Raw genomic sequence first — 57,671 nt, forward strand, 5'->3', positions numbered from 1 at the left:
AAATTTATTAAAGTTTGTGTTGCATATAACTATATGGGACAAGAAGTCACTCACCTACCATATGATTTAAATCAATCATTACTAAACCCTGTATATGTTACACTAGAAGGTTGGGAAGAAGACATTTCAAATATTACTTCAAAAGATGAAATACCATCTCAATTTAATAAGTTTATTTCATTTCTAGAAAATGAGCTCAAAGTTCCAGTTTCTATTATTTCGATAGGTCCTGACAGATCTCAAACAATATTTAGATGAAAAAATGGACTTCTCCTAGTATATTATTCTATATTGTTTTTTTCTTAATTAATTCAAACTCTCTCTTTTGCCAGAGTAAAATTCATGTTATAGAGTCAAATAAGTTAGAGCAGATAAAGATTAATGATACTATTTTTCAAAAATTTTGCGGTGATGTTATGATAGAATACTCTGACTTAAAAATTCAATGTGACACAATAACAATTAATAAACATAATGATGATGTTAGAGCTTGGGGCAATGTTTCATTTTTTAATGACACTCTTAAATGTTTAAGTGATTCAATTAAAATAAATGAAAGATTAAATACAATAATTTTCTACAAGAACAGTCAATTAAGTACTAATAATATTTCAATTTTTGGAGATTTCATTCAATATGATTTTAAACAAAAAATTATCAAATACTGGAAGAAAGGAATAGTTGAAAATATGTATTATAATATTTCTAGTGAAGAATTTATTTATCATTTAAAAAAGGAAGAATCAATATTCTCTCAAAATATTAAACTAATTAGTGATAGTCTAACCATGTATACAGAAAATATGATAAATAAAGACAGTTTAGTTGTTTTTTTTGGTCCAACTTCTATTAACTATGAAAATATATTAATTGAATGTCAAAAGGGAAATTTAAGAAACTCAAATGATTTTGAAATACTCGAGGGTCTAACAATTATATCAGACAGTACAACTATTAAAGCTAATTATTTAAAAAAAGATAAAAATATAAGTTATTTTAAAGATGAAATATCAATTAAATCTGACAATAATATATCTATTTTTGGCGACCGATTAGTTCAAGAAAATGAGATTTCTACTGTAACTCAAAATTCATATGTAGAATTATTAAACAATAATGACTCGACTAATATAAGAGGAGACACTATAATTATAGATGATAATAAAAAATATGCAGAAATTAATAATAATGTAAAAATATTAGGGAATGAACTATATGGGAAGTGTAAAAAATTGACCTTCGATTCTAATTATACTAAAATGAAAATGATAAATGAACCTGCACTTTGGTTTAAAGATATTCAACTTACGGGTGATGAAATTGAAATATATTTTTTAAATAATAACATTGATAGTATGTTTATTGCTGAAAACCCATTTATTATAGCCCCTGAGGACACAACAAGTTTATACCATCAAATAAAAGGNAAAATTTTAGAAGGGAGTTTTATACAAAATCAAATAAANTTCTTCGAATTAAAAGGTAATGGTATGATGAAATATTTTGAAAACAATAATGAGTCAATAGGTGTTAATAATGTTAATGCGGGAAAAATTAAATTATTATTTAATGAGAATTTACTAGAAAACATCTTATGCAATCAAGAAATTGAGTCAAATTATTATGAAATTGAAAAAGATGAATCAAATAGCTATAACAGTAATCAAATGTATTTAAACGGATTTAAATTACGGAATAAATAAACTGTAAATTGTACACTTCCAATCTGTAAAACATATTGAAAGTTGTTAAAAAGCGTATTTTTTTAATAAAAAAAGTAGAATAAAACATAAAAAAGTTCTTGTTGTAGATTTTTTAATATATATTTGTCCCTGTTAACTAAGAAAATTATATAATTATTATTACTATGAAAAAGTTTATTTTAATGTTTGCTACTCTATGTTTAATAACATTTTCAGCAAACTCACAAACAAAAAAAGGAACTGTTCTATTAGGTGCAGGAAGTCAATTTTCTGAAACTGAATGGACAGATTGGAGTATAACTCCAAGAGTTGGATATTTTATCCAAGATGGTTTAGCAATTGGTGCTGAAATTCATTTCGACACTGATGATGAGTACTTTCCAGCTTTTGCAGGATACTTAACTCCATCTGCTACTTCTCCAAGTGGTTTCGTTGTTACTGGCGAGCACAGTGACTACACACTTACAAACAATACAAGAATGTTTGGTGTATTTGCAAGATATTATGCAGCTAGAAATCTATTTATGGAAGTTAGCTTAAATAGTGGAACTACTCAAACTGAANCTTGGGCAGAAGACGTTCCAGTATTCGATATTAATGGTNANGTATCTGAGGAGGATATGGTTCTTCAAACAAGAACTCAGTCATCTCACGTGAGATTTGGTATGGGTTACACNTTAGTATGGAGAGAGCACTTTGCAGTAGANCCATTTGTNCATTTAGACTTAATTGTTGATGGTGAAAGAACTTCTCCAGCAACAGATGGTGCTAATGGATCTCTTGTAGGTATGATGGGTGCAGAAACTACTGATCTTTCAGGCTCAGAGTTTGTTGCAGGTATCAACTTTAGCTTATTCTTTTAATAAGTAACAAGTAACTAGAAATAAAAAAGGCTCCATATGGAGCCTTTTTTTATNCTTAATTTTCACAAGTATCTACTCAACCAAGTCTCTTGAACCGGGGACTTCCAAGAAGACTCAAATTCTGATTTAGTTTTGACTAAATTGTTATATACAATAATATCAGGTTGTATCAAATCTTTAAAGTCATTAATAGATAGTAATTTAATTTGCATATTATCAATAAACGCAATGTTATTACGATTAAAAAAATCAATATTAAATTTAATACCAATAGACTTGATTAAGCCAACCATTGAGTCAAGAGAACAACCACTTGTGGTATATGACGACTCATCAACAAAAAAACATATAAAATGATTAAATAGCTTAAATGTATTATATACTGGCTTGCCATGTGTTTGCCAATTATTAGAAAAATCTATTAATAAATTTTTAATTTGAGATAATTCTTTNTTATTAAGTTCTTTATNAGATTGATAAATAAATNCTTTNGAGTGACTAGGAAGTTCNGAGTATAAAGTGAGCATCTTATAAATTCTCCGATTTAACAATCAACTCAGTAACATCTAAAACATCAACAGATCCCTCAGCTAAAAATTTAACACCGTCAGTAATCATTGTATTGCAAAAAGCACATGCAGTTGCAATGACATCAACATTAGTATCAAGAGCCTCTTTAGTTCTATTAATATTAATGTCTTGTTTCCCTTTTTCTGGCTCTTTAAACATTTGAGCGCCACCAGCCCCACAACAAAAAGAAGTGCGCTTAGAACGCTTCATTTCAATTAATTGAACACCTAAGCTTTTTAATAATTTTCTAGGGGTTTCAAAAATACTATTCCCTCTGCCTAAATAACAAGGGTCGTGATATGTAAGCCTCATNTCTTTCAAGTTTTCAGAAAGTGTAAGTCGGTTTTCCTTAATTAATTCAAAAATAAATTCAGTATGATGGAGAACTTCATAAATACCACCTAAATCTTTGTATTCATTTTTAAGTGTATTNTAATCATGAGGNCAAGTTGTTACAATACGTTGTANATTGTAAGAATTTAAAATCTCAATATTCATTAATGCTTGCATCTGAAAAAGAAATTCATTGCCAGCACGTTTAGCTACATCACCGCTTGCAGACTCTTCAGTTCCTAAAACACCAAAATTTACTTTTGCGTGATTCATTATTTTAACAAAAGAACGTGTTATTTTTTTTGCTCTATCATCAAAACTACCCGCAGATCCAACCCAATATAAAATTTCAGGCTTTTCACCTTTTGCAAACATATCAGACATTGTTTTAACAGTTATTCCCATATTATTTAAAAACCTGAATTTTTACATTTTTTTCTACTAAATCGGTAAATTTCCCATCATACCTTGTCGCTCTAACCATGTGATTATCTATCCAATGATAATTTCCTCCGCGTGGTTTGTCCATTAATAATCCATGATACTTAAAGCCATGTTCTTTTAACCATTTTTCAGTTATACTTCTATGAGACTCTAATCTTGAAGTAAAAAAAGTAATAATATGACCTTGATCATACCACTTATTTAAAGTTTCTAAAGCCTCAGGGTAAATATTAGCTGTAGACATTCTTTCAGCTTGTTCATTAGGAATATCATCACAAATAGTACCATCAATATCTATAAGATAGTTTTTAACTTCTAGAGGTAAAACTGGACTAATATCTTTTCCTTCGATAGTCTTATTTATTAATTTTATATTATTCANCATTTTTCCAATTTAATCTATCAGTAGCAGCAAACTGCCATGGAGCACCATTATTTTCAATATTTGAGAAAACTGTATTTAGTTCGCTTGGTGCTTGTGATTGCTCCATCACTAAGTATCTTCTCATGTCAATAATAATTGACAAAGGGTCTATATTTAAAGGACACGCTTCAACACATGCATTGCAGGATGTACAAGCCCACAACTCTTCAGGCTTAATATAATCATGTAAAAGAGACTTATCATTAAAAGATTTATTTTGATCTAAATTGCGACCAACTTCNTCAATTCTATCACGCACATCCATCATAATTTTTCTTGGAGAAAGTTTTTTTCCNGTAACATTAGCAGGACACTCAGCAGTACAACGACCACATTCGGTGCATGAATATGCATTCAAAATTTGCACTCTGTTTAAATCTGTCACATCTTTTGCTCCAAATCTTTCTACACTAGTCTGTGTTGAAGATGTTTCAGCAAATGGATCAATATTAGGATCTAACATACTTTTAACCTCCTTAGTTACTGATTGCATATTCGTAAACTGGCCCTTAGGTTTTAAATTAGCATAATATGTATTTGGAAAAGCAAAAAGAATATGAAGATGTTTAGAAATTACGAGATAATTTAAAAAACCAAAAATACCAATTATATGAAACCACCAACAAAACCTTTCTAAAATAAAAAGCGATTTTACAGATAGTTGTTCGGCTAAGAAAGAGGAAAACAATCCACTTATAAGAAAATCACCAGTATTGGGATATTTATGTGANAAAGATGTTTGTTGCAAAGCCAAATCAGCTGAATTCATAGTTAAAAAGGCAGACATTAAAAATATTTCAAAAATTAAAATTAAATTCCCATCTAGAGTCGGCCAACCTTTCATTTCTTCATTGAAGAATCGTTTTATTTTTATAACATTTCTTCTCAATAAGAATATAATAACAGATACTAAAACTAATACTGCACAAACTTCAAAAAAATTAATAAAAAATCGATATACATTTGCCCATTTAGGAGCAAATAAAATACGATGTGTGTTAAAAATACCATCAAGAATAATTTCAATAATTTCCAAATTTATTATAACAAAACCGACATAAACAAATAGGTGCAAAATTGCAACCAAAGGTTTTTTAAACATTTTTTTTTGACCAAAAGCTATAAAGAAAACTTGCTTCCATCTTTCCTTAGAGTCTTCAAAAGCACCTGGATTTTTACCAAGATAAATATTGCGAATAATGATTTTTATATTCCTGTAAAAAAGAAAACAGGAGCTTAAAAAAATAATAATAAATAAAAAACTAGCTATTGAAAACATACGTAATTAAAGATACAACTAGTTATAAAAATATATCTACTATTTACTATTTTTTTTATCATTGCCCCATATAGACAGATTAATATATTTTTTAGGATTATTTTGTATATCAACTAACAAATTATCCATACTATTAATAACTGTATTTAGATTATTATAAATAGAATCCTGATGTAACACTTTTCCGAAAGTACCCTCAGCATTATTTACATTTTCAAGTATTGATTCTAACTGTTTTGAGATTTTTAACATATTATTAGAAATAGACACATATTCAATTTGTGAAAGACTATCTGTAATTTGAGAAAAGTTAAGTATTATTTTATCAATGGATTTAGTGTGTGATTCAATCACACTGGATACTGACTCAATATTATTAACACTTGCTAAAAGCTGATTTTCATTATTAGTTAATAATCTGTTAGCAGTGGAAGATAAAATTTCAATTTCTTTTAAAACATTATCAAATGAAATTATCAATTGATCTAAACCTATTTTAACAGACCCAAATTGCTCAGTCACTTCACTTGTCAAACCAGATGCGATGGAACCTACTAAAGTATCACCACTTTTTGCCATTTGATTTCCAGATTTAAATTTTAATTCTAAAGATTTGGAACCCATAATATCAGAATCATAAATTTCTAAAATTGAATTAGTTGAAAATGGAATATCTTCTTCGATGGCAACTTCAACAATTAAATCTGCATTATTGGAGTTAAAATCGATATTAGCGACTTGACCTACTTTAAAACCATTAATTGTAACAGGCCTAGATATAGTTAATCCATCAACATTTTCATAAACAGCATAGAAAAATTTTTTATTGGAAAATAAATTCTCGCCCTTTAAAAAATTGACTCCCCAATATAAAACAACTAACAAGACACAAGTAAATATCCCTATTAATAATTCATTAGATTTTTTCACAATTCGACTTTTATTTTAGAATATACAAATTTACTTTAAAATTAATAATGCATCTGCTAATGATATTTTATCTCCATTTAAAATTGCTATAGTAAAAAAATCATTGTAGCCATATGAAAGCAATTGTTCTTTTAAAGAATTTATTTCTTTTAGTGTCTCTACTTTTCCATAACTATATTTGTAAAAATCACCATCATGAAAACTATTTATTAACTCATGATTTTGAATTGATAGACCCTTGAAATCTACTGGTGTGACTGAAGTAAGAAATTGCACACTGAAATATAATTCATGAGTTTCCTTTTTAGATGTGTAATTTTCTAAAATCAATGCCTCTAGTTCTAATTTATATTCTTTGATTGCTCTAAAGATTGCAGATGCCATATAAATTTTTCCATTTTTAGAGTTTAAAAAGTCTTCTTCGACCTTATTGGTTAAAAATCCCAATTCTATTAAAACACTAGGCATCGTAGCTCTACTAATAACCATAAAACCAGCTTGTTTTACTCCCCTATCCTTTCTATTTACGCGTGTTTTAAATTGATTTTGAATTTTACTAGCAATTAATAAACTGTTATACAAATGATTAGATTGGTACATTGAAAGAGCAATATAAGATTCAGGTTCTGACGGATTAAAACCCTCATAGTTAGCTTCATAATTATTTTCCATTAAAATTGATGAATTTTCCCTTATAGCAACATTTAAATTACTTTCTGTTTTATGCAAACCCATCACATAAGTAGTTGAACCATACACTTTTTGATCGTGAAAAGCGTCACAATGAATTGAGAGAAATAAATCGGCTTGTGCCTCATTAGCAATCCTTGTTCTTTCTGATAACTTAACAAAAGTATCAGAATCTCTTGTATAAATAATAGAAATTTCTGGAAACGCATCTTTTAAATATTTTCCTAATAATAATGAAATATCTAAAACTACATCCTTTTCGGTATTATGATAACGTCCTGTTCCACCGTTACCAGGATCTTTTCCTCCATGACCTGGATCAATAACTATTTTATTAATTCCTAATTCATTATTTTGTGCAAACACAAAGGAATGAACAATTAAAAGTGTAAGAAATAGTAGAATAAAGCGTTTCACTTATTAAAATAATCACGTAATTAGGTTAATATAAATAAAGTTTTGAAAATTCGATTAAAATATTTTAAATTATTAATGATGGTAGTACTATGTATTCCATCTATATTATTTTGTCAAAAAAATCCACCTTCAGATTTAACATATTTTGCACAAGATTCAATTATATATGATCTAAAAAATAGTAAAGTTTTCCTTTATAAGGATGCAAAAGTAAATTACAATAAGACTCAATTAAATTCAAGTTTCATATCTATTGATTTCAATAAGAACATATTGTATGCAATTGGCACATATGATACATTAGGAAACTACATTAATACACCTATACTAAAAGATGACAATAAAATCTATAGGGCTGATACTATTATCTATAATTATAAGACTAAAAAAGCAAAAATAACTACACTTTTGACAGAGGAAGAAGGAGGTTTTTTACATGGAGATAAAATAAAAAAAGAAGATGAAAAAACATATTATTTAAAGCATGGTAAATATACAACATGTGATTTAGATGAACCTCATTTTTTTATTAATGCGAAAAAATTAAAATTAATTGCAGGTGAAAAAATTATTACAGGACCAGCAAATTTAATATTAGGCGATTTACCAACTCCCCTAGTTATTCCTTTTGGTATTTTTCCAATTACAAATGAAAGATCCTCTGGAATTATTATGCCAACATATGGTGAATCTACAACTTTGGGTTATCATCTAAGAGATTTAGGTTATCACTTTAGTATTAATGAATATCTAAATTTATCACTAACTGGAGATATATATACTAAAGGTAGTTGGAGAATAAGTAAAACATCTCAATATAAAAAGAGATACAAGTATAATGGTAGTATTAGAATTAATTATGCTAAAACAAAAATTAGTGAGCCTAATATGCCAAACTATAGTTTGGCAAAAGATTTTAAAATAACCTGGCAACATAAACAAGACCCTAAGTCACACCCCAACAATCAATTCTCTGCATTGGTTAATTTGGCAAGTAGTACATATAATCGTAACAATGCATATAATGCAGACTATCTTCAAAATACATTAAGTTCAAACATATCTTTTCAAAGAAGTTGGGACAATAAACCTTATAACCTTTCGGTCAATATGCGACACAATCAAAATACGATAAATAAACAAGTAGACTTAACCATGCCGGAATTATTATTTTCTATTAATAGACTGTTCCCTTTTAAAAATTCTATCAAAAAAACATGGTACAAAAACTTAGGTATTAGCTATAGTTTAAATGCTAAAAACACATTATCAGCCCCTGATAGTCTAATTTTTAAAAATACAAATCAAAATCTGAAAAATGGGGTAAAACATAGTATTCCTATATCTACATCATTTAATTTGTTTAAATACATTAATGTAAATCCTTCTATTCAATATAGTGAGAGATGGTACTTTACAAAAAAAGAAAAAAGTTGGGATTCTCAAAATCAATTAATCAATACAGATACAACAGGGGGTTTCTGGGCATTAAGAGAATTTAGATTTTCCACTCAAATTAATACAAAAATTTATGGTTTTTATTCAACTAAAAAGAAAAAATTTAGACATGTTTTAACACCTTCACTAACATATACTTATAAACCTGACTTCTCGGATGAAAAATTTGGAATATATAGTGAGCTAGAAACTGATAATCAAACTGAAACATATTCTTATTTTCAAGGGGGTATTTACGGTATTCCAAGTTCAATAAAACAAAATCTACTTAGTGTTAATTTTAATAATAATCTTGAGTTAAAAATTAATAAAAACGGAGAAGAAAAAAAAATAAAAATTATTGAAAATCTAAGTATAAATAACAGCTATAATCATGCAGCTGACAGTCTACGTTTAAGTAATATTAATATGAATTTTAGAACAAAATTATTTAATAAATTAATTTTAAAATTAAACAGTTCATTAGATCCTTATAAATTAAACGAAAATGGTATAAAAGTTGACGAACTTTTATTAAAAAATGGACAAATTGGAAGATTAACTAATGTAAATTTTGACATCAGTTTTGATTTAAATAATTCAAAAATCAAAAAACAATCAGAACTGCTGACCAATGATGAAATAAACTATATAAATGAAAATATCGATTATTTTGTAGATTTTTCAGTCCCCTGGTCGCTAAAATTATACTATAATTTCTCATATAACAAGCCCGGAATTGAGAAAAATATAATTCAGTCAATTAATTTTAACGGTGATATTAATATCACTGAAAAGTGGAAAGTTGGATTTCGTTCTGGATATGATTTAAAAAATCGAGACTTTACTTATACATCAATAGATATTTACCGTGATTTACATTGTTGGGAAATGACCTTTAACTGGATTCCTTTAGGATTTCACCAAAGTTATAATTTTGCAATCAGAGTCAAATCATCAATACTTCAAGATTTGAAATTAACAAAGAAGAAAAGTTTTTATGATTATTAGTCTGTAAGCCAGTTTTTTAAAATATGCTCGCCAAAATTTGTTAAAATCGACTCTGGATGATATTGTACGCCACATAAAGAATAATTTTCATGTCTAAATGACATCACAATATTAAATTCATCAAAAGCGGTTGGTATAAGACATTTATTATTTGATAAATCAATAGCCCAAGAATGATATCTACCAACTGTAATATTCTTTTCTAAAGATCTATATATTTTATGACTTTCGTCTACAATAGAAATAACAGACTTTTTACCATGCATAACTTGTTTCATATTATATAACCTACAACCTAGTGCCTCAGCAATTGCTTGAGCACCTAAACAAACCCCAAGAATTGTTTTATGTTGATAAAATTTATTAATAATTTCTATAAGTTTAACCGAGGGTAAACCAGGACCGGGAGATAAGATAATTTTGTCATATTGTTCAACCTGACTTACATCAATACAATCAACTCTGATAACATCAACATGATTAATAAATTGCTGACAAATGTGACTTAAATTAAATGTAAATGAATCGTAATTATCAATTATTAGTAGTTTCATATATTTTGTAAATTTCGAAAAATATTTTAATTATGAAACAGAAAATCTACTCAAACAATGCACCAACTCCAATTGGTCCTTACAGTCAAGCTATTATAGCAAACAATATGATATATTTATCTGGACAAATTGCAATTAATCCAAAAACAAATTTAATAATTACAGACTCAATAGAGTCAGAAACAAATATGGTTTTAAAAAATATCCAAAACATTTTAAAAGAAAAAGAATGTTCAATGGATGAAATTGTTAAATGCACCATCTTCTTAAAAGATATGAGCAAATTCGACAAAGTTAATAAGGTTTACGAAAAACACTTTCAACCTCCATATCCAGCTAGAGAAACAGTTCAGGTTAGCTGTTTACCAAAAAATGTAAATATTGAAATATCTGTAATTGCAATGACTAAATAATTATATTTGAGAATTAAAAAGAAAAAACATGGATTTTGATATTATAGTTTTAGGAAGCGGTCCTGGAGGTTATGTTGCTGCAATCAGAGCATCACAATTAGGATTAAAAACCGCAATTATTGAAAAAGAAAACCTTGGTGGAATTTGTTTAAATTGGGGGTGTATCCCGACCAAGGCGCTCCTAAAAAGTGCTCAAGTATATGACTACATTAAAAATGCAAATGACTTTGGAATAAATATTGAAAAAGCAAATCCTGATTTTCCAAACATTATACAAAGAAGTAGAAATGTTGCAGATAACATGAGTAAAGGAATCAATTTTCTAATGAAAAAAAATAAAATATCTGTTATTTATGGTCATGGAACTTTAATAGATAAAAACAAAATAGAGGTTATTGGTCAAAATAATTCATCTGAAACATACACAGGCAAAAACATAATTATTGCAACAGGAGCTAGATCTAGACAACTTCCAAATATAAAACAAGACGGCAAACATATTATTGGTTACCGTGAAGCAATGAACTTAAAAGAAAAACCAGAATCAATTATAATTGTTGGTTCAGGCGCAATTGGAGTTGAGTTTGCATATTTTTATAATGCAATTGGCACTAAGGTAACAATTGTAGAATATCAATCTTCAATTGTTCCTAATGAAGATAGAGATATCTCTAAAGAACTTGAGAAAATTTTCAAAAAAAATGGCATTGAAATTCTTACAGAGACTTCAGTTGATAAAGTACTCATAGAACAACAATCTGTTCATGTTGAAATAAATAGAAAAAATAAAAAAGAGAACATAAGGGCAACTAAATTGCTATCTGCTGTAGGAATTGTCTCCAATATTGAAAACATAGGCTTAGAATCGTTAAATATAGCTACAAGTGAAGGAAAAATTACTGTAAATGAATACTACGAAACTAATCTGCCTAATCATTTTGCGATTGGTGATGTTGTTTCTGGTCCTTCTTTGGCCCATGTTGCTTCTGCAGAAGCTATTATTTGTGTTGAGAAAATTGCCGGACATAATCCTGAACCGCTAAATTATAATAATATCCCAGGTTGCACATATTGTTCACCTGAAATTGCCTCTGTAGGAATGACAGAAAAAGAAGCCGTAAATAACGGCTTTGACATTAAAGTAGGTAAATTTCCCTTTTCTGCATCAGGAAAAGCTAGTGCTTCTGGGAAAAAAGAAGGTTTTGTAAAAATGATTTATGATGCAAAATATGGGGAACTATTAGGCGCTCATATGATTGGTTTCAATGTAACTGAAATGATTGCAGAAATTGTAGCAGCAAGGAAACTTGAAACAACAGGTCATGAAATTTTAAAAACTGTACACCCTCACCCAACAATGAGCGAAGCAGTTATGGAAGCAACAGCTGTTGCATTTGATGAAGTAATTCATCTTTAATTAATTAAAAAGAAAAATCTAAAACTGCATTGTATCTATATTGTTTGTGACTTTTAATAGAGACTCCTAAATATCTTTGTCTTTTATCGAGAATAATCTTCCTATGACCTAAGTCAACAATATTGTGATCAATTAATAATTGTATTACTATATCTACAGCAAATTCAAGACCATAACTACAGCATTCTGATTGACGATAGACTAATTCTTTACATCCAGTTCTTTTATGACCTAACAAACCTTTTTTACCAGACTTAATCGCATGACATTTAGCTAGCAGCCATAACTCTTTGCTTGGATAAATAGGCTCCAATGCCTCGATTTCAAGTAAATTTTTAGAAAGAGAACGCACATATTTACGATTTTGAATAAAATCATTTGAATAATTTGGAATTCCTTTATAATTAATTAATACTTCGTTAAAGATTTGGGGATTCATTCTTGCTAAGTTAATAATAAGAAATACTTTTTTTTCTTCGATTGACAAATATGAAACTGCTTTTGCTGTATTTGCAGCTTTAATTTGAGTGCTTGTAAATAAATTTAAAAAATTAATATTTTGAGCAAATAATTGACAATTAATAAAACAAAATGAACACACTAAAAAAACATATCTTAACATTACATTTAGATGTTAAAAATTTAAAATTATTCAAAATTAATAGATTTTTAGTAAAAATAAAAACTCAAAAAAAACACTTTATTATTTATTTAACCCAAATACACTAACTTACTGATTATTATTCCTTTACACAAACAAGCTGACATTGTGTCAATAGTAAAAATTAACAAAAAAAACACTTTATTTATAATTTAGTGTTAAATTTAAACACTTATGAGAATAGATATTATTTCTGCACTTCCCGAGGTGTTAAAAGCACCATTTCAAACATCAATTATAGCAAGAGCTGTAAGCAACAAAACTGTTCAAATACATGTTCATGATTTGCGCAAATACGCTAATAACAAAAAGAAACAAATTGATGACTACTCTTACGGTGGAGGCGGTGGAATGGTTCTGATGATTGAACCCATAGCTAATTGTATTGAACAATTAAAAAATGAAAGAGAATATCAAGCAGTAGTGTTTATGTCTCCCGATGGAGAAAAACTAAATCAAAAAATATCCAATCAAATGTCTCAGCTTAAAAACATAATAATACTTTGTGGAAGATATGAAGGCATAGACCAAAGAGTAAGAGATCTGTTTATAGATAAAGAGATTTCTATTGGAGATTATGTGCTAACAGGGGGTGAATTGCCTGCAATGGTTTTATGTGACTCGATAATAAGACTAATTCCTGGTGTTATGAATAATTCATCATGTGCACTATCTGATTCGTTTCAAGACAAACTTCTATCCCCACCAATTTACACGAGACCCGCTTGTTATAATAATCATAATGTTCCAAAAGTATTACTTTCTGGTGATGATAAAAAAATTGCAGAATGGAGAGAAAAAAAATCAATTCAACGCACACTTGAAAGAAGACCAGACCTACTAAATGATTAATAAATTATTTTTTTTCTTGAAAATCATAAAAAGATAATTATTTTTGCAAACTCTAAAGACAACTTGACTATGGACTCATTAATCTCAGATATTGAAAAAAATTTAATTTCTAGTAAGCAAAATCCTGAATTTAAAGCAGGAGATACAATAACTGTTTTCTACACAATTAAAGAAGGTGAAAAAGAAAGAACACAATTCTTTAAAGGAGATGTGATTCAACGGAAAGGCTCTGGTTTAACAGAAACTTTTACAATTCGTAAAATATCAAATGGAGTCGGTGTTGAAAGAATTTTTCCAGTTAATTCACCATTTATCGAAAAAATAGAAGTAAATAAATTGGGAAAAGTAAGAAGAGCACGAATTTTCTACATGAGACAAAGAACAGGGAAAAGTGCTAGAATTAAGCAAAAAAGATAATTTACTAATCCTCTAAAGTTGATACAACTGAAGCAACAGTTGCATCTCCAGTCACATTTACAACTGTTCTACACATATCCAGTAATCTATCTACAGGAAAAATAATACTGATCCAAGCTGGATTTAAGCCAACCGCATCTAAAACAATAATTAACATAATTAATCCTGCACTTGGTACTGCAGCAGACCCAATAGATGCCATAGTTGCTGTAAAAACAATTATAAGTTGTTGTGAAATACTTAAATCTACCATATGCATTTGGGCTAAAAAAACTACTGCAACAGCCTGATAAAGACTAGTTCCATCCATATTCACAGTGGCACCTATTGGCAAAACAAAATTAGAAACCCGATTTGGAACATTTAAATTTTTATTCACACAATCCATCGTAACTGGTAAAGTAGCAGCACTTGAGGATGTAGAAAAAGCTAACATTTGAGCAGGAGCAATTGATGAGAAAAAATCAAAATAGTTAAGTTTTTTAAAATTGTAAATAATCAATGGATAAATAACAAAAACCATTAAACATAATCCTAAAAAAACAACAATAGAATAAACCCCTAGACCTTTAAAAACCTCAATAACACCTTTTGGATTATCACCTGCAATTTTAGCCATTACTCCTGCTAATAATGCAAAAACAAAAAATGGCGCTGCCATCATCACCACTTCAACCATTTTAAGAAAGATAGTATTAAATGCATCATTTAAGTGAGTAATTGGTGCGGCATGATTCTTTGGAATCATAACTAAAATCACACCGAAGAAAACTGCAAAAAATATAATCTGAAGCATTAATTTATTATTAGTTAATGACATAAATATATTAGATGGAACCATGTCAATGACAAATTGCAGTGGACTATTGTTTTTTTGATTTTCTGCAAGCTCTAATTTTTCAGACATAAAACCATCTACAACTGTACCATTTTTTTTGAATTCAACATAAGAAGCATTATTAGCTACACGTTGATCTAAAGCAATGAATTCACCCGGCTTAATAGTATTTACTAGCAATAAACCTATGGAAATTGACATAACAGTTGTAAATAGATAACAAGCTAGAGTTTTAAACCCCATTCTACCTAACAAGGAAATATTTGAAATACTTGACACACCTTTTATCACAGAAAATAAAACAAGTGGTACTGCAATTAATTTTAAAAGATTAATAAATATATCGCCGAATGGACTAATCCACTTAATTGTAAAATCAGACCAGCCAAACATACTGCCCAAAAGAGACCAAAAAACTCCAAGAAGCATTCCAATGATAATTTTCCAATGTAAACTTAATTTTTTCATAAATCAGATAATTTTGATGTTTTACTTAATAAATAATAATCTAGGACAACCATTGCAGTTAATGCAGATACAATAGGAACAGCTCTAGGGACCACACATGGGTCATGACGACCAGATGGTAAAAAATCTACTTCTTTTAACTCACTATTTAACGTTGACTGTGACTTCATAATAGTAGAAACCGGTTTGAAAGCACAATTAAAAAACACATCTTGGCCATTAGAAATGCCTCCTTGAATACCCCCCGAGTTATTTGTTTTAACTTTCACAGAGTCTGAGTCTACAAAAAATTGATCATTTTCTTCAGAACCTTTCCTTGAGGCACCTAAAAAACCCGACCCAAACTCAATGCCTTTACATGCATTAATACCAATTATGACTCTTGCTAAACTTGAATTTAATTTATGAAAAACAGGCTCCCCTAGCCCAACAGGCAATCCTTTTATAACAGTAGAAATTTTTCCACCAATCGTATCCCCATTGCATTGACAATCTCTAATAAGATTTTCCATTTTAGTAGCAATATTTTTAGATGGACAACGCACATTATTATCGTAAATATTTTTTAAACTCAAAGTATTATAATGCTGATTAAGTAACAACTCACCAATTGCAGAAACATATGAATAAATATATATATTTTTAGAATTTAAAATCTGATTAGCAATAGCACCTGCAACCACCCAGTTAACAGTTTCTCTGGCAGAAGACCTTCCACCTCCTCTATAATCTCTAATACCATATTTTTTTTCGTAAGTATAATCTGCGTGTGAGGGTCTATATACATTTTTAAACTCAGAATAATCCTTACTTATATGATTTTGGTTCTTAATCAAAAAGGCTATGGGAGAACCTAAAGTTTTACCATTTATAATACCAGACACAAAATCAACCTCATCATACTCATTTCGTTGACTATATATTTGTGCACTTCCTGGACGTCTTTTATTTAAATAATCTTGAACTTTATTAATGTTGATCATCAAACCAGATGGACAGCCATCAATCACTCCACCCATATATTTACCGTGAGATTCTCCAAACGTAGTTAATCTATATAATTTTCCAATTGTTGATGACATAATAACAAATATATCAATTTCATCACTCTTTAATTTAGTTTGCTTATCTTTTCAACTAATTATGAAAAAAATAATAAAAAATATAAAACAGATTGTTGGAACCTCTTTTGAAAAGGAAAACCAAATCAAAAAAGGAAAAAAATTAAATGAAATTTCAATTATTAATAATGGCTGGCTAGTAATTGAAAACGACAAAATAATAGATTTTGGAGAAATGAATAATTGGCAAGGCATAGAAGATTGGAATAATACTGAAATTATAGACGCCAACAATGGGATAATAATGCCAACATGGTGTGATAGTCACACCCACATTGTATATTCTGGAGACAGAGTAAGTGAGTTTATAGACAGAATTAATGGACTTTCATATGAGGAAATCGCAAAAAATGGAGGTGGAATTCTAAATTCAGCTAAACTTTTATCCGAAACCGATGAAAACAGCTTATTCAAGCAAAGTGCAAAAAGGTTAGAAAAATTAATGCAATTAGGTACTGGTGCGATAGAAATAAAAAGTGGATATGGCTTAAATACAAAAGATGAAATTAAAATGCTTCGTGTTATTAAAATGCTCAAAGAAAAATATCCTATTGAGATTAAAGCTACTTTTTTAGGTGCACATGCAACTCCTAATAATATTTCTCAAGAGAAATATACTCAACTAATTATTAATGAAATGATACCAGAAATATCAAAACAGAATTTAGCTGACTATATTGATGTGTTCTGTGATAAAGGTTTTTTTACAAAAGATGAGACTGAAAGAATTTTACATGCAGGTATAAAGCATGGCTTAAAACCTAAGATTCATGCAAATGAATTAGCTTTTTCAGGCGGAATACAAGTAGGAGTTAAACATAATGCAATTTCGGTAGACCATTTGCAATTTACATCTGAAAAAGAAATTGAATTATTAAAAAACTCAAATACTATTCCAACACTACTTCCTGGTACGGCATATTTCCTGGGATTGAAATATCCACCAGCACGTATGATGATTGAATCTGGACTACCTGTAGCTCTTGCATCAGACTGTAATCCGGGATCATGTCCATCAGGTAATATGTCATTCATTATGTCATTAGCATGTACTCAAATGAAAATGAATCCTAATGAAGCATTTAATGCAGCAACTATTAATGGTGCCTATGCGATGGAAGTAAATGAGTCATTAGGAAGTATCCAAAAACATAAAAAAGCTAATCTAATAATCACAAATGACATACCTTCTTTAGGCTACATTCCCTACTCAATAGGGGAAAATTTTATTAATAAGGTTATAATTAATGGTAAAATTTATTATGATTCTGAAACAAATTATTAAGTTTGTATAATCAGCTAAAAAAAAAAATATGATATTAAATAATTGGAAATTCATTTTAGTGTCTTTTGGTTTATTTTTTTTAAACACCAATAATATAATCGGACAATGTGAATGGATTGAAACATTTGCTGAATCTAATGACCCTATAATAGAATATGACGATGTGAATAATGTTCTTTTCTTTTGTGATGACACTGTAAGCACAATTATAGTACCTAATTCTATTCAAGGACAACCACTTGTTGATGCTATATGGTCATACACAACCGATCAAGGTCAAGAATGTCAAGACTGGACTGGAGCAGAGGATGGCAACTATTACTTTTCAGTTGACTTCAACGACCCTTGTATGCAAAATGCTGAATCTATTATAATTAATTTTAATGGAGTCCTAGAAGATCAATCAAATGTCAGCTGTTCTTTTAACATTGAGTTTCAAAGTCCAGGTGAACCTGTAATTTCTTTAGATAATTATAATACAGAGGAACAAATTATTATATGCGAAGAGAATACTGACGTTACGCTATTTGCGGATGCTATTGGAACTAGTCCTAATAGTAACTATGTTTCATACCAATGGTATATAAATGGTGAACCTATAACTGATTCAGACACACCAGAAATATCAATTAGCAATACAAATTACGACCTTAACTCTAGTAATACATTTTATTTTACTATTGAAAATTATTGCTCTCAAGGTATTATTGAATCTGACTGGATTACGATTAGTATTTATGAGGGATATGATGATTGTGAACCCTGTAGCTGGGAATTCCCAAAGGAAAAAAACAATGAGTTTTATGGATTTTCTCCAAACGGAGATGAGAAAAATGACCACTTTCCAGAAATCCCCAACAATCAAGAAAACAGAACAATTGAATCACCTATTACCTGCGAAGCTACAACATATCGAGTAACAATTTATAATAGAATAGGCAGAACAATCTTTGAATCCTCATATGATAATCATCCATGGGATGGAAAGACTGAAAACGGAAAAGATTGTAAAGAAGGCACCTACTTTTATAAGTTAGAATATATTTTAAACCCAACTCTTGAAAACGATGACCAAAGCGACAAGAAGTTTTCATTTGGATCTGTACAATTAGCTAATTAACAATTACAATTCATGAGTAACAAGTTGATGGAATGTGTCCCCAATATTTCTGAAGGAAGGGATAAAGAAATAATAAAACAAGTTGTTAATGAGGTTAAAAACACTAACGGAGTTAGCCTTTTGGATGTTGACCCCGGGCGTGCCACTAATAGAACTGTTATTACATTTGTTGGGCACCCTGATAATGTGATTGAGGCTGCATTCAAATTAATTAAAAAAGCAAGTGAGCTCATTAATATGGAAGAGCATAGCGGTGAACATCCAAGAATGGGTGCAACCGATGTATGCCCACTAGTTCCAGTGTCAGGCATGTCCATGAATGAGGTTATTGAATATTCTGAAAAATTAGGCTCACGTGTTGGAAAAGAACTAAAAATTCCAGTCTATCTATATGAACATTCTGCTAAGAAAAAATTTAGAAAGAATTTAGCTGATATAAGGCAAGGAGAATACGAAAATATTATAAAAAAAGTGCAACAATCAAAATGGGAACCAGATTTTGGTTCTATCAATTCAGAAATAATTAAAAAAAGTGGTGCTACTGCAATTGGTGCAAGAGACTTTCTTATTGCATACAATATCAATCTAAATACAACATCTACACGACGTGCTAATGCAATTGCTTTCGATATAAGAGAAAAAGGTAGAATAGCTAGAAACAATGGAAGTTTAACAGGGGAAATACTAAAAGATAAAAATGGAAATACAATCTGGAAACCTGGCAGCTTAAAACATGTGAAAGCAATTGGTTGGTTTATAGAAGAATACGGAATCAGTCAAATATCTATGAACTTAACAAATATCAGTGAAACACCTATTCATATTGTATTTGATGAAGTATGTAAAAAAGCAAATAACAGAGGCATTAGAGTAACCGGTTCAGAATTAGTTGGATTAATTCCCTTAAATTCGATATTAGAAGCAGGGAAATATTTTTTAAAAAAACAACAAAGATCTATAGGAGTTTCGGATAAAGAAATTATTAAAATTGCTCAAAAAACAATGGGATTAGATGAAATTGCGCCATTTAATCCTTATGAAAAAATCATTGAATACAAAATTCAAGAAAAGGTTAAAAAACTATGTCAACTCTCCTTAACTAAATTTTTACAAGAAACTGCGTCTGAAAGTCCTGCGCCTGGAGGAGGTTCAATTTCTGCATATATTGGCGGATTAGGTGCTGCATTAGCTACGATGGTAGCAAATCTATCAAGTCATAAAAGAGGTTGGGATGATAAATGGGAAAAATTTTCAACTTTAGCAGATACTGGACAAAAATTTATTAAAAAACTAGAAGATTTAGTTGATAAAGATACTGAGGCATTTAATGCAATTCTTGATGCATTTAGAATTAAAACAAGTAATAATCAAGAGGAAAAACTAAAAGAAAACGAAATTCAAAAAGCAACACTAAACGCCATTAACATACCTCTAGCAATTATGGAAACTTCTTTTCAATCTATGGATATTATTGAAAATTTAGTAAATATTGGTAACCCCAATTCAGTTAGTGATGTAGGTGTTGCAGTTTTATGTGCAAGGTCAGCAGTAATTGGAGGATATTTAAATGTTATGATAAATATCAAAGATTATAACAATGAAAAAGAAAAAAAGGCCATTATAAGAAAAGCAAATAAATTAAAAAACAAAGCGATTGAAAAAGAAGCAAAAATCCTAAAAAATGTAGTACAGATAATTACCAAATAACTACATCTAGAATGAGTAGAATCACAATTAGAAAAATAAGAAAAGTTTATCTCTCATTCTCTATAATAATGGGTTTCGTCTCTCCCTTAATATGCTTATATCTCTTTCCAGAATTTGACCCTAGAAAACATCCAGTCTCATACTTTGGAATTCTACAAAACACAAGTTTGATTTTCACATGTTCTCTTGTAATCTTTTCAATAGCCATTTTTTGGAATGGAACTACTGTAATTAAAAAAGTTATCAAAACACCAAAGTATTCAATTTGGTTGCGTTGGATTTTAACATTTTCTAGCATATGCTTATTTTTCACAGGTGTTATTAATATGAATTTTGGGCCATTTCACCACATACCTGCATTATTCTTTTTTTTAAGCTATAACTTTTTTGTATTCTTGTTTGGAATTTTTAGATCTATTTCTTACGTAAGAAAGGGGTTATTTTCTGTACTTACTGGATCCCTTATGCTATTATCTTCATTATTATTAATTCCTTTTCCAAGCTATGGTGTAGCAGAGTTAGTATATATATTTTTTATACTACTTTGGAATATAATTATGTGGCTACAAAAAAAATCAGTACTTATACAGTTTGACAATCGAATCAGCTAATCTACTATTAGCCAAATATGTTTTTTCTAAATCAGGAGCAAATGGCACAGGAGTATCTAAACTAGAGACTCTAAAAACAGGAGCATCTAAATACTCAAATAAATATTCGGAAATAAAAGAAGCAATATCAGCACCAAATCCTCCAATATGTGAATCTTCATGTAAGATTAAAACCTTACCAGTTTTTTTAACTGTATGCTCGATAGATTTTTTATCCAAAGGAATCAAAGTTCGTAAATCAAGTAATTCAATTGAAATATCACTATTTTTACTGATGTAATCTAAAACCCAATGAACGCCCATCCCATAAGTAATAATACTCAAATCCATTCCATTATTAATAAAGTTTGCCTCTCCAAAAGGAATATTATAATAACCATCTGGCACAAAATCAGAAATACTTCTATAGAGTGCCTTATGCTCAAAAAACATAACCGGATTACAATCATCTATAGCTGTTAAAAGCAAACCCTTTGCATCGTAAGGTGAAGATGGATAAACAACTTTTAAACCTGGAGTGTGGGTAAACCAAGCTTCATTTGTTTGAGAGTGAAAAGGGCCAGCCCCCACTCCACCTCCACAAGGCATTCGCACAACTACATCTGAATTTTGCCCCCATCGATAATATGACTTAGCTAAATTATTTACAACTGCATTAAAACCGCTACTTACAAAATCTGCAAATTGCATTTCAATTATACTCTTGTAACCAGCAATAGATAATCCTAAACCCATACTAAGAATTACAGATTCACATATTGGTGTATTTCGTATTCTTTCACTTCCAAAAGTATCTATAAAACCTTCGGATATTTTAAAAACGCCACCATATTCTGCGACATCTTGACCCATTAAAATAGATTTTTCATGTTTTTTCATTGCTTCTTTTAGTCCAGAGGAAATTGCATCAATAAAACGCATTTTACTTTCTGACTGAGTAGGTTTTACAATTGCACTATGATGCTGTTTAAAAATACTTTCTATTTCTAATTTTTTATCAGCAATAATATCATCTTCAGAAAATGCAAATTTTATACCCTCGTCAATCTCAAACTGAATATCTTTTTTTATGGAAACAATTTGCTCATTATCAATAATTTTATTTTTTAGTAGATATTTTTCAAAATTACTTATAGGATCCTTCAAAGCCCATTCTTGTAATAATTTCTCAGGGACATATTTAACACCTGAAGCTTCTTCATGACCACGCATTCTAAATGTTTCACACTCTATTAAAACAGGATGAGGGGTCTTTCTAATTGCATTTGACACATCTCTAATCTTAGTAAAAACCTCAATAATATTATTACCGTCTACAGTATGAGCATCAATACCATAGCCTATGCCTCTTTCGGACAAATGATCGCAATTATATTGCTCAACAGTCGGAGTTGACAATCCATAGCCATTATTTTCAATTAAAAAAATAACTGGCAATGACCAAACAGATGCTACATTTAATGCTTCATGGAAATCTCCTTCACTAGTACCGCCTTCGCCGGTAAAAACTAAAGTTACTTGATTATTTCTTTCCATTAAATTTCCTAATGCAATCCCATTTGCCACACACATTTGAGGACCAAGATGAGAAATCATACCAACTATATGATGAGTAATAGAACCAAAATGAAATGATCTATCTCTACCATTAGTAAAACCACTTTTTTTACCTTGAAATTGAGCAAAAAGTTTATTCAACATAATATTTCTACCAGTAAAAACACCTAGATTTCTATGCATTGGTAAAATATATTCTTCTTCATTAAGAGCATTAATGACAGCAGCTGAAATAGCTTCTTGACCAATCCCTGAAAACCACTTAGATATTTTACCTTGTCTTAATAATAAAAGCATCTTTTCTTCAATCACTCTAGGTTTGATCATAGAAAGGTAAAGATGAATAAGAGTTTGATTATTTAATCCTGACTTTTTATAATTAATTTTCATTTGAATCAAAATTATATAATAAATAATTAATTTTGCTCTAAATATAAATTATATTAATTATTTCATATATGTCAATAAAAAATAATATCCCATCTCTTGATTTAAACGATTTTAACAGTAAAGACCCGAATAAAAAAAATGATTTTGTAAAAAATCTTGGAAAAGCTTACGAAAAAATAGGTTTTGTTGCGATTGAAAATCATGGTTTAAGTGATGAATTAACAAAAAACCTATATAAAGAAGTATATAATTTTTTTAACTTACCTCTTGAGGATAAATTAAAGTACGAAAAAGCAGAATTAAACGGACAAAGAGGCTACATCTCTTTTGGAAGAGAAACAGCTCAAGGTTCTACAAAATCTGATTTAAAAGAATTTTGGCACTTTGGTCAAGAGTTGTCAAATTCTGACCCTCTAATTAATGAATATAAACCTAATATTTTATGTGAAGAATTACCTGACTTTAATAAAATAGGTCGGGAAACATTTGAAATTTTAGAAAAAACAGGCTTAAGTATTTTAAGAGCACTTGCGATCCACCTAAAACTTCCTGAAACATATTTTGATCAAAAAGTAAAAGGCGGCAATAGTATTTTAAGAGCAATTCATTATCCACCAATTAAAACAGCTCCTAAGGGAGCAGTAAGAGCAGCTGCACATGGAGATATTAACCTAATAACAATATTAATGGGTGCTAGTGCCAAGGGACTTGAAATACAAACCAGAAATGGTGATTGGATAGCTGTTACTGCGCTACCCAAACAAGTTATTGTTAATATAGGAGATATGATGTCAAGATTAACAAATAACAAATTACATTCCTCAATACATCAAGTCACAAATCCTCCAAAAAAAGAATGGGGAACATCACGTTTTTCAATTCCTTTTTTTATGCATCCTAGATCAGAAATGTCATTAAATTGCTTAGAATCATGTATTACCGAATTAAACCCCAAACAATATAATGATATTAGTGCTGGTCAATTTTTAAATGAAAGAATTAAAGAATTAGGACTAAAAAAATGAAAGAAGGAGGCATTGTTTATTCTACAAATAAAGATTTTGTAAACCAATCTGAAGAAATTACTAATAACTCAAATAAAGATTTTATTCTATCTATTTGCTTTGAGAAGAAAGGACGAGGCGGTAAAGGGGTAACAATCATAAAAGGGTTTGAAGGAAATCCAATAGAACTAGTTTCTTTGGCCAAAGAAATAAAAACAAAACTTGGAATTGGAGGTAGCAATAAAAATGGGGAGGTGATTTTACAGGGAAGGATTCAAGAAAAAATAATTGATTTTTTAAAAAAAAAAGGATACAAAACTAAAAGAGTAGGTGGATAAATATTATTTAATTAAATCTAAATAACACGACTCATATAAAGTAATAATAGTTTTAGTATCATACTGCTTTGCGGTATTAAATGCAGCAATACTAAAATTATCATATAACTGATTATTTAATAGCAAATTATTTGCCCTCAAAGTCATATTTTCAATATCACCAACATGACAAGTAAAGCCATTATGATTATCTAAAACAAGCTCTACTATGCCACCTGAGTTAGTTGTTATTACTGGGACACCAAAAGACATAGCTTCAAGAGCCACCAAGCCAAAACTCTCTGATTCTGATGGCAATAAAAATAAATCTGTTTTCTTTAAGAAACTCTGAATATTATTACTTTTACCAACAAAATGTACAGAACTATCTAGACCATATGCATTTACTAAATCCTTAGTTTTCTCTAAATCGGGACCATCACCAATCATTATTAATTCTGATTTAATATTTTTTTGAATATTATTAAAAACTTTAACAACATCTAATGTTCTTTTAACAGGTCTGAAATTAGAAATATGAGTAAGAATCTTTGTACTATTAGTTTTTTTATTAACATTTAAATTCGAAGGATCAATATTGATGAAATTAGGTATTACTTTAATATCATGTTGAATATTAAAATACTGTAAAGTTTTTTCTTTTAAATCTTTTGAAACACATGTGACTAAAGTAGATTTATTAATTGCATAATTAACCGAAGAAAGTACATAAGGACTTTTACCTACTAATGTGATATCTGTACCATGTAATGTCGTAACAATAGGAATTGTATTATTATTAATAGATAAAATTTGTTGAGCATTTACAGCAGCATAAGCATGTGGAATTGCATAATGAACATGTAACAAATCTAAACTAAAATCCTTAACAACTTCAACTATTCTAGCAGTTAAGGCCAATTCATAAGGGGGATATTCAAAGAGAGGGTAAATTGGCACAGTAACCTTGTGAAAAAATATGTTTGGCTCATTTAAATTAATCCTGACAGGTTTTTCATAAGATATAAAATGAACTTCATATTTAGATGCAAGACCCATTCCTAATTCTGATGCAACAATACCGCTTCCACCAAATGTAGGATAACAAATAATACCAATTTTAATCATTTCTTAAACCANGTTTATATCTTACACACTCTATTCTAACTCCTAAAGAATCATAAACACACCAATCGCCATTTTTCTTGCCATTCATAAATGAACCATTCTCCCGAACTCCTCCATTAGGAAAATAAATAATTTTATCTCCATTAAGCTCATTATCCTTATAAAAGGATTGGGATTTTAAATTACCATTTTTATAATAAGCAAATACAGTATCCATAATAACACCCTTATTATAATTATATTTTATACTAATTTTTTCATTATCAAAATACCATTTTGCTAATCCATCTTTATAACCATTCACATAGATGCAAGATTCTTGAATCTTACCATTTCTATAATATTTTGAATAAAGACCATGTTTAACACCTAAAATATAAAATACATCTTCATTAATTTTTCCATTATCATGAAAATAAATTTGTCTACCATTATAACGACCTTCACTATAAAATTCTTGTTCATTTAACTTTCCTCTCTTATTAAGGGAAATACGGACTCCATCTAATTTACCTTCACGATAACTACATATTTCTCTTAACTGACCATTCTCATGATATCTTAACCACAAACCCTCCTCTAAATCATTAACAAAACTACCCTCTTCAGAAACAATAGTGTCAGAATTAAAAGGGAAAAACAATTGCCAGTGTCCTTGCTTTAGGTTGTTAGAGTCAATTAAGTTAGTTTGACTATGAACTAAAATTGGCATAATAATAAAAAAGAAAAAACGCATATTTAATTAATAATTGAATTATAAATAATTTTTTGAATATCTGTCCGTATATTTTCTTTAACCAATCTCAAATTATTTCCATCAGGAAAAGCTCTACCATTAGACAAAAAAACAAAGACAATNTCTTCTTTGGGGTCAGCCCAAGTAATTGTACCTGTCCAACCTGAATGACCAAAGCTTTCCAGAGAAATAGAGTCACAAGTAGGTCCATCTTCTTCAGGATCAATACTTGGCTTATCAAAAATAATACCTCTTCTATTTTTAATATGAGAAAAGGGCGAATTTGTAAATTTAGAAATAGTTTTTTCATTAAGTAAATACTTGTTCCCACACTTGCCACCATCTAAATAAAATTGCATTAATTTCATGAGATCTATTGCATTTGCAAATAATCCAGCGTGTAGTGCTACACCACCAAATAATGCCGCACCCTGATCATGTACATATCCTTGAATTAATTGTTTACGAAAATAAACATCATTTTCTGTAGGTACTATTTTACTTTTTGGAAATTTTTCTAGTGGATGATAAGTTATTCTATAGACACCCATTGGGTAATAAAAGTTCTTATAAAGAAAATTAGGAATACTAGATCTTATTTTTTTTTCTAAAATAGGTTGTAAAAGATAAAATCCCAAGTCACTGTATCGATATTCTTTTGTTTCTAGTAATTCAGAATTAATAATGTCATCAATAATTGTATCAGTAAAGCTTTTTTTTATAAAAATATTCTTTGCAACNNACAAAGAATAANTGCTAGTATAATCTTTGGTATATAAATCATCTCGTAATTCTCCAAATTCATTTANTGTGTTTTTGTAAAATGGTATCCAAGGAAATAATTTTGCCTGATGAGTTAAAATGTCTATCATTTTTAAATTACCCTTATTAGTGTTTTTGAAAAGATTAGAGTAATGTTTTAATTTTTTATTTAAATTGAAGGACTTTTGATCATACAAGTACATAATTAATGGTGCAGCTGAAGCAATCTTAGTAATTGAAGCAACATCATAAAGATGATCATCTCTAACCAATTGAATTGAATCATATGTGTGATACCCAAAAGATTTTTGATAAAATATCTNACCATGTCTAGAAACAACAATCTGACAACCAGGCATAATTCCGTTACTAATTGCATTATTAACTAGTGTATCAATCTCATTCAGTGAATCTACATCCATTCCTAACTCAACAGGTAAAGAAAATTGCAAATTTCTAGATTTATCTAAAAAAAGACCGTCTCCTATTGAAAATTGATTTAAAGAGATAGGCAGTTTACCCTTTACCTCTATAGAGCCAAAATGTAACTGAGCGGATAAGTCTTGAAAATCATAAGAATTTTGATAAGACAAAACTACAGCCTGAGCATTTGATGTATTAATACTATTTAGCAATCTAGGATGACCAAAAATATTTAAAATCACATTATTAGCATTAATTAATTTATTTAAAAAAATGCTATCATTNAATTTTAAATGATGCTTTTCCCAGAAATTATTATTTGGATAATGTAAACTAACAATTATAATATCATAGTGATTTAATTTATCAATTAAAAGACCAGAATCTGATTCTGAATAATAATTATATTTAGATACAGGAATATATGAGTTGAGTCTGTCATAAAAAACATCTCCTGAGTCTGAACCCATGATTAAACATGCAATTTTTACAGAATCATTGGTTTGGATTGGTAAAGCTTGATTGTTTTGCAGAAGAGTAATTGCATTTTTAGATAATTGTCTATTTAATAATTTAGATGAATTATTTTGTAAATCAGTATTATTAATGACGTTTTTTTGACTAGCCAAAAAAGCCCATCTTTTTAGCATAAGAATTTGACGACAGCTATTATCTAATTGTTGATATAAAAGAGGACTATTTTTGACTTTAGATTTAATCAAAGAAATCGCCATTGGAACATTCGTAGGAAAAAGTAAAATATCATTACCGGCTAAAAAAGCATTTAATTCTCTTTCACCTGGTTTACTGAAATCCGAAAGCGCGTGCATGTTTAAAGCATCACTTACAACTAAACCATTAAATTTCATATCATCTTTTAGAATATCCATAATTAACTTCTTGGAAAATGAGGATGGTACATTTAACGTGTCAATTGTCGGTAAATTTATGTGAGCAACCATAATTGAACCCAATCTATTGTCAATAAGCTTTTTAAATGGAAACAATTCAAGACTATCTAATCTATCGCGGTTATGACGAATTACAGGTAGGGATAAATGCGAATCTACATCAGTGTCTCCATGACCAGGAAAATGCTTAGCACATGCTAAAATATTATGATCATGTAAACCTTGCATATATAAAATCCCTTTTGAAGCAACTAAATACCTGTCTTCACCAAAAGATCGTCTATCAATAATAGGATTATTTGGGTTATTATTAATATCTAAAACTGGTGCAAAATTCATATGCAATCCCAATTCCTGACATTGTTTTGCAACATGAGACNCAAATTGATAAAGTAAATCATCATCTTGTATGGCTCCTAAGGTCATCATCCAAGGAAAAGTTTGAACGCTATCTAATCTCATTGCAACTCCCCATTCAGCATCAATTCCAGCAAGTAAACCAATTGGAGAAATTTTATTATATCTACTTAGTAAAGACTTTAATTGACTGGGACCTGATTGAAAAAATATAAGACCGCCTATTTCATGTTTTAAAATTAGACTATCTACCTTATTATAATAATTTTCATCTAAATTTTTACCATTAGCTTGTACCATAAATAATTGAGCAATTTTCTGATCTAATGTTAATGTAGATAAAATACTATCTGCCCAATTTGCAGTAACTTCATTATGATAAATAGGTAATGTAGACTTTTGAACAATATCCNTGTTTATCGTAAATGANACAAAAAAGAAGAAAATAAGTACAATNATGAACTGTCTCAAAACACTATTTATTATTAATAAAGAACCCATGAAAGATGAGAAAAAGTTACTCTAAAAAAAACTAAAAAAGAAATCCATACAACAAAAAAANTAATTAATACATTTCTAACTAAATTTATCGATAAAAACAACGGGCAATTTAACTATCTTTTTAAGAGTTTTATCATAACAAACTAAACCTGTTTTAACTCTAGCTATTTCATTCTTTTTCATATCATGAATCATATAAAATAACTCAAACCCATGCTTATAAAGGTCCGAAACAGTGATTGAAATATCTAATTTCTGACCATAAAAAGCCTCCTTTTTGTAAACTATAGCACTATCTGCCATCAGTAAACCAGAACCATAAAAATTTTTCTCACTTAATCCTAAANCTTGTAAAAATCTTACTCTAGCTTCGTGAACAATACTTAAGACAGAATCATTACCTAAATGACCCCCATAATTCATATCATAAATTCTAAGAAATAATGTTGTTGAAAAGTGTATAGTTTTTGGAATTGATAACTTGATTCTTGGCATATTATATATATAAATTCGTAATTTAATATATTTACTATGAAATGAAAAAATTATTATATATAATATCCTTGACATTATTTAACTATAGTGTGCTAGCACAAGATTTAATTTCAAACTTACCTCAGAGTGCTATTTTAGTAAGATTACAAACAAATGAACACATTATTAAATATTATTTAAATCAAGGTAACATTCAGAAAGCAAATAAAGAAGAGCTGAGACAAAAGAAAAAAAATTCTGAAATCATAAATACATTTANTGACGAGTGGGAATTTTGTCCTGTATATTTTTTCTATAGTGATAAATCTCAACAAATTATTAATAAAGATTTTAAAAATATTTTTAAAAATACTGAAGAGGATAGGTTGTCATTTGAAGAGATTCAAAAATTAAAAAATGAATTTATAATTATATATTTTGGTGAAACACAAGGCAAGTTGAAATTTAATGCATTGGTTTTAAATGACTCAAAAATGCAACAATTAAAAAAGCCATACCCAAAGTTTGTAAGAACATATAAAGGACTTGGATTTCTAAGTAGAAACACTTCAAAAACAATCAGAATATTAAAACAAAAAATATCATGGCACTATGATAATAAATAATTTTTTTGTTTAAATGCATAAAATATTTTGGGACATATCCAAGCATCAATAGCAGCATAATTTTTTTGTTGATCTGTAAGTATGTCTAAATTCCAATCCGACAGTCTTTGTCTTTTACTAATTCGAAAACCTAACATCATAATTGTTAATTTCACAGCACCAATACTTTGAAAATTATTTTTTTTTGCGAGCTGATTTAAATCAATAAAGTTTGATGGTTTAAATTGTTTTAGCTTTTGTAATCCTGTTATATCATTCTTAATATCAATACCAACTTTAACTATATTGGGGTTATTAAAAACATTTAATAATTCCTGAATTAATCCAATTTTATTAATTCTAAATAAAAAAACATCATTATCGACAGATATTTGAACTAGAGATATATGATGGTAAACACCTTTCTTAAATGATGGTTTTGTTTCTGTATCAAAACCAATTAAAGTAGCACTTGAAATTACATCAAAACACTTGGAAACATCGTTCAAATGTTCTATTAAATGGACCCTTGCAGTAAAATCAATTAATGGATATTTTTTTACATCTTCTTTCGCGACAAATTTCATGTTTTTAATTTTTATTGGTGATAAAAAATCCAGAAAATAAATTATTTTTTTTCATTGATTGCAGTTGTGACCAAATGGGTATACAGTTCATAATATCAACTTGTAAACAATAATTAATATCTTCTTCGAGGTTCATTCTTTGTCGATATGAAGATTTGAGCAAAAAGTTACTTAAATTATTTTGGGCAGATTCATATAAGTTTTGAGACATGAAAACAGAGTCCGAATTAGAGTAAAACATATCATTTTTTAGTAGTTTCTTTGACAATAATCCAGCCAATAAAGCATCTTCGATACAAAGTCTACCTTTCCAACCAGAACACACAATCAGTATATCACTTTTATCAATAGATTTTATATATTCAGCAACAGAACTCACATTCAAAAATGAAGCTAATAAAATACCATGGCCTGCATTTTTAGATTTTTCAATTGCATTTGTTCCATTTGTAGTAGTAATTGCCAACGAAATTCCATCAAATTTTTTTCTATCATAAAGTAAAGGTGAATTACCTAAATCAAAACCCGAAACAATATTTCCATTTCTTTCAGCTGCAAATAAAAAATCTTCTGTATCCATCGTCATTTTCATCTTGACCGCATCTTCAACAGTAGACACTGTGAAAACACGATTCCCTCCATTATTTAAAAAAACACAGATAGCTGAGGTAGCTCTAAAAACATCTATTACAACTACCCTTTTTTGACTTAAGTCAAAAAAATCTAACATTGAAGGAGTAAGACAAATGTCAATATTTCTTTTAGATTTTTTTTTCATAAAATGGCAGCTTAATAATGATAGCTTTTAAAGTTTTGTTGCGAATTTTTATTAATATATTATTACCAAAATAAGATTGGGAAGTTATAATGTATCCCATACCTATGGCTTGATTAAGAGAAGGAGACATTGTACCAGAAGTAACATTACCAATTATATTATTATTAACATCTAAAATTTCATAGTCTTTTCTTGGTATACCTTTTTCTTGCAAAATAAATCCTACCAATTTTTTAGATACCCCGTTTGCAATTTGATTAACAATTCTATTTTTACCTATAAAGTTTTTATTTGTTTTGACTATCCATGATAAACCTGCTTCAATTGGTGTTGTATTTTCAGTTATATCATTACCATATAAACAATAACCCATTTCTAATCTAAGCGTATCTCTAGCTGCTAGACCAATGGGCTCAATATTTTCTTGAAGATCAAAAATTTTATTCCAAACTTTTTCTGCATCTTCTTGTTGAATATATAATTCAAAACCACCAGCCCCCGTATAGCCAGTACGTGAAATAATAACATCATTACATTCTGCAAAAAGTCCAATTTTAAATTTATAGTAAGAAATAGAATCAAGCGGAAGAGAAGTTAAATTTTGCAGCAATTGTAAAGCATTTGGGCCTTGAACAGCCAACAAACCTCTTTGATGAGTAATATCTTTAATTGAAAGATTATACTCATTAAAAGAGGATATCCAGTCAAAATCTTTTTTAGCATTTGAAGCATTGACAACTAACATGAATAAATTACTGGATATTTTATATACAAGTAAATCATCAATTATACCACCATTTTCATTGAGCATACAAGAGTACTGTACATCACCATCGTTTAATTTTTCAGCATCATTAGTTGTAATTTTTTGGACTAAATCAATTGCAAATTCACCTTTTATCATAATTTGACACATATGAGAAACATCAAATACTCCTACATTTGAGCGAACCGTATTATGCTCATAAATAACACCCTTATATTGAATAGGCATAAAATAGCCTCCAAAAGGCATTAATTTTGCGTTGTTTAGTTGATGTAATGAATAAAAAGCAGTTTTTTTATGCAAAAATTATAAAATTTATCTGTTAATTATGGTTGCAAATATAGTTAAGAATTTTTTTCTTGTGTTAAATTTATTATAATAAAAGTGAAAGTTTTTTAAATTTGTCAAAATTGAATTAACAACTAGAGATTTTAATCTAAAATATAACATTATGAAAACTATCGAATGTGCAATTATAGGATCAGGTCCAGCTGGATATACTGCAGCTATATATGCTTCTAGAGCAAACTTAAAGCCAGTATTAATACAGGGTATACAACCTGGAGGTCAACTTACTACAACTAATGATGTTGAGAATTATCCTGGCTACCCCAATGGAATAACAGGTCCCAAAATGATGGAAGATTTTCAAAAACAAGCTGAGAGATTTGGCACTGAGGTTATTTTTGGAACTGTTACAAAAGTAGAATTCTCTCAAACAAAAGGCGACACACATAAACTAATTATTGATAATAAGGATGAAATAAAAGCAAAAACTGTAATAATCTCAACAGGTGCATCAGCTAAATATTTAGGACTTCCTTCAGAACAAAAATTTATGGGTTCGGGAGTGTCTGCTTGTGCTGTATGTGATGGGTTTTTCTTTAAGAACCAAGATGTAGTTGTAGTTGGAGGGGGTGATTCTGCGGCTGAAGAGGCAACTTATTTATCCAATTTATGTAATAAAGTTTATTTATTAGTTAGAAAAAATGAAATGCGAGCTTCAAAAATAATGCAAAAAAGAGTATTCGACACAAAAAATCTAGAAGTTCTATTTAATCACGAAACAATTGAAGTTATGGGTGAAACCACTGTCAATCAAATAAAGGTAAAGGATACTAAAAAAAATCAAGAGAAAATTATAAATGCCACTGGTTTCTTTTTAGCAATTGGACATAATCCTAATACTGAAATATTTAAAAATCAATTAGATATGGATGAAGTTGGCTACTTAATTACTAAACCTGATAGCTCTTTAACAAATATTCCTGGGGTATTTGCAAGTGGTGATGCTCAAGATTCTATATATCGACAGGCTATAACAGCTGCTGGTAGTGGGTGTATGGCTGCATTAGATGCAGAAAGATACCTTGCATCTTTACATTAAAAAAAAGGGAGCACAAAGCTCCCTCAAATTCACATAAATCTATAAGCCGGATTCTGTATTCTTATTACTAAGAACCCTTATCATTTATCTAGTTATATTATCACTAATATAATCAATCGATCTACCCTCCAAGTTTGAGCGAGTAACTCTAAGTACAAAAGTACATCCTGGTATATTTGATCTTTCAATCCATAAGGTTTACCCAAATTTAATATCACTATTAAACTTTGTGAGCTCTTACCTCACTTTTTCACCCTTACCAATAAATTTTGGCGGTTATTTTCTGTGGCACTATCTGTATCTTTAAAATAAAGACCCTTCCTGTTAGGAAGTATGGTACTCTGTATTGTCCGGACTTTCCTCTTTCATTTGAAAGCGATAAGGCGATTTATGAAAATAATTAAAGAACGATTTAAGTTATTAAACAAATTTATAAAAAATTTAATAAATTTTTCTTTTATTCAACCATTCATGAAATTTAGCAGCATTAGCTGAATGATCAGAATGATTTTTAGCAAAATTATGATATTCAGAATTATCAGGTCTAGCACACATAAATAAAAAATTATGATCTTCAGGATGCAATACTGCTTCAATAGACTGAAGACTTGGTAAACAAATCGGAAAAGGGGGTAAACCCTTATGGTAATAAGTATTATATTTAGATTGTTTAGTTTGTTCAATATGCTTATTTCTAATACGTCTTAATGATTTATTATATTTTTTACGCCATATGTAAGCTATTGTTGGATCAGCAGCTAGTGGCCATCCAATTTTTATTCTATTAATATATAAGCCAGCAATAGTTGGCATTTCATCAAAATGACTAGCTTCCTTATCAACAATTGATGCTAAAACAAAAACTTCGTGAGCAGACAAATTACATTGATTAGCACTATTAATCCTCTCGTTTGTCCAAAAATTATTATACTCTAAACGCATTCTATTTAAGAACTCTTTAGGACTAATATCCCAATATAATTCATAAGTATTTGGAATAAGCAACAAATACAAACTGTCTAAAGGATAGTTATTTAAATTTAAATAGTTCAGCATATCTAATGAATCAAGATCTAGAGTAGAGTCCATTATACCAAAAAGATCTACAATATCATCCATACTATTAAATGTAAGTTTTGTAGGATCTTGGGATCTCGATCTGAGTTTATTTACCACATCATTTAAAGAGGATCCTTTTTGTAATATAAATCGACCTGAAGTATACCAGTATTGAAGTCTTTTTTTTTCAATAAATTGATTAAAAACCAATTTTGCTAAAGGATGAAAGTCAATAGCAATAGAATCTAATTGGTTGACAACATCTTCAAAAGAGGTGTCTTTACTAATAAAAAACTCTGTATTTTCTTTAACAATAGACTTATCTAAATACTCATTTTTTATAAAAAAAAGTAAAAAAATAAAGGGAATAAATAAAAAAGTAAAAATTAAACTATATCTCATTAATTTGATTTAACAGAGTTAAGGCATCTTTATTATTAGGATAAATCTCAAGAATTTTTTCTAGACAAAGAAACGCATCTTTTTGTTTATTTTCAAATAATAACAACTGTGCTTTGTTAATTAGAGTTTTTTCATGGTATGGGTCTAATTTTAAAGTTAAATTATAATAATCTAATGCATCTGAGTACTTGCCAATTGAAAAATATAAAAAGCCTAGATTTGCATATGCCAAAACAAAATTATTATCCTCGTTAATAATAAAATTAAATTCGTCAATTGCAAATTCAATTTTATTCCTTTTAAATAAAGAAATAGCATACTTGTTTCTAAATTCTAAATTATATGGTGCTAACTTGACAGCCTGTTGATAAAATAAAAAAGCATTTTCTAAATCATTTTCATGAACATATGACTCCCCAATTCTATAACAAGTCCAGGCATCCTTATTACTATAATCTTTATTAATTAAAAACTTATTAAGTAATAAACTAGCGCCTATATTATTGACCTCTTTTATAATTGAATTATAAGCTTGTCTTAAAAACAAATAATATATATGGACATATATACCTTGATCATTATCTAATTTTATTCCTTGTAAATAACTTGCAGCAGAATCTAAGTAAAATGAGTATGGATTGAATCTCTCATATTGCTGAAGATAACCTTGAATAATACTCAAATTATCAGGTAATTTATTATTAACACATTCTAGACCCAGGAATTCTTTATGTAATGTGTCAATATTTTCAGCGGCATCATTATTTGGAATTCTAATTTTGTGATCAGTAATTTGAACATGCGGAATATCAGTAGTATAAGATGCTGGCATATGACATGAAACACAATCATTGTTTGAATGAATTTTATTTTCTGTTTCCTCATTACAATCATCATTAATATGACAGTCTAAACATTTAGAATTAAAAAAGTTTTCAGGAACATCATGAACAGATACATGAGGATTGTGACAACTGACGCATGAAAGATTTTCTTCAGATTGAATATAACAAGAACTTAATTTCATTCTATCAACATGAGAAGCCATAATGAAATCATTTTCAGAATTGGAATATCTAGGTTGATATACATCCATAATATCACTTAAACGCATTCCAGGAAGGAAGTCAAAAAAAGATTTATGAGGTTTTAGCACTGCATTTCCCTGCAAATGACATCTTGCACATAAATCATTTTGTAACTCTAGACTTAAGTCAGCAGGATTGACTATACTATAATCAATAAGTTTAGTTGTATCCGTAATATTTCCTTTTTTTATCTTTTCTAAATGTAATTCTCCAGGTCCATGACACCTTTCGCAATCAATACCAGTGGGCATACTTTTATATTTATTTTCTGAACCTAATACAAAATCAGGATATGCATTGTGACATGCAATACATTCTAAGCCCATTTTTCTTGAAAATCTACTATTTTTATTATTCTCAAATCCAGGCGGAAAGTCTAAAATAGAGTCTTGAGTATAATAAGTAACTGGAGCTTGATATAAATATCCGTTGTTTGTAAAAAGATGAGAGTTTGTATGATGACCTGAACCAACAATATAATCAATGGGATAATTCAAATAATGTATAGTATCTCCAGAGCTTGACAACTGATATTCAATAAAATGTAAACTATCCTCAACCCATTGGGGGTGATAAAAAAAATCTAATAAAGTATCATGTAACTGTTTAGTGAAATCAGATGAACTATATTCTTTAAATGCTGGTCGAATAGATCTTCCCATTCCTGTATTTATAAAATTTTGATATTGTTCTTGATGACAAGCAGCACACTTATTCATGCCTACATAATTAGAATCAACAATTAAACTATCATATTGCTGATTATTATTACATGATAATAAAATTAAATAAACAATATAAATTTTGAAGTACTTCATATCTTAGGTAAAAGTCCTTCAAAATTTTTCTCAATTTCTGACTGAAGATATATATCGGAAAAGGTATCAGAATTTTTCTTAAAACTAACTTTCAAATCACCTCCTTTAGTTTTAACTAATACTTCTGAAACTGTTATAAAACCATTTACAAACGCACATAAAGCAGCTGCAACTGCACCTGTTCCACATGAGAGAGTTTCAGCTTCAACACCTCTTTCATATGTTCTAATAAATAGATTGTTATTAATAAACTGTGCAAATGTAACATTTGTGCCTTCAATTCTAAACCTTTTACTATAACGAATTTCAGCCCCCTCTTTATTCACGTCCATATTGTTTAGTTGATTTTTAAACATTACATAGTGTGGTGAACCTGTGTCAATAAAAGTTCCGTTAAAATCAGTTTTAAAATCTGTAACATCAACTAATGACACTTTTGATTTATTATTGTTAATATCTACTTCAAAAGAAAAAAGTCCTTGATTTGTTTCAAAATGACCACTAGAAAATGGTTCAGGGCCAGCAATTCCAATAGAAGATATAAAATGAGCACAGCACATACTACCATTACCACAAAACGATGAGACAAGTCCATCAGAATTGTAATATGTCATAAAATATAAACTTTTCGGACTAGTGGGTAAGTCGATAAGAATTAAACCATCAGCGCCTATTCCGGTTTTTCTGTCACACAAAGACTTTATATATGATTGATTATTCATAATAACAGAGGAAATCCTCAATGTATTAGAGAATTGTTTTAACCTATTATCAATTATAATAAAATCATTACCACAAGAATTATATTTTGAAAATTTTATCATACAAAAAAACATATAATATCTACAAAAATAATTAAATAAAAAACTACTTTTACATCATCATAAATAATACATACAACTCTTTACAATATTAATAATATGAATAAGAACTACTCAGAAAATTTAAAAGCATTTATCTCAGAAAAAAAAGCTGCTACTAAACTTATTAACTCTGTTAGTAATCTGTTATATGAGAAAGGTATTGAACTTGTTTTATTTAGAAGACACTTAATAGATAAAAATGTATCTGATATCTTAAGACTCCATCAATACGCTACAAATTTTGTGCAAAAACCTATAAATATTTTTGATTCTTCTATATTAGCAGAGGGGCTACAGAACATGGATTTAGCTCCTGCAAAAATTGATATTGGAAAACTTACCTTTGAATATTTAGAACAAAAAGCTAGTTTTCATAGTCAGGAAGATTTTTTAGATAAAAAAATTGGATTCATCAAAAAATCTAAAGACAAAAGACAAAACTCTAAAGATGTAGTTCTCTACGGATTTGGGAGAATTGGAAGATTGTGTGCTCGTGAATTAATTAAACAAGCAGGGAAAGGTCAACAATTAAGACTAAAAGGAATAATTCTAAGAAAGATCGATGCTGATTCCTTAAAAAAAAGATGTGCCTTATTAAGGCAAGATTCAGTACATGGAAACTTCTCAAGTTCGATTGAGATAAATTACGAGGATCTTTCAATAATTATAAATGGACAAAAAATTAAATTTTTTGACAATAACTCAATAAATACACTAACTGAACATGGAATTAATGATGCATTACTAATAGACAACACGGGTGTTTTTAAAGATTATGACAGCTTAAAGAATCATTTAAAAATTAAAGGGATAAGTAAAGTATTGCTTACTGCTCCTGGATCAGGTATTCCAAATATAGTATATGGAGTTAATCAAGATGTAATTAATATTGAGCAAGATAAAGTTATATCAGCTGCATCGTGTACAACTAACGCAATTGCACCAATACTAAAAGTTATTAGTGATAATAACAATATCATCAAAGGGCATATTGAAACTATTCATGCTTACACTAATGATCAAAATCTACTTGACAATATGCATAATAAGACAAGGAGAGGAAGATCAGCTGCAATAAACATGGTAATTACATCAACTGGAGCTGGCAAAGCCGTAACCAAAGTAATACCTGTGTTATCGAATAAACTAACTGCTAATGCAATAAGAGTTCCAACTCCAAACGGATCATTAGCAATAATTAATTTAGAAGTAAAACACAATATGAACTTCGATAGTGTAAATGAACTTATTAGAAAAGCTGCGCTAGATGGCCCTCTTGTAAATCAAATTAAATTTTCTATGAATCCGGAACTAGTATCAAGTGATATTATTGGCAACCCTGGTGCAGCAATTTTTGACTCCCCTGCAACAATAGTCTCAAAAGACGGTAAAAATATTATTTTATATATCTGGTATGACAATGAATTTGGATATACAAAACAAGTAATACGACTTGCTAAATATATATCAAAAGTCCGCCGACTTCATTACTACTAGTTAAATAAAGAAATTAATTTTTCTACAGCAAAATCAATATCGCTTAATGAATTATTTCTACTAAAAGAAAAACGAATAACAGGACCGTCCTGTGTTTTGATGTTAGAAATAACATGAGACTGATTTACATTTCCAGAACTACATGCACTTCCACCAGAGCAAGAAACTCCAAGAATATCTAAATTGAAAATTAGTAAATCTCCATAATCTGATTTTGGAAAAGAAAGACTAAGAACAGTGTATAAACTATTATTTAAATCATGGCATGACCCATTAAATGTTATAAATGGAAGTTTATCTGTAATTGAGCTAATCATATGATTTTTTAATTTCTCAATGTGTTTTCTATGCGATGCTAGGTTCCTATATGCAACATCCATAGCCTTTGCCAATCCTACAATACCATACACACATTCAGTTCCTGCCCTCATATCTCTTTCTTGAGAACCACCATGGATTAACGGAGTAATATTGACTTTTTTATTAATATATAAAAAACCGACACCTTTAGGGCCATGTAATTTATGAGCAGAACAAGTTAAAAAATCAATTTTTATCTCTTTTAAATTAAACATATAATGTCCAATAGTCTGAACTGTATCTGAATGAAATAAGGCATCATATTGGTGACATAAATGACTAACAGCTTTAATATCCAATAAATTACCAATTTCATTATTACCATGCATCAAACTCACTAAAGTATTTGAGTTATTTGATAACAAATTTTCTAAGTGGATTAAATCAACAACTCCATCATCATTCAAATCAACGTAATCAACACTTATTTTACCTTTATTTACTAAATGAGCAACAGTATTAATAACAGCAGGGTGTTCTATTTTAGAAGTAATAACATGTTTTATACCAGCATCTCTAACTGCGCCTCTAATGGCCATGTTGTCTGCTTCTGTTCCTCCAGAAGTAAAAAAAATTTCAGATGGATCAGCATTTAATAAATTGGCAATTGATCTTCGTGAAGTTTCAATAGTTGATCTACTTTTTCTACCAAAAATATGAGAAGAAGAAGGGTTTCCATAATCAGTTCTCATGGATAAAGTCATAATATCTAAAACCTCTGCATCTAACTCGGTAGTAGCAGCATTATCTAAATAAACTTTTTTCATGTATTTAGCATATTTATTTCATTAATAATTGTAGATTTTATTTCAAATGCTCTTTCCTTCGTTTTAGACTCAATAATTAACCGAATTAATGGTTCAGTATTGGACATTCTAATATGAGACCAACTTCCACATGCATAATAAATTTTAATACCATCAATTAAGCCATAATTTAAATTATTATTTTGACAAAATTGTACTTTATAATCAATAAAATTGTGAAAATCAAAAGATTTATTTTTATCTAATAAAATTTTGTGTTTAATCATATGGTAAGTGGGAAGCAATGATTTAATTTGTTTAACTGACAAATTAACTTTAGATATATAAGATAAAAAAAGTGCAATCCCAACCAATGCATCCCTACCATAATGAGATGTTGAAAAAATAATTCCACCACTACCCTCTCCGCCTATAATAGATTTTTTTTTCTTCATTAAATCAACAACATTAGCTTCACCTACAGCAGATTCAAAATGAGTAGCATTAAATTCTACTGCAATATCCTTGACAGCTTGAGTAGTAGATAAATTAGATACTACACTACTTCCAGGGTAATTACTAAGTATATGTTTAGCAATTATTACAATAGTATTTTCCTCTCCAAAGAATGACCCATCTTCACAAACTAATACTAGTCTATCTACATCTGGATCAACTGCAATTCCAAAATTAGCTCGAGTATCTTTTACAACTTGTGCAAGTTGAGACAAATTATTTGGCAAAGGTTCTGGTGGATGAGAAAATTTTCCATTTGGAATACAATTTAATTTAATTACCTCAACACCTAATTTATCCAATAAATAAGGAACAAATACACCACCTGAAGAATTAATCCCATCTACAACAACCTTAAAACTTTTAGCTGCAATTCTATTTACATCAACATCAACTAATTTTAAAATAGACTGAATATGTTTATGCATATAATTTATTGAAACAATACTAGCATTATTATCAAATTCCACTTTTAGATCTGTTGACGAATTAAAAACTTCCTCAGCCTGATTTTTTGACAAAAACTCTCCATTATTATTTAAAAATTTCAAACCATTCCAATTAATTGGATTATGACTAGCAGAAACCATTATTCCAGCTATACATTTTTCGGAGACAATAGCTAATTGAACAGAGGGAGTTGTAGTTAAACCTAGGTCGACAACATTAAGACCATAGGAAATTAACAAGTCTTTAATTAAATTACATATGGAATTACCGCTCAATCTACCATCTCTTCCTAAAGCAATAGATTTTTTATTGGATAAATTATTGTTTTTAACCCACATTACAAATTGTTTTATACAATGAGTAATTTCTTTAGTGGATAAACCTTTTGAGTCATTATCATAAATAATCCCTCTTATTCCAGAAATTGATTTAATTAAAGTCATACAATAATTTAACTAAACAAATGTAAATAACTTTTTAACAGAAATGACTACAGAATCTTATCATTTTAATACTTTTGCACTTACTTAACTAACAAAAACTCATATTATGATTGACCTTCCTAATATACCTATAAGACCCGATAAACCCAGACAAAAAGGTTTAACAATGGTTATGGACAAAGGAATTTCAACTCTAGAAGCTGAAGGACTGATGGAAACATGTAGTAGTTATATTGATATAATAAAATTTGGATTTGGCACATCACTAATTAGTAAAAACATTTCTAAAAAAATTAAATTATATAAAAAACATGGCATAAAACTATATTTAGGAGGCACATTATTCGAAGCATATATTGTTAGAAATATGTTTAAAGAATATTGTGATTTAGTAAACAACCTTGAATTAAATACAGTAGAAATTTCTGATGGAAGCATCGAAATGAATCATAATCAAAAATGCGAGTACATTAATAAATTAGCTAATCAAAATATTACTGTTTTTTCTGAGGTAGGATATAAAAGTTCTGACAAGATAATAGCACCTTCAAAATGGATAGAGTTGATGGAAAAAGAATTAAAAGCAGGTTCTTGGAAAGTGATAGCAGAGGCAAGAGAAAGTGGTAATGTAGGCCTTTATAGAAGCAGTGGTGAAGTTCGTTCTGACTTAATTGAAGAAATTTTAACTAAAATACCAAAAGAAAAAATTCTGTGGGAAGCACCTAAAAAACAACAACAAGTATTTTTCATTAAATTACTTGGACCAAATGTGAACCTAGGTAATATTGGAACAAATGATATTATTCCTCTAGAGAGTCTTCGACTAGGACTAAGAGGAGACACCTTTTTTAATTTTATAAAATAGAATGAAAGAGATTACAATAAAAGAACTATTGAAGCTTAAAAAAAATAAAGTTCAGATAATTGATGTTAGAGAAAAATACGAGTATGATAATGGGCATTTAAACTCTACAAATATTCCAATGGAAGACATTCTTAATTATCAAGATAAAATTTCCCGTGAGAAAACTGTAGTAATTTATTGCCAATCAGGCAAGCGAGCAGCAGCAGTAATATACATGCTTAAAAAAGAATTTAATTTTAACAATCTATATAATCTAAGTGGTGGATATTCTGCGTATAATAATTTACACAAACAGAAAAATATAAATTGAAAAGAATTCTACTTCACATATTACAAGGAATGATTATTGGTGTTGCAAATATCATTCCTGGCATTTCTGGATCTACATTGGCTGTTATTTTAGGTATTTATGAAAAGTTAATTGATATTATCACTAAATTTGACATAAGACTTTTGGCTTTAATTAAAGAGCTGAATTTTAATGCAGTACAAAAACATATTTCACTATCTTTTTTACTATCCATATCTCTAGGAATTATTATTAGCTATATGTTCATGGCTAATACATTAGAATATCTTTTTAAAAATTACGAGCATTACACATGGGCATATTTTTTTGGCATAATTAGCATATCTGCGTGGTATGTATCTAAATATGTTAAAAAATGGGGATTAGTAGAATACTTATTAGGACTATTAGGATTTGCAATATCTTTAGGTTTTTTTTTAGCAAACCCAAACATAGGTGAAAATCAAAATCTATTTTTTATTTTTTTATGCGGAAGTATTGGTGTTTTAGGTATGCTCATACCAGGTTTGTCAGGTTCATATTTACTTGTTCTATTAGGAAATTACGAGTTACTAATGTCTAAAATATTCATGATATTTAACCCTATAAACATCAGTAATTATTTTTCCGGAACTAATGTGAATGAATTTATAAATTACGTGAATATATTTATAGTATTCATGTTAGGCCACATATTTAGTATTTTACTATTTAGTAGATCCATTAAATGGTTAATATCCAAACATAAAAATAAAACATTTGCAATCCTAACTGGATTTATAATAGGTTCCCTACTGTGGATATGGCCATGGAAAATGGATGAATCAAACTCACTAACTATACCTAACTTTACAAGCATAAATGATTTGTTTGCCATTTCATTTATCTTTATAGGTATAATAACAATTGTGGTAATTGAGTATTTAGGCAGAAGATATAGAAATGTATAATCTAGGTTTAATTGGCAAAAATATTAGCCATTCTTTTTCAAAAGAATATTTTGAGAAAAAATTTAAAGAAAATAACATAACAAACTTTTCATATTCACTATTTCCATTGAAAACACTCAATCAGATTAATCATTTTATAAAAAATGAAAAAATAGTTGGATTAAATGTAACAAGTCCATACAAAGAAGATATTATAAAACACTTAGATAAATTAGGACCAATAGCTAGTATTACAAAATCTGTCAACACAATTTTTATTACTCCAAAATATAAAAAGATGGGCTTTAATACAGACCTATTTGGCTTCAAAAGTATTTTAGAAAAATTGAATACAAAGAATAAAAAAGCATTAATTCTTGGCTCGGGAGGGGTGTCTAAAACTATATCATATTGTTTAGATTTAGAAAACATAAAACACCTTATAGTTTCTAGATATCCAAAAAATAAAATGCAACATTATTCTGATATTAAAGATGTAATTAATGATTATAAACTTATTATTAACACAACACCACTTGGTCAATTTCCAAAAATTAATAACGCACCAAATATTCCTTATGATTTAATAACGAATAAACATTATTGCATTGACTTGATATATAACCCATCAAAAACTCTATTTTTAAAAAAAGCTAAAACAAAAGGAGCTCAAATAATAAATGGAAAAGAAATGCTTATCAAACAAGCTGAAAAATCCTGGACTCTCTGGCTTAAATTAATGACAAAATATAATGTTTGAACTAAAATCAACATATTCACCAACTGGAGATCAACCAGAAGCCATAAATAAACTTTTAAATGGCTTAAAAAAGAAAATAAAATCACAATGCTTATTAGGTGTAACAGGATCAGGTAAAACTTTTACAATGGCAAATGTTATTGAAAAACATAATACTCCTACTTTAATTCTATGTCATAATAAAACATTAGCTGCACAATTATATGAAGAATTTAAAACATTTTTTCCAAATAATGCAGTTGAATACTTTGTGTCATACTATGATTATTATCAACCTGAAGCCTACCTACCTGCAACTAATACATATATTGAGAAAGATCTTTCAATTAATGAAGAAATTGAAAAATTAAGAATTAGCACTACTACATCTTTACTTTCTGGAAGAAAAGATGTAATTGTTATATCATCTGTCTCTTGCATATACGGATTAGGAAATCCTTCTTTTTTCAAAGAAAAATCAATACAATTAAATAAAAATTTACATTTTTCAAGAAAAAAATTAATTATTTGTTTAATTGATGCATTATATACAAGAACCGAAAATACGATATTACAACACGGAGAATTTAAAGTAGTTGGAGATACAATTATAATTCATCCAAGTAATGCAGATGTACATTATAAAATAATATTTTGGGGGAATGAGATTGAAAAAATTCAACAAATAAATTATTTAAAACAAAAAAAATTAGATTTAGACAATCTAAATATATCACCAGCAAATATCTTTGTCACTTCAAAAAAAAATGTTCAAAATGCAATTCCAAAAATATTAAATGAATTAGAAAAACAATTTAATCATCTAATTAAGAACAAACAAACTCAAGAAGCTGAACGATTAAAATCTAGAGTTCACTATGATATGGAAATGATTAAAGAACTTGGATATTGTAGCGGGATAGAAAACTACTCAAGGTATTTGGATGGAAGACAAGAAAATGAGCGACCATTTTGTCTCATGGATTATTTTTCTGAAAATTTTTTATTAATTATTGACGAGAGCCATGTAACACTTCCTCAAGTAAAAGCAATGCATGGAGGTGACCAATCTAGAAAAAAAACTCTTGTTGAATACGGATTCCGATTACCATCGGCATTAGACAACAGACCTCTAAATTTTAAAGAATTTGAAAATATAAAAACCCAAACTGTATTCCTGAGTGCAACTCCAGGAGATTATGAAATAGAAAAATGTCATGGTGTTATTGTTGAACAACTAATTAGACCCACAGGTCTTTTAGAACCAAGTATTATAATTGAAAAATCTCAAAATCAAATAGACCATCTAATAAATCAAATTAATATCAGAATAAAAAAACAACAAAGAACCTTAGTAACCACATTAACAAAAAAAATGGCCGAAAAATTAAGTGAGTATTTAATTGAAGCAGGAATTAAAACAACGTATATACACTCTGATATCGATACAATTGAGAGAATAGAGATTATGAAAAACTTAAGACAAGGAAATATAGATGTGTTAATAGGTGTAAATTTATTAAGAGAGGGGTTAGATTTACCCGAGGTATCACTAGTAGCTATTTTAGATGCAGATAAAGAAGGTTTCTTAAGATCTAGAAGATCTTTAATACAAACAATTGGAAGAGCTGCACGTCACATTGAAGGAACTAGTATATTATATGCAGACGTTATAACTGATTCCATTAAAGCAACAATTAATGATAACAAACGTAAACTCAAAATACAAAAGCAATACAACCAAACCAACAATATAACTCCTAAACCTTTGGTTAAAAAAATTCTTTCAATGAATAATTTTATATCCAATAAAAAGAAACCAAATGATACTGCAGAACTAGATGAAAAAGCACTTAATAAGATGTCACTCGTCAATTTAAAAAAGAAAGCTAAAGACACAAAAAAACTTATGCATAAAGCTGCAATTGAAATGGATTTTCATGAAGCCGCAAAACAAAGAGATTATCTATTTATTATTGAAAAAAAAATATCTAACTTCTAGCTGAATTATTTGCCTAAAATAAGAGGGAGACCATCGTCAGGCGAACCAACTACTACTACTTTAGAATTATTAGATTCAGCAAGCTTTAAAGTTGCCTCAATTCCTTTATCTCTCAAGATATTATCAGTTAAACTAGCACTTAAAATTCTATTTGCCTTCGCTTTACCTTCTGCTTCAATAATTTGTTTTTGAGCTTCCTTCTCAGCCTGAACTAATTTAAAATCATATTCCAATGAAATCTGTTCTTCTTTCAACTTATTATCAATTGCATCTTGAAGAGTCTTTGGTAGAGTTACATCTCTGATTAATACTGCATCAAGTAAAAGATTTTTTGAAGATAAAGCAATCTTAGTACGTTCATATATTTCATCTTCAATAACTTCCCTTTTTGTAGAATACAATTCCTCGGGTAAATATTCTCCGATAACTTCTCTAGTAACTGATCTAATTTCAGGTATAATTATATTATCATGATAATTAACACCTAAGTCATCATGAACATAACCAACTTTATTATCAACAGGTTTGTATCTGTAAGACAGTTCAGTTCTTATTGTTAATCCATTCTTAGACAAAACCTCCATAATTGACAGGTCTTCTTGAATACGCACATTGTAAATATACTTCTCATTCCATGGAGCAATAAAATGAAATCCCTGATCTTTTACATTTTCTTTATCTAATCCTTTTCCAAATCTGTAAAAAACTACTGCCTTTTGACCTGGACCAACTGTGTATGTTACTCTAGTACCGAATAATAATATAAAAATAGCGGCAAATAATCCAACAATTGCGATAGGGTTTAATTTTTGATTCATAATAATTATTTTTTTAATTGTTCTTCAACTTGTTTTATTTAATAAATCTACAAGCATCAATTGCTAATGAGACTTAAAATATCAAAATACTAAATTGGCACAATGTCAATTTTTAGCTAATTTATATTTATTTTTTTAATTCATTGTCTATAGTATGTGAAAACATAATTAAAAATTAATATATCTTCTTCTAACTGACCATTCTATAAATAATAGTAATAATAATAATAACAATAAAGACTGAAAATTAATTAGGGACTTAAAACTATTTTCAATATAAGTAGAAACCTTAAAATTAGGAGATTGTTGAATATTTTGAAATAAATTATCTAAACTATCAATTGATGTGGCATAGCCGTTATTTAATCGCGCTAAATTATTTAATAGGTCGAAATTAGCAATAGTGTTTTTAGACTCGAAATTAGGCTTTAAAACAATGAAGCTTCCTGTGTCAGTAAAAACTTTATTATTTAATTCTGATTTAGCAATAAAATTATAACTTCCTTCAGATAACAAAACATCTAAATAATATGAACTAGAAAATCGATTAAATTTATAATTATAAGAGTCACCAATTGAATCAATTATTTCTAAATTTAGTTCAGGAAAATTAATTAATTCAAAATTACGATTATAAAATTCTCCTTCAAAAGAAATTCTAGAGTTAGAATACTGAATTGAATTATAATTGATGTGTAATCTTTTTTTGTTATCATCTGACAATAAAGATTGAACAATTTTGCTGATAAAACTATTGAAAAGCAAATTGCTATTATTTAAATATGTATCATTTAATTTTAATCTCCATAAGCCCTCACCTAATAAATAGGCTGATTTTTGTTGATTTTTAGCAAAAAATAAAATAGGTTTATTTGTGTTTATAGATCCTATTTGTTTATTCAGCAATACATCAGTTAAACTATTTACTTCTGGGACTAAAAATGGTACTAAAAGTGATGATGAATATGATAAAAAATCTACTAATGAATCGGATAGATTAAAAGTGGAAAAATTATCATTTAACGCAAAGTTAGAAAATTCAAAATCGAGATTTGAATTATTAAATTTGACTATATTTTGACTTTGATTTAAAAGAGCTAAATCAGAGTTTTTACCAATTATATACCAAACTGGAAAATCATATAAATCAATGCCTTCTACCCCAATTAGTTCGGAAACTTGATGAAGAATGATTAAACTATATCTTTTATAATCATTTATAGAGGGTTGAAAATTCTTGACCCATTCAGTTTCAACTTGATATTGATCAAAACTCTCTAAGCTATGTTTAATTGCTGTTATATCTGGATGATGATTGCCATATAAAATTAATATTTTTTTTCTATCATCCATTATATCAACATGAAAAACATCTTGGTTATTAAATAAATTATATTCGTCTGTATTTGATTCTAAATAAACAGAGTAAGATTTTAAACCAGGGGATTTTGGTGATATAAAAAAATGTATTTTCTCATCGTAACTTGATTTGTCAATAGAAAATTTCTTTATAAATAATGGTTTTTTAAATTCAGAATCTGTATTCTCAAATACTTTAACATGAAACTCTAAACCCTTCATTTGAAGTGCTTGAATATTAATCTCTACAGGGAAACTATTACCTAAATATGACAATTTATTTGTCTTAATTTTTGAAATTAAAAGATCTTTTCTTGCAGTTGTATCTCCGATTAATAATGTATATAAAGGAGCATTGTATTTATTTTTCAAATACAAGGGATTTAAACCTTGATTATAAATACCATCAGATGCTAAAATATATGCACCAACATTTTGATTAGAATAAATTTCTGAAACATGTTCTAAAATATTTGACATGTTTGTCAAGTCTCCTGAAAAATCTAAAAAACCCTTTTTAAAAGATTGATCAAAAGAAAAAACATCAATATCTAGTCTGGAATTTGAAAATAAAGAATCTAAAAAAACTAAATAATCATTTTTAAAATATAATGAATCATCTCCTAATATAATGGAAAAGCTATTATCTTGAAGAAAGACGATCTTGGGAGACTCCTCTACTTTTGTCTCTCTTTTTAATTTAGGATTAAATAGAAATAAAAACAGTAAGAAAAAAATACAAAACCGAACTAAAAATAATAAAGTCCTAATCAAATTTGAAACATTATTCAAACTAGTATGTTTTCTATAAAGCAAAAAACTTAAAAAAAAACTCAAAAAAAAACAACCCAGGAATTCAAATAAGGTTGTGTTTAAAATAATAGAGTTATAAAAAATCATTAAATAGAATTAAGTTACCATTCCTCCACAGACATTAATTACCTGCCCAGTGATATATGAAGATAAATCTGATGCTAAAAATAAAGCTAAATCAGCAACGTCTTTAGAATTGCCTGTTCTTTTTAATGGGATACTCTCTTCCCACCTTTTGATCATCTCTATGTCAAGATTATTGGTCATCTCTGTTTCAATAAATCCTGGTGCAATAACATTGCATCTAATATTTCTAGACCCAAGCTCAAGTGCAATAGACTTAGAAAAACCAATTATTGCAGCCTTAGATGCCGCATAGTTGGATTGACCAGGATTACCTTTCACGCCTACAATAGAACTCAAATTAATAATAGAGCCCTGTCGTGCTTTCAGCATGTTTCTTTGAACACATTTAGTCATATTAAAAACTGAATTCATGTTAACATGCATTACAGAATTAAAGTCGGCATCTGTCATGCGTAATAATAAATTATCCTTAGTAATTCCTGCATTATTTACTAATATATCTATTGAGGAAAATTCTTGTAATATATTTTTGATTAAATCTTCAGTAGAATTGTAATCAGATGCGTCTGACTTGACAGCTTTAATATTTACATTATACTTTTGACATTCTTCAATAACTAAATTAGCTTTATCAATTGACGATACATATGTGAACACTACATTAGCACCATTTTCAGCAAACTTCAAAACAATTGCCTTTCCAATGCCTCTTGATCCACCAGTTACAATTGCGGTTTTGTCTTTTAATATTTTCATGATTTTTCAAGAATTTGTTTCATGGCAATTCCTATATCCGCAGGTGACTCTACAACAGTAATGCCACAGTCTCTCATAATTTGCATTTTAGCTAAAGCGGTATCGTCTTTTCCTCCAACAATTGCACCTGCATGCCCCATTTTTCTACCGGGAGGAGCTGTTTGACCTGCAATAAATCCAACAACTGGTTTGTTACCATTTTCTCTGATCCAATAAGCAGCATCATTTTCCATCTGCCCCCCAATTTCACCAATCAATACAATTCCACTAGTCTCAGAATCATTCATAAACATTTTAACAGCGTCACAAGTATTAGTTCCAATAACTGGATCGCCGCCAATTCCAATACATGTAGATTGACCTAAACCTACTTTAGTTAATTGGTCAACTGCCTCATAAGTTAAAGTTCCTGAACGAGAAACAACACCAATACTTCCTTTTTGATGAATAAATCCAGGCATAATACCTAATTTAATTTCTCCTGGTGTAATAATTCCGGGACAATTTGGACCAATAAGGCGAGATTTTGATTGTTGTAAACATTGTTTAACCTCTATCATATCTTTTGTGGGAATACCCTCCGTGATACATACAATCAATGGAACTTCTGCATTAATAGATTCTATGATAGCAGACTTAGCAAATCTAGGAGGAACAAAAACAATAGAAACATTTGGACTGGTTGATTTAACAGCTTCAGAAACAGAGTCAAAAACTGGTTTATCTAGATGTGTCATTCCACCCTTGCCTGGTGTTACTCCTGCTACAATATTTGTACCATATTTTAGCATCTCAGATGAGTGAAATGTACCTTCACTACCTGTGAAACCTTGGACTAAAACTCTTGAATTTTTATTTATTAAAATACTCATATCATCATTATTGAATAACAAACTTAGAAAATAAATCAACTAATAATAAAATTTTAACTAACAATAATAAATTAAATTTGCTGTAAATTAACTTTTTAAAAATGAACCAAGATACAATTTGTGCTATTTCAACATCAAATGGAAAAGGTGCAATAGCTGTTATACGAATTTCAGGTTTAGAAGCCATCAATATTATCAACAATATTTTGAAACCATACAGTCAAAAAAAAATTTCTCACAAAGAAAAAAAACAAGTTTCAGTAGGAGAGATTATTGTAAATAATAAAGTTGTAGATGAGGTAATTGTAACTTCTTTTACATCTCCAAATTCATATACTGGCGAAAATACTGTAGAAATTTCATGTCATGGATCAAATTATATTCAAGAAAAATTAATTCAAATTCTAATTCAAAATAATTGTCGATTGGCCAAAAGAGGAGAATTTACTTTAAGAGCTTTTTTAAATGAAAAACTAGATTTATCGCAAGCTGAAGGAGTTGCTGAACTAATAGCATCCGAAAATGAAAAAGCACATGAACTAGCCATTAAACAAATGCGAGGAGGATTTTCAAAAGAAATTAAAGAGTTAAGAGAAAAGCTTGTCAAATTTGCTTCACTAATAGAATTGGAGTTAGATTTTAGTCAAGAGGATGTAAAATTCGTTAATAGAAAGGAACTATTATTGTTACTAAATAATATTAAACAAAAAATAAATAAACTAATTGATTCTTTTAAGCTTGGTAATGTGATAAAAAATGGTATTCCAGTTGCAATAGTTGGACATCCAAATTCAGGAAAATCAACTTTACTAAACAAATTATTAAATGAAGAAAGAGCAATTGTATCAGACATTAAAGGTACAACAAGAGATACAATTGAAGAAATCATTAATTTCAAGGGTTACAAATTTAGATTTATTGATACTGCTGGACTCAGATCAACCAAAAATAAAATTGAACAGATTGGTATTTCTAAAACATATGATAAAATAAATGAATCTGCATTTGTTTTATATATGATAGATAGAACAGATTTTAATCAAAGTAAAATTGAGAAAGAAATAATAAAAATTAAAAAAACATTAAACAAAGAAACTACACTCATTATTCTAGTAAATAAATTGGATTTAAATAGCCAGTCAGTAAATTTTATGCAAATTAAGAAGACTCCAGTAATTAATATATCTGCAAAAAAAGGCGATGGCATTCCTAAATTATTTAAAATTATTGAGTCACAAATTGAAAAATGGAATGATTTAAATAATGAATTTATTGTTATCAGTCAAAGGCATTTTGAATCATTAATAAATACAACTCAAGCAATTAAAGATATTGATTCGGGTTTAAAATCAAATATATCTGGTGAATTCCTATCGCTAGATATTAAAAGATCTTTAGAATTTCTAGGAGAGATAACAGGAGAGATTTCCAATGAACATCTTCTTGATTCGATTTTTCAAGATTTTTGCATAGGAAAATAAAAAAAATGTTATTATTGCATCATCGTTGGGGGTGCCAGTTGGCTGAGAACATACCCATAGAACTTGCGGTGGTAATTCATCGAAAGAATTATTAATTTAAAATTTAATACAATGAAAAATATTCCAATTTTCCTTATAATATCTATTAACTTTTTATTTGCTCAAAATAAAATAGACACAGTAATCCAGTTAAGTGAAGTTAATGCAACATTTTTGGCAACACAAAAAAGCCCTATCAATTATCAAAATATTTCATTAGAAAAAATAAAAACCGAATCTATTGGAAAAGAGCCATCAATAACATTAAGTACTACCCCATCAATTACTTATAGTGTTGATGGTGGATATACACAGGGATACTCATATTTCAGACTAAGAGGTCTAGATCAAACAAGAGTAAATATCACAATTGATGGAGTCCCACTTAATGATCCAATGGATCAAGCTTTTTATTTTTCAAATTTCGCTGACTTGCTTAGTTCAATTGATTTGATTCAAATTCAAAGAGGTGCAGGTATTTCTAAAAATGGTAATGCAAGCTATGCTGGTAGCATTGAGTTATTTTCAAAAAAACTAAGTGATCCTCAGAATTTTAATTATAAATTTGGTTTTGGTTCATACAATACTTTTACAACATCAGCTTTTTTCAACTCCGGAATCAAAAACAACAAAGCACTAAACCTAAGAGTATCAACAATATACTCCGACGGATTTAAAAATCATTCTTCTAATAATTCTCATTCATTAAATTTTTCAACCGGTTTTTTTTCTTGATAAATCTATATGGAAATTAAGTTTGCTGGCAGGAAATCAAAAGAATGGTCTTTCTTGGATGTCTGTTCCTGAAGACGAGATCAACTGTTCTAAAACCACTAATGCCAACTCTGAATTTGAAGTAGATGACTTTACCCAGGTTCAAACAAAAATTCAAAATACCTTTATAATAAATAAACATAATTCAGTGAAATCAACAATTTACTTCACACTTGCTGACGGTTGGTGGAATTTTGATTTAGATAATTATTATGGTTATGATTCAGACGGTTCTAATCTAACAAAAAATGAAATTAAATCTGGAATGTTAGGTCTTTTTACAAACTATAAATTCCTAAAAAAGAATTTAAAACTGCACTTTGGAGTTCATGGAAATAGTTATAAGAATAACTTTATTGAAAGGAATACAGACTTAAATTCTGTGAACTATAATGTTGATAGATACAAAAACGAGTTAAGTGCCCACAGCAAAGTTGAAATTAATTTAGGTAAGAAATTTTTATTCTCTTCTGATGTTCAATTAAGAACTACACAGTTCGATTACGATGGAGATGTTATGAAATTTCATGAAATTTCATGGAGTTTTATTAATCCCAAAATGGGTTTAAGTTACATAAGTCAAAACAATGATGTTATTTATGCAAGTTTTGCTTCTACTGGAAGAGAGCCTGCCAAATACGATATGTTTCAAGGAAACGACATATTATCATATGTTGATGGTGCCTTAGACTGGACTACTTATGAGTATATTGGTCCTGAATATGGAAATCAACTTATTTCAAAGAAGGCTGAATTTGTTAATGACTTTGAGTTTGGAATTAGAAAGAAATTCGAAAATTGTAACATGAACTTGAATTTCTTTTTCATGGATTTCAAAAACGAAAGAGTTCTTAGTGGTCAAACTGGCCCAAACGGTCTAGCTCTCAGATCAAGAGTTGACAATAGTATTAGAACAGGTTTTGAATTTTTTAGTCAAATTACATTAATGGATAATTTAATAACTACAAATAACTCATCCTATAACTATAGTTCTGTAAACCAAAATGACATAGAATTTACTCCTATTTTAACTCCTAAAATCATTATCAACCAAGAATTTAGTTATTTGTTTAATAAATTAACTCTTAATCTTTCAGCCAGATATCAAAGTGAATCATATATGAATTTTGAAAATTCTGAAAGTCTAGATGACTATTTTTTGCTAAATGCTAGAATTGACTACAAGAATGGAAACTACACTGCTTCATTATTTTTAAATAATATCACTGATATACATTACTTTAATAATGGAGAGATTAATTCAGAAGGACAAAGAAGTTACTGGGTACAACCACCAAGGAACTTTTTTGTTTCTATAAAATATAATTTGTAATTATTTTCTATACTTTTCTTCAACAATTTCGGCAGAAACAATCCCTGTTGGAACTGCAATGATACCATAACCTAAAATCATAATAAAAGTAGCAATAATCTTACCTAATATTGTAACAGGTACAATATCCCCGTAACCAACAGTGGTAAGGGTAACAATTGACCAATATATACACTCAGGAAGTGTATTGAAACCATTTTGCTGGCCCTCAACAAGATACATCACTGAACCCAAAACTACAGCCAGTAATAAAACAAATAAAACAAATGCTAAAATTTTTGGTCTAGATTTATCTAATGCTATCATCATCATATTGTTACCTGTCATGTATTTTTTAAGTTTAAAAACCCTAAAAACTCTAATTAGTCTAAGAACTCTTATATCTAAAAGCACACCTATTGGTGGATAAAATGTCCTAAGATACGTAGGTATGATTGCAAGAAAATCTATTATTCCCCACCATGAAAAAATATACTTAAAAGGTTTTTTTGACGAGTATATTCTTAACCCATATTCTAAAGTAAATATAATTGTAAAAAACCATTCTAAAACTAATAAAAGATAGCCCCACTTATTCTGTATACTTGGAACACTTTCTAAAATTACTCCAATACAGGATAGCACAATAAAAACTAACAACCACACATCAAAAAGATAAGCATATCGACCATTTGTGGTAAAAATGATATTGTAAATTTTCTTTTTTATTGATTTTGAATTACTCACAACAAAATGGTATTATATTTTCAAATATATAATAATTCTATGAAAAAAAATACATTAAAACATATTGCATATGACAACTTTATTGTCTTATATAATTAAGAATCTCATTTGATGACCTTTTATTTTATCTCTTTAAAATAATATATAATATCAGTAAGATATTAAACTTAAAGTTTAAAATTCACTAAGAGAGCTCTATGATCAGATTCATAATTTGGCATTACAATATCTGAAAAATTATCAGGACCAATTAAAAAAACCGACTCAACAGTAATAGAATTATTATGATAAATAAAGTCAATTCTATCATGAACCTCGTCAAGATTAACTATAGGAGTCCAAGTATAACCTGGATAATCAATAGGATTAGTATATGCAGATCTGTAAGCATCAAGCAAATTTGAATTAATCATTTTATTAGATGCAGGCCAATCAACGGTAAACTGACCTTGATTACTAATTTGAAATTTAATTGCATTTTCACTTCCTTCAATCCAATCTAAATGCGATGGTTCATTAAAGTCACCCGTAACTATAATAGGCATATTATCATTAATTTGATTTATATGAAACAATAAGTTGTCAACATATAAGCCTCTAGATTGCTCTGCTTGATGAATTGCCTGTGACTCTGTTGTAATCAAAGTATCTCTTATATCATAGGGCTGATAAGGATGTGATGGAAAATGAATATTAAAAAAATGAACATATTGATTTTCATTTAATCTAATTTTAACATACATTTCATTCATAACTTCTACTGGATACTTTGATAAGATGGAAGTACTTTTATCATCGTTACCGTAAAAACAATAATTAAAACGATCGGCAATTTGTTTACCAATTTCATAGGACTCTTGTAAACCGATTAGATCAGGCTGTGTTTTATCAATAACTAGTGACACACTATTCAAAGAAGTTCTATCTAATCTGTTAAAAGATAAGACAGATAAATTAGTTGTATCAATTAGATTATTACCACAAAGTTCAATGTAAACCTTGTCATCATCAAATTCTGAACTTTTACAAGCAAACAAGATTAATAATACGGTGACTAAAGAAAAATACGACAATCTATACATACTAACTAAATTAATTAATAATGATTAAATTTGAAAAAGAATAACATGAAACCTACTAGAAAACTATTCCTTAAATCTATAATCCTAAAATTAGTTAATAAAATTATATTTAATCGTTTAATAAATCTAAAACAATTTATTGTAAGTGATTATTAACATATTTACGCCATCTATTTATAATATTTTTTAAATCTGATGGCAAATCAGTATTAAAAGA

Annotated in this window: 55 protein-coding genes and 1 other RNA gene (1 of these 56 running past the window's edge); 25 read left to right on the top strand and 31 right to left on the bottom strand. The window is 28.8% G+C overall.

Annotation, left to right across the window (positions count from 1 at the left end; all coding sequences use genetic code 11):
• The 3 genes from CBD51_003975 to CBD51_003985 form a co-directional block, all read left to right on the top strand.
• Nucleotides 1–258, top strand: a 258-nt coding sequence (locus CBD51_003975) for an adenylosuccinate synthase (GenBank protein ID RPG58781.1), incomplete at its 5' end; no start/stop codon positions are given.
• Complete coding sequence (locus CBD51_003980; GenBank protein RPG58782.1) at nucleotides 255–1,703, top strand: hypothetical protein; 1,449 nt, start codon at nucleotides 255–257, stop codon at nucleotides 1,701–1,703. The genes CBD51_003975 and CBD51_003980, both read left to right, overlap by 4 nt.
• A 164-nt stretch (nucleotides 1,704–1,867) precedes the next feature.
• Nucleotides 1,868–2,566 (top strand): hypothetical protein, encoded by a 699-nt coding sequence (locus CBD51_003985; protein RPG58783.1) that lies wholly within the window; start codon nucleotides 1,868–1,870, stop codon nucleotides 2,564–2,566.
• 62 nt (nucleotides 2,567–2,628) lie between these two features.
• On the opposite strand, the gene CBD51_003990 is transcribed toward CBD51_003985, so the two are convergent.
• The 6 genes from CBD51_003990 to CBD51_004015 all read right to left on the bottom strand — a co-directional run bounded on the left by CBD51_003990 (nucleotide 2,629) and on the right by CBD51_004015 (nucleotide 7,617).
• Complete coding sequence (locus tag CBD51_003990) at nucleotides 2,629–3,093, bottom strand: hypothetical protein (protein ID RPG58784.1); 465 nt, start codon at nucleotides 3,091–3,093, stop codon at nucleotides 2,629–2,631.
• Between the two features lies 1 nt (nucleotide 3,094).
• Nucleotides 3,095–3,868: a (Fe-S)-binding protein gene (locus CBD51_003995; protein RPG58855.1), complete on the bottom strand. Its 774-nt coding sequence runs from the start codon at nucleotides 3,866–3,868 to the stop codon at nucleotides 3,095–3,097.
• 7 nt (nucleotides 3,869–3,875) lie between these two features.
• The gene (locus tag CBD51_004000) at nucleotides 3,876–4,298 is read right to left on the bottom strand and encodes a phosphoheptose isomerase (GenBank protein RPG58785.1); all 423 of its coding nucleotides are present in this window, start codon (nucleotides 4,296–4,298) and stop codon (nucleotides 3,876–3,878) included.
• On the bottom strand, nucleotides 4,288–5,616 hold the full coding sequence (locus CBD51_004005) for a (Fe-S)-binding protein (protein RPG58786.1): 1,329 nt from the start codon (nucleotides 5,614–5,616) through the stop codon (nucleotides 4,288–4,290). The genes CBD51_004000 and CBD51_004005 overlap by 11 nt, the downstream gene beginning before the upstream one ends.
• 39 nt (nucleotides 5,617–5,655) lie before the next feature.
• Nucleotides 5,656–6,549, bottom strand: coding sequence for an MCE family protein (locus CBD51_004010; GenBank protein ID RPG58787.1), 894 nt, complete (start codon nucleotides 6,547–6,549; stop codon nucleotides 5,656–5,658).
• 27 nt (nucleotides 6,550–6,576) lie between these two features.
• Complete coding sequence (locus CBD51_004015) at nucleotides 6,577–7,617, bottom strand: N-acetylmuramoyl-L-alanine amidase (GenBank protein ID RPG58856.1); 1,041 nt, start codon at nucleotides 7,615–7,617, stop codon at nucleotides 6,577–6,579.
• Nucleotides 7,618–7,695: 78 nt separating this feature from the next.
• Between CBD51_004015 and CBD51_004020 the strand changes: the two genes are divergently transcribed.
• The gene (locus CBD51_004020) at nucleotides 7,696–10,101 is read left to right on the top strand and encodes an LPS-assembly protein LptD (GenBank protein ID RPG58788.1); all 2,406 of its coding nucleotides are present in this window, start codon (nucleotides 7,696–7,698) and stop codon (nucleotides 10,099–10,101) included.
• On the opposite strand, the gene CBD51_004025 is transcribed toward CBD51_004020, so the two are convergent.
• Entirely contained in the window at nucleotides 10,098–10,655 is a 558-nt protein-coding gene (locus CBD51_004025) for an aminodeoxychorismate/anthranilate synthase component II (GenBank protein ID RPG58789.1), read from the bottom strand. The two genes, CBD51_004020 and CBD51_004025, sit on opposite strands and share 4 nt — an antisense overlap.
• A gap of 32 nt (nucleotides 10,656–10,687) precedes the next feature.
• Here CBD51_004025 and CBD51_004030 point away from each other — a divergent pair, with 32 nt between their 5' ends.
• Both CBD51_004030 and lpdA read left to right on the top strand, forming a co-directional pair.
• Nucleotides 10,688–11,068 (top strand): RidA family protein, encoded by a 381-nt coding sequence (locus tag CBD51_004030; protein RPG58790.1) that lies wholly within the window; start codon nucleotides 10,688–10,690, stop codon nucleotides 11,066–11,068.
• 28 nt (nucleotides 11,069–11,096) lie between these two features.
• Nucleotides 11,097–12,485 (top strand): dihydrolipoyl dehydrogenase, encoded by a 1,389-nt coding sequence (lpdA, locus tag CBD51_004035; protein ID RPG58791.1) that lies wholly within the window; start codon nucleotides 11,097–11,099, stop codon nucleotides 12,483–12,485.
• Between the two features lie 4 nt (nucleotides 12,486–12,489).
• Here the strand turns inward: lpdA and CBD51_004040 are convergent, their stop codons facing one another.
• The gene (locus CBD51_004040; protein ID RPG58792.1) at nucleotides 12,490–13,107 is read right to left on the bottom strand and encodes a CAP domain-containing protein; all 618 of its coding nucleotides are present in this window, start codon (nucleotides 13,105–13,107) and stop codon (nucleotides 12,490–12,492) included.
• Between the two features lie 213 nt (nucleotides 13,108–13,320).
• On the opposite strand from CBD51_004040, the gene trmD reads away from it, so the two are divergent.
• Both trmD and CBD51_004050 read left to right on the top strand, forming a co-directional pair.
• Complete coding sequence (gene trmD, locus CBD51_004045; GenBank protein RPG58793.1) at nucleotides 13,321–13,998, top strand: tRNA (guanosine(37)-N1)-methyltransferase TrmD; 678 nt, start codon at nucleotides 13,321–13,323, stop codon at nucleotides 13,996–13,998.
• Nucleotides 13,999–14,067: 69 nt separating this feature from the next.
• Entirely contained in the window at nucleotides 14,068–14,415 is a 348-nt protein-coding gene (locus tag CBD51_004050; protein RPG58794.1) for a 50S ribosomal protein L19, read from the top strand.
• 4 nt (nucleotides 14,416–14,419) lie between these two features.
• Here CBD51_004050 and CBD51_004055 read toward each other — a convergent pair whose 3' ends face one another.
• Nucleotides 14,420–15,721, bottom strand: coding sequence for a dicarboxylate/amino acid:cation symporter (locus CBD51_004055; GenBank protein RPG58795.1), 1,302 nt, complete (start codon nucleotides 15,719–15,721; stop codon nucleotides 14,420–14,422).
• Nucleotides 15,718–16,803, bottom strand: a complete 1,086-nt coding sequence (gene aroC, locus CBD51_004060) for a chorismate synthase (GenBank protein ID RPG58796.1) — start codon at nucleotides 16,801–16,803, stop codon at nucleotides 15,718–15,720. The genes CBD51_004055 and aroC overlap by 4 nt, the downstream gene beginning before the upstream one ends.
• A 61-nt stretch (nucleotides 16,804–16,864) precedes the next feature.
• Here aroC and CBD51_004065 point away from each other — a divergent pair, with 61 nt between their 5' ends.
• From CBD51_004065 to CBD51_004080, 4 genes are read left to right on the top strand one after another with little or no spacing between them, the layout of a single operon-like run.
• The gene (locus CBD51_004065; protein ID RPG58797.1) at nucleotides 16,865–18,127 is read left to right on the top strand and encodes an imidazolonepropionase; all 1,263 of its coding nucleotides are present in this window, start codon (nucleotides 16,865–16,867) and stop codon (nucleotides 18,125–18,127) included.
• Between the two features lie 28 nt (nucleotides 18,128–18,155).
• On the top strand, nucleotides 18,156–19,247 hold the full coding sequence (locus CBD51_004070; GenBank protein RPG58798.1) for a hypothetical protein: 1,092 nt from the start codon (nucleotides 18,156–18,158) through the stop codon (nucleotides 19,245–19,247).
• A 12-nt stretch (nucleotides 19,248–19,259) separates the two neighbouring features.
• The gene (ftcD, locus tag CBD51_004075; protein ID RPG58799.1) at nucleotides 19,260–20,954 is read left to right on the top strand and encodes a glutamate formimidoyltransferase; all 1,695 of its coding nucleotides are present in this window, start codon (nucleotides 19,260–19,262) and stop codon (nucleotides 20,952–20,954) included.
• Nucleotides 20,955–20,965: 11 nt separating this feature from the next.
• On the top strand, nucleotides 20,966–21,565 hold the full coding sequence (locus tag CBD51_004080) for a DUF998 domain-containing protein (protein ID RPG58800.1): 600 nt from the start codon (nucleotides 20,966–20,968) through the stop codon (nucleotides 21,563–21,565).
• Here the strand turns inward: CBD51_004080 and CBD51_004085 are convergent.
• The gene (locus CBD51_004085; protein RPG58801.1) at nucleotides 21,530–23,512 is read right to left on the bottom strand and encodes a dehydrogenase; all 1,983 of its coding nucleotides are present in this window, start codon (nucleotides 23,510–23,512) and stop codon (nucleotides 21,530–21,532) included. The genes CBD51_004080 and CBD51_004085 overlap by 36 nt on opposite strands.
• A gap of 68 nt (nucleotides 23,513–23,580) precedes the next feature.
• Here CBD51_004085 and CBD51_004090 point away from each other — a divergent pair, with 68 nt between their 5' ends.
• Both CBD51_004090 and CBD51_004095 read left to right on the top strand, forming a co-directional pair.
• Nucleotides 23,581–24,537 (top strand): isopenicillin N synthase family oxygenase, encoded by a 957-nt coding sequence (locus CBD51_004090; protein ID RPG58802.1) that lies wholly within the window; start codon nucleotides 23,581–23,583, stop codon nucleotides 24,535–24,537.
• A complete protein-coding gene (locus CBD51_004095; GenBank protein RPG58803.1) occupies nucleotides 24,534–24,854 on the top strand; it encodes a translation initiation factor in 321 nt (106 codons plus the stop codon). Before CBD51_004090 ends, CBD51_004095 begins: the two co-directional genes overlap by 4 nt.
• A 3-nt stretch (nucleotides 24,855–24,857) precedes the next feature.
• Here CBD51_004095 and bshA read toward each other — a convergent pair whose 3' ends face one another.
• The 4 genes from bshA to CBD51_004115 form a co-directional block, all read right to left on the bottom strand.
• Complete coding sequence (bshA, locus tag CBD51_004100) at nucleotides 24,858–25,958, bottom strand: N-acetyl-alpha-D-glucosaminyl L-malate synthase BshA (GenBank protein ID RPG58857.1); 1,101 nt, start codon at nucleotides 25,956–25,958, stop codon at nucleotides 24,858–24,860.
• Nucleotides 25,954–26,697: a toxin-antitoxin system YwqK family antitoxin gene (locus tag CBD51_004105; GenBank protein ID RPG58804.1), complete on the bottom strand. Its 744-nt coding sequence runs from the start codon at nucleotides 26,695–26,697 to the stop codon at nucleotides 25,954–25,956. Before CBD51_004105 ends, bshA begins: the two co-directional genes overlap by 5 nt.
• A 2-nt stretch (nucleotides 26,698–26,699) precedes the next feature.
• Nucleotides 26,700–29,651: a beta-N-acetylglucosaminidase gene (locus CBD51_004110; GenBank protein ID RPG58805.1), complete on the bottom strand. Its 2,952-nt coding sequence runs from the start codon at nucleotides 29,649–29,651 to the stop codon at nucleotides 26,700–26,702.
• A 75-nt stretch (nucleotides 29,652–29,726) separates the two neighbouring features.
• Nucleotides 29,727–30,221: a thioesterase gene (locus CBD51_004115; GenBank protein ID RPG58806.1), complete on the bottom strand. Its 495-nt coding sequence runs from the start codon at nucleotides 30,219–30,221 to the stop codon at nucleotides 29,727–29,729.
• On the opposite strand from CBD51_004115, the gene CBD51_004120 reads away from it, so the two are divergent.
• On the top strand, nucleotides 30,188–30,751 hold the full coding sequence (locus tag CBD51_004120) for a hypothetical protein (GenBank protein RPG58807.1): 564 nt from the start codon (nucleotides 30,188–30,190) through the stop codon (nucleotides 30,749–30,751). The two genes, CBD51_004115 and CBD51_004120, sit on opposite strands and share 34 nt — an antisense overlap.
• Here CBD51_004120 and CBD51_004125 read toward each other — a convergent pair.
• Genes CBD51_004125 through gcvT form a run of 3 tightly spaced genes read right to left on the bottom strand, consistent with a single transcriptional unit; the run spans nucleotide 30,736 to nucleotide 33,164 of the window.
• A complete protein-coding gene (locus CBD51_004125) occupies nucleotides 30,736–31,317 on the bottom strand; it encodes a 3'-5' exonuclease domain-containing protein 2 (protein ID RPG58808.1) in 582 nt (193 codons plus the stop codon). The two genes, CBD51_004120 and CBD51_004125, sit on opposite strands and share 16 nt — an antisense overlap.
• A 4-nt stretch (nucleotides 31,318–31,321) precedes the next feature.
• Nucleotides 31,322–32,095, bottom strand: coding sequence for a 2-phosphosulfolactate phosphatase (locus tag CBD51_004130; GenBank protein RPG58809.1), 774 nt, complete (start codon nucleotides 32,093–32,095; stop codon nucleotides 31,322–31,324).
• Nucleotides 32,079–33,164: a glycine cleavage system aminomethyltransferase GcvT gene (gene gcvT / locus CBD51_004135; protein ID RPG58810.1), complete on the bottom strand. Its 1,086-nt coding sequence runs from the start codon at nucleotides 33,162–33,164 to the stop codon at nucleotides 32,079–32,081. The genes CBD51_004130 and gcvT overlap by 17 nt, the downstream gene beginning before the upstream one ends.
• Before the next feature lie 148 nt (nucleotides 33,165–33,312).
• Between gcvT and trxB the strand changes: the two genes are divergently transcribed.
• Complete coding sequence (gene trxB / locus CBD51_004140; protein ID RPG58811.1) at nucleotides 33,313–34,248, top strand: thioredoxin-disulfide reductase; 936 nt, start codon at nucleotides 33,313–33,315, stop codon at nucleotides 34,246–34,248.
• Between the two features lie 26 nt (nucleotides 34,249–34,274).
• Here trxB and rnpB read toward each other — a convergent pair.
• The 4 genes from rnpB to CBD51_004160 all read right to left on the bottom strand — a co-directional run bounded on the left by rnpB (nucleotide 34,275) and on the right by CBD51_004160 (nucleotide 38,451).
• An RNA gene (rnpB, locus tag CBD51_004145) (RNase P RNA component class A) lies at nucleotides 34,275–34,643 on the bottom strand.
• A gap of 46 nt (nucleotides 34,644–34,689) precedes the next feature.
• Nucleotides 34,690–35,709 (bottom strand): endolytic transglycosylase MltG, encoded by a 1,020-nt coding sequence (gene mltG / locus CBD51_004150; protein RPG58812.1) that lies wholly within the window; start codon nucleotides 35,707–35,709, stop codon nucleotides 34,690–34,692.
• Nucleotides 35,699–37,615 (bottom strand): pilus assembly protein TadD, encoded by a 1,917-nt coding sequence (locus tag CBD51_004155; GenBank protein RPG58813.1) that lies wholly within the window; start codon nucleotides 37,613–37,615, stop codon nucleotides 35,699–35,701. The genes mltG and CBD51_004155 overlap by 11 nt, the downstream gene beginning before the upstream one ends.
• Nucleotides 37,612–38,451, bottom strand: coding sequence for a diaminopimelate epimerase (locus CBD51_004160; protein RPG58814.1), 840 nt, complete (start codon nucleotides 38,449–38,451; stop codon nucleotides 37,612–37,614). The genes CBD51_004155 and CBD51_004160 overlap by 4 nt, the downstream gene beginning before the upstream one ends.
• Nucleotides 38,452–38,535: 84 nt before the next feature.
• Between CBD51_004160 and CBD51_004165 the strand changes: the two genes are divergently transcribed.
• Complete coding sequence (locus CBD51_004165; GenBank protein RPG58815.1) at nucleotides 38,536–39,975, top strand: glyceraldehyde-3-phosphate dehydrogenase; 1,440 nt, start codon at nucleotides 38,536–38,538, stop codon at nucleotides 39,973–39,975.
• Here CBD51_004165 and CBD51_004170 read toward each other — a convergent pair.
• Together CBD51_004170 and CBD51_004175 are read right to left on the bottom strand one after the other, a co-directional pair.
• Nucleotides 39,972–41,102: a cysteine desulfurase gene (locus tag CBD51_004170; GenBank protein RPG58816.1), complete on the bottom strand. Its 1,131-nt coding sequence runs from the start codon at nucleotides 41,100–41,102 to the stop codon at nucleotides 39,972–39,974. The genes CBD51_004165 and CBD51_004170 overlap by 4 nt on opposite strands.
• Nucleotides 41,099–42,490, bottom strand: a complete 1,392-nt coding sequence (locus tag CBD51_004175) for a phosphoglucosamine mutase (protein RPG58817.1) — start codon at nucleotides 42,488–42,490, stop codon at nucleotides 41,099–41,101. The genes CBD51_004170 and CBD51_004175 overlap by 4 nt, the downstream gene beginning before the upstream one ends.
• Before the next feature lie 106 nt (nucleotides 42,491–42,596).
• On the opposite strand from CBD51_004175, the gene CBD51_004180 reads away from it, so the two are divergent.
• The 5 genes from CBD51_004180 to uvrB are packed head-to-tail and all read left to right on the top strand — an operon-like array spanning nucleotide 42,597 to nucleotide 47,314.
• Nucleotides 42,597–43,355: a phosphosulfolactate synthase gene (locus CBD51_004180; GenBank protein ID RPG58818.1), complete on the top strand. Its 759-nt coding sequence runs from the start codon at nucleotides 42,597–42,599 to the stop codon at nucleotides 43,353–43,355.
• Nucleotide 43,356: 1 nt separating this feature from the next.
• Nucleotides 43,357–43,665: a rhodanese-like domain-containing protein gene (locus tag CBD51_004185; GenBank protein RPG58819.1), complete on the top strand. Its 309-nt coding sequence runs from the start codon at nucleotides 43,357–43,359 to the stop codon at nucleotides 43,663–43,665.
• Nucleotides 43,662–44,594: a DUF368 domain-containing protein gene (locus tag CBD51_004190; protein ID RPG58820.1), complete on the top strand. Its 933-nt coding sequence runs from the start codon at nucleotides 43,662–43,664 to the stop codon at nucleotides 44,592–44,594. Before CBD51_004185 ends, CBD51_004190 begins: the two co-directional genes overlap by 4 nt.
• Nucleotides 44,587–45,333: a shikimate dehydrogenase gene (gene aroE / locus CBD51_004195; GenBank protein RPG58821.1), complete on the top strand. Its 747-nt coding sequence runs from the start codon at nucleotides 44,587–44,589 to the stop codon at nucleotides 45,331–45,333. The genes CBD51_004190 and aroE overlap by 8 nt, the downstream gene beginning before the upstream one ends.
• A complete protein-coding gene (gene uvrB, locus CBD51_004200; GenBank protein ID RPG58822.1) occupies nucleotides 45,323–47,314 on the top strand; it encodes an excinuclease ABC subunit UvrB in 1,992 nt (663 codons plus the stop codon). Before aroE ends, uvrB begins: the two co-directional genes overlap by 11 nt.
• A gap of 5 nt (nucleotides 47,315–47,319) precedes the next feature.
• Here uvrB and CBD51_004205 read toward each other — a convergent pair whose 3' ends face one another.
• From CBD51_004205 to sucD, 4 genes are all read right to left on the bottom strand, one after another.
• Nucleotides 47,320–48,132, bottom strand: a complete 813-nt coding sequence (locus CBD51_004205; GenBank protein ID RPG58823.1) for a prohibitin family protein — start codon at nucleotides 48,130–48,132, stop codon at nucleotides 47,320–47,322.
• Nucleotides 48,133–48,300: 168 nt separating this feature from the next.
• Complete coding sequence (locus tag CBD51_004210) at nucleotides 48,301–50,391, bottom strand: hypothetical protein (protein RPG58824.1); 2,091 nt, start codon at nucleotides 50,389–50,391, stop codon at nucleotides 48,301–48,303.
• Between the two features lie 9 nt (nucleotides 50,392–50,400).
• Nucleotides 50,401–51,147, bottom strand: coding sequence for a 3-oxoacyl-[acyl-carrier-protein] reductase (fabG, locus tag CBD51_004215; GenBank protein RPG58825.1), 747 nt, complete (start codon nucleotides 51,145–51,147; stop codon nucleotides 50,401–50,403).
• Nucleotides 51,144–52,019: a succinate--CoA ligase subunit alpha gene (gene sucD / locus CBD51_004220; protein RPG58826.1), complete on the bottom strand. Its 876-nt coding sequence runs from the start codon at nucleotides 52,017–52,019 to the stop codon at nucleotides 51,144–51,146. The genes fabG and sucD overlap by 4 nt, the downstream gene beginning before the upstream one ends.
• A gap of 101 nt (nucleotides 52,020–52,120) precedes the next feature.
• On the opposite strand from sucD, the gene mnmE reads away from it, so the two are divergent.
• The 3 genes from mnmE (at nucleotide 52,121) to CBD51_004235 (ending at nucleotide 55,646) form a co-directional block, all read left to right on the top strand.
• Nucleotides 52,121–53,500: a tRNA uridine-5-carboxymethylaminomethyl(34) synthesis GTPase MnmE gene (mnmE, locus tag CBD51_004225; protein ID RPG58827.1), complete on the top strand. Its 1,380-nt coding sequence runs from the start codon at nucleotides 52,121–52,123 to the stop codon at nucleotides 53,498–53,500.
• 111 nt (nucleotides 53,501–53,611) lie between these two features.
• On the top strand, nucleotides 53,612–54,274 hold the full coding sequence (locus tag CBD51_004230) for a hypothetical protein (GenBank protein ID RPG58828.1): 663 nt from the start codon (nucleotides 53,612–53,614) through the stop codon (nucleotides 54,272–54,274).
• Between the two features lie 22 nt (nucleotides 54,275–54,296).
• Complete coding sequence (locus tag CBD51_004235; protein ID RPG58829.1) at nucleotides 54,297–55,646, top strand: hypothetical protein; 1,350 nt, start codon at nucleotides 54,297–54,299, stop codon at nucleotides 55,644–55,646.
• Here the strand turns inward: CBD51_004235 and CBD51_004240 are convergent, their stop codons facing one another.
• The 3 genes from CBD51_004240 to CBD51_004250 all read right to left on the bottom strand — a co-directional run.
• Entirely contained in the window at nucleotides 55,647–56,372 is a 726-nt protein-coding gene (locus CBD51_004240; GenBank protein RPG58830.1) for an ion transporter, read from the bottom strand. It lies immediately after the preceding gene.
• Between the two features lie 167 nt (nucleotides 56,373–56,539).
• A complete protein-coding gene (locus CBD51_004245; GenBank protein ID RPG58831.1) occupies nucleotides 56,540–57,454 on the bottom strand; it encodes a hypothetical protein in 915 nt (304 codons plus the stop codon).
• 136 nt (nucleotides 57,455–57,590) lie between these two features.
• Nucleotides 57,591–57,671: the end of an RluA family pseudouridine synthase gene (locus tag CBD51_004250; protein ID RPG58832.1), read on the bottom strand. It continues 945 nt past the right edge of the window; the window shows 81 of its 1,026 coding nt (coding positions 946–1,026); the start codon falls outside the window, past its right edge; its stop codon occupies nucleotides 57,591–57,593.

Source organism: Flavobacteriales bacterium TMED191 (assembly GCA_002171975.2).
GTDB lineage: Bacteria > Bacteroidota > Bacteroidia > Flavobacteriales > TMED113.

Coding starts and splice junctions, on each gene's coding strand:
- sucD (RPG58826.1), bottom strand. CDS start 52,019: ATGAGTATTTTAATAAATAAAAATTCAAGAGTTTTAGTCCAAGGTTTC.
- CBD51_004095 (RPG58803.1), top strand. CDS start 24,534: ATGAAAGAAGGAGGCATTGTTTATTCTACAAATAAAGATTTTGTAAAC.
- mnmE (RPG58827.1), top strand. CDS start 52,121: ATGAACCAAGATACAATTTGTGCTATTTCAACATCAAATGGAAAAGGT.
- CBD51_004205 (RPG58823.1), bottom strand. CDS start 48,132: ATGAATCAAAAATTAAACCCTATCGCAATTGTTGGATTATTTGCCGCT.
- CBD51_004055 (RPG58795.1), bottom strand. CDS start 15,721: ATGAAAAAATTAAGTTTACATTGGAAAATTATCATTGGAATGCTTCTT.
- CBD51_004065 (RPG58797.1), top strand. CDS start 16,865: ATGAAAAAAATAATAAAAAATATAAAACAGATTGTTGGAACCTCTTTT.
- aroE (RPG58821.1), top strand. CDS start 44,587: ATGTATAATCTAGGTTTAATTGGCAAAAATATTAGCCATTCTTTTTCA.
- trmD (RPG58793.1), top strand. CDS start 13,321: ATGAGAATAGATATTATTTCTGCACTTCCCGAGGTGTTAAAAGCACCA.
- CBD51_004125 (RPG58808.1), bottom strand. CDS start 31,317: ATGAAATTTGTCGCGAAAGAAGATGTAAAAAAATATCCATTAATTGAT.
- CBD51_004160 (RPG58814.1), bottom strand. CDS start 38,451: ATGTTTTTTTGTATGATAAAATTTTCAAAATATAATTCTTGTGGTAAT.
- CBD51_004050 (RPG58794.1), top strand. CDS start 14,068: ATGGACTCATTAATCTCAGATATTGAAAAAAATTTAATTTCTAGTAAG.
- CBD51_004030 (RPG58790.1), top strand. CDS start 10,688: ATGAAACAGAAAATCTACTCAAACAATGCACCAACTCCAATTGGTCCT.
- CBD51_004230 (RPG58828.1), top strand. CDS start 53,612: ATGAAAAATATTCCAATTTTCCTTATAATATCTATTAACTTTTTATTT.
- fabG (RPG58825.1), bottom strand. CDS start 51,147: ATGAAAATATTAAAAGACAAAACCGCAATTGTAACTGGTGGATCAAGA.
- CBD51_004040 (RPG58792.1), bottom strand. CDS start 13,107: ATGTTAAGATATGTTTTTTTAGTGTGTTCATTTTGTTTTATTAATTGT.
- aroC (RPG58796.1), bottom strand. CDS start 16,803: ATGTCATCAACAATTGGAAAATTATATAGATTAACTACGTTTGGAGAA.
- CBD51_004070 (RPG58798.1), top strand. CDS start 18,156: ATGATATTAAATAATTGGAAATTCATTTTAGTGTCTTTTGGTTTATTT.
- CBD51_004170 (RPG58816.1), bottom strand. CDS start 41,102: ATGAAAAAAGTTTATTTAGATAATGCTGCTACTACCGAGTTAGATGCA.
- CBD51_004210 (RPG58824.1), bottom strand. CDS start 50,391: ATGATTTTTTATAACTCTATTATTTTAAACACAACCTTATTTGAATTC.
- CBD51_004090 (RPG58802.1), top strand. CDS start 23,581: ATGTCAATAAAAAATAATATCCCATCTCTTGATTTAAACGATTTTAAC.
- lpdA (RPG58791.1), top strand. CDS start 11,097: ATGGATTTTGATATTATAGTTTTAGGAAGCGGTCCTGGAGGTTATGTT.
- CBD51_004085 (RPG58801.1), bottom strand. CDS start 23,512: ATGAAAATTAATTATAAAAAGTCAGGATTAAATAATCAAACTCTTATT.
- mltG (RPG58812.1), bottom strand. CDS start 35,709: ATGAGATATAGTTTAATTTTTACTTTTTTATTTATTCCCTTTATTTTT.
- CBD51_004165 (RPG58815.1), top strand. CDS start 38,536: ATGAATAAGAACTACTCAGAAAATTTAAAAGCATTTATCTCAGAAAAA.
- CBD51_004185 (RPG58819.1), top strand. CDS start 43,357: ATGAAAGAGATTACAATAAAAGAACTATTGAAGCTTAAAAAAAATAAA.
- CBD51_004245 (RPG58831.1), bottom strand. CDS start 57,454: ATGTATAGATTGTCGTATTTTTCTTTAGTCACCGTATTATTAATCTTG.
- CBD51_004130 (RPG58809.1), bottom strand. CDS start 32,095: ATGAAAAAAAAATCTAAAAGAAATATTGACATTTGTCTTACTCCTTCA.
- CBD51_004155 (RPG58813.1), bottom strand. CDS start 37,615: ATGAAGTACTTCAAAATTTATATTGTTTATTTAATTTTATTATCATGT.
- ftcD (RPG58799.1), top strand. CDS start 19,260: ATGAGTAACAAGTTGATGGAATGTGTCCCCAATATTTCTGAAGGAAGG.
- CBD51_004025 (RPG58789.1), bottom strand. CDS start 10,655: ATGAAACTACTAATAATTGATAATTACGATTCATTTACATTTAATTTA.
- CBD51_004180 (RPG58818.1), top strand. CDS start 42,597: ATGATTGACCTTCCTAATATACCTATAAGACCCGATAAACCCAGACAA.
- trxB (RPG58811.1), top strand. CDS start 33,313: ATGAAAACTATCGAATGTGCAATTATAGGATCAGGTCCAGCTGGATAT.
- CBD51_004080 (RPG58800.1), top strand. CDS start 20,966: ATGAGTAGAATCACAATTAGAAAAATAAGAAAAGTTTATCTCTCATTC.
- CBD51_004175 (RPG58817.1), bottom strand. CDS start 42,490: ATGACTTTAATTAAATCAATTTCTGGAATAAGAGGGATTATTTATGAT.